Origin of the sequence: Serratia sp. 2723 (assembly GCF_050434425.1) — a bacterium.
Classification (GTDB): domain Bacteria; phylum Pseudomonadota; class Gammaproteobacteria; order Enterobacterales; family Enterobacteriaceae; genus Chania.
In genome coordinates this window covers 402528-460198 of record NZ_JBNDIN010000001.1, presented here as the reverse complement: position 1 = coordinate 460198, position 57671 = coordinate 402528, and the positions used below count along the sequence as shown (strand labels likewise).

Annotated in this window: 50 protein-coding genes, 1 pseudogene and 1 other annotated feature; of the genes and pseudogenes, 17 read left to right on the top strand and 34 right to left on the bottom strand. The window is 55.1% G+C overall.

Annotated elements, in window-relative coordinates; all coding sequences use genetic code 11:
• Positions 1-329 precede the first annotated feature (329 nt).
• Entirely contained in the window at positions 330-3236 is a 2907-nt protein-coding gene (gene rapA, locus ABIE29_RS02185) for an RNA polymerase-associated protein RapA (RefSeq protein ID WP_429616623.1), read from the top strand.
• A gap of 54 nt (positions 3237-3290) precedes the next feature.
• On the top strand, positions 3291-3941 hold the full coding sequence (rluA, locus tag ABIE29_RS02180) for a bifunctional tRNA pseudouridine(32) synthase/23S rRNA pseudouridine(746) synthase RluA (protein ID WP_429616622.1): 651 nt from the start codon (positions 3291-3293) through the stop codon (positions 3939-3941).
• A 32-nt stretch (positions 3942-3973) separates the two neighbouring features.
• Here the strand turns inward: rluA and djlA are convergent, their stop codons facing one another.
• Positions 3974-4798, bottom strand: a complete 825-nt coding sequence (gene djlA / locus ABIE29_RS02175; RefSeq protein WP_429616621.1) for a co-chaperone DjlA — start codon at positions 4796-4798, stop codon at positions 3974-3976.
• 230 nt (positions 4799-5028) lie between these two features.
• On the opposite strand from djlA, the gene lptD reads away from it, so the two are divergent.
• The 6 genes from lptD to apaH all read left to right on the top strand — a co-directional run bounded on the left by lptD (position 5029) and on the right by apaH (position 11797).
• Complete coding sequence (gene lptD, locus ABIE29_RS02170) at positions 5029-7395, top strand: LPS assembly protein LptD (RefSeq protein WP_429616620.1); 2367 nt, start codon at positions 5029-5031, stop codon at positions 7393-7395.
• 66 nt (positions 7396-7461) lie between these two features.
• The gene (surA, locus tag ABIE29_RS02165; RefSeq protein WP_429616619.1) at positions 7462-8763 is read left to right on the top strand and encodes a peptidylprolyl isomerase SurA; all 1302 of its coding nucleotides are present in this window, start codon (positions 7462-7464) and stop codon (positions 8761-8763) included.
• A complete protein-coding gene (pdxA, locus tag ABIE29_RS02160) occupies positions 8750-9742 on the top strand; it encodes a 4-hydroxythreonine-4-phosphate dehydrogenase PdxA (RefSeq protein ID WP_429616732.1) in 993 nt (330 codons plus the stop codon). Before surA ends, pdxA begins: the two co-directional genes overlap by 14 nt.
• Positions 9735-10553: a 16S rRNA (adenine(1518)-N(6)/adenine(1519)-N(6))-dimethyltransferase RsmA gene (gene rsmA / locus ABIE29_RS02155; RefSeq protein WP_429616618.1), complete on the top strand. Its 819-nt coding sequence runs from the start codon at positions 9735-9737 to the stop codon at positions 10551-10553. The genes pdxA and rsmA overlap by 8 nt, the downstream gene beginning before the upstream one ends.
• Before the next feature lie 13 nt (positions 10554-10566).
• Positions 10567-10944: a Co2+/Mg2+ efflux protein ApaG gene (gene apaG, locus ABIE29_RS02150; protein ID WP_024483557.1), complete on the top strand. Its 378-nt coding sequence runs from the start codon at positions 10567-10569 to the stop codon at positions 10942-10944.
• Between the two features lies 1 nt (position 10945).
• A complete protein-coding gene (apaH, locus tag ABIE29_RS02145; protein ID WP_429616617.1) occupies positions 10946-11797 on the top strand; it encodes a bis(5'-nucleosyl)-tetraphosphatase (symmetrical) ApaH in 852 nt (283 codons plus the stop codon).
• 47 nt (positions 11798-11844) lie between these two features.
• Here the strand turns inward: apaH and folA are convergent, their stop codons facing one another.
• The 3 genes from folA to ABIE29_RS02130 all read right to left on the bottom strand — a co-directional run bounded on the left by folA (position 11845) and on the right by ABIE29_RS02130 (position 13730).
• Complete coding sequence (gene folA / locus ABIE29_RS02140; RefSeq protein ID WP_429616616.1) at positions 11845-12327, bottom strand: type 3 dihydrofolate reductase; 483 nt, start codon at positions 12325-12327, stop codon at positions 11845-11847.
• Positions 12328-12468: 141 nt separating this feature from the next.
• On the bottom strand, positions 12469-12933 hold the full coding sequence (locus tag ABIE29_RS02135) for a threonine/serine exporter (RefSeq protein WP_429616615.1): 465 nt from the start codon (positions 12931-12933) through the stop codon (positions 12469-12471).
• Positions 12930-13730: a threonine/serine ThrE exporter family protein gene (locus tag ABIE29_RS02130; protein WP_429616731.1), complete on the bottom strand. Its 801-nt coding sequence runs from the start codon at positions 13728-13730 to the stop codon at positions 12930-12932. The genes ABIE29_RS02135 and ABIE29_RS02130 overlap by 4 nt, the downstream gene beginning before the upstream one ends.
• Positions 13731-13859: 129 nt before the next feature.
• Between ABIE29_RS02130 and ABIE29_RS02125 the strand changes: the two genes are divergently transcribed.
• A complete protein-coding gene (locus ABIE29_RS02125) occupies positions 13860-14474 on the top strand; it encodes a LysE family translocator (RefSeq protein ID WP_429616614.1) in 615 nt (204 codons plus the stop codon).
• A gap of 32 nt (positions 14475-14506) precedes the next feature.
• On the opposite strand, the gene kefC is transcribed toward ABIE29_RS02125, so the two are convergent.
• Positions 14507-16360 carry a glutathione-regulated potassium-efflux system protein KefC gene (gene kefC, locus ABIE29_RS02120; RefSeq protein WP_429616613.1) on the bottom strand — a complete coding sequence of 618 codons (1854 nt, stop codon included), beginning with the start codon at positions 16358-16360 and terminating at the stop codon, positions 14507-14509.
• The gene (gene kefF / locus ABIE29_RS02115) at positions 16353-16913 is read right to left on the bottom strand and encodes a glutathione-regulated potassium-efflux system oxidoreductase KefF (protein ID WP_429616612.1); all 561 of its coding nucleotides are present in this window, start codon (positions 16911-16913) and stop codon (positions 16353-16355) included. Before kefF ends, kefC begins: the two co-directional genes overlap by 8 nt.
• 414 nt (positions 16914-17327) lie before the next feature.
• Between kefF and ABIE29_RS02110 the strand changes: the two genes are divergently transcribed.
• Positions 17328-17639, top strand: a complete 312-nt coding sequence (locus tag ABIE29_RS02110) for a ubiquitin-like protein (protein ID WP_429616611.1) — start codon at positions 17328-17330, stop codon at positions 17637-17639.
• 83 nt (positions 17640-17722) lie between these two features.
• On the opposite strand, the gene ABIE29_RS02105 is transcribed toward ABIE29_RS02110, so the two are convergent.
• From ABIE29_RS02105 to ribF, 10 genes are all read right to left on the bottom strand, one after another.
• Positions 17723-18955: a cysteine desulfurase-like protein gene (locus tag ABIE29_RS02105; protein ID WP_429616610.1), complete on the bottom strand. Its 1233-nt coding sequence runs from the start codon at positions 18953-18955 to the stop codon at positions 17723-17725.
• Positions 18952-19590, bottom strand: coding sequence for a 2OG-Fe dioxygenase family protein (locus ABIE29_RS02100; RefSeq protein WP_429616609.1), 639 nt, complete (start codon positions 19588-19590; stop codon positions 18952-18954). Before ABIE29_RS02100 ends, ABIE29_RS02105 begins: the two co-directional genes overlap by 4 nt.
• Before the next feature lie 204 nt (positions 19591-19794).
• Positions 19795-23016 (bottom strand): carbamoyl-phosphate synthase large subunit, encoded by a 3222-nt coding sequence (gene carB / locus ABIE29_RS02095; protein WP_429616608.1) that lies wholly within the window; start codon positions 23014-23016, stop codon positions 19795-19797.
• 18 nt (positions 23017-23034) lie between these two features.
• A complete protein-coding gene (carA, locus tag ABIE29_RS02090) occupies positions 23035-24183 on the bottom strand; it encodes a glutamine-hydrolyzing carbamoyl-phosphate synthase small subunit (RefSeq protein ID WP_037411486.1) in 1149 nt (382 codons plus the stop codon).
• A 470-nt stretch (positions 24184-24653) separates the two neighbouring features.
• On the bottom strand, positions 24654-25475 hold the full coding sequence (gene dapB / locus ABIE29_RS02085; protein WP_429616607.1) for a 4-hydroxy-tetrahydrodipicolinate reductase: 822 nt from the start codon (positions 25473-25475) through the stop codon (positions 24654-24656).
• Positions 25476-26057: 582 nt separating this feature from the next.
• Positions 26058-27011, bottom strand: a complete 954-nt coding sequence (gene ispH / locus ABIE29_RS02080) for a 4-hydroxy-3-methylbut-2-enyl diphosphate reductase (protein WP_429616606.1) — start codon at positions 27009-27011, stop codon at positions 26058-26060.
• A complete protein-coding gene (gene fkpB, locus ABIE29_RS02075; protein WP_024483572.1) occupies positions 26992-27462 on the bottom strand; it encodes an FKBP-type peptidyl-prolyl cis-trans isomerase in 471 nt (156 codons plus the stop codon). The genes ispH and fkpB overlap by 20 nt, the downstream gene beginning before the upstream one ends.
• Before the next feature lies 1 nt (position 27463).
• Entirely contained in the window at positions 27464-27970 is a 507-nt protein-coding gene (gene lspA / locus ABIE29_RS02070) for a signal peptidase II (protein WP_248943961.1), read from the bottom strand.
• A gap of 13 nt (positions 27971-27983) precedes the next feature.
• Complete coding sequence (gene ileS / locus ABIE29_RS02065; RefSeq protein WP_429616605.1) at positions 27984-30800, bottom strand: isoleucine--tRNA ligase; 2817 nt, start codon at positions 30798-30800, stop codon at positions 27984-27986.
• Between the two features lie 30 nt (positions 30801-30830).
• A complete protein-coding gene (gene ribF, locus ABIE29_RS02060; RefSeq protein WP_429616604.1) occupies positions 30831-31769 on the bottom strand; it encodes a bifunctional riboflavin kinase/FAD synthetase in 939 nt (312 codons plus the stop codon).
• 435 nt (positions 31770-32204) lie between these two features.
• Between ribF and rpsT the strand changes: the two genes are divergently transcribed.
• Positions 32205-32468: a 30S ribosomal protein S20 gene (gene rpsT / locus ABIE29_RS02055; protein ID WP_024527210.1), complete on the top strand. Its 264-nt coding sequence runs from the start codon at positions 32205-32207 to the stop codon at positions 32466-32468.
• A gap of 66 nt (positions 32469-32534) precedes the next feature.
• On the opposite strand, the gene nhaR is transcribed toward rpsT, so the two are convergent.
• From nhaR to ABIE29_RS02030, 5 genes are all read right to left on the bottom strand, one after another.
• The gene (gene nhaR, locus ABIE29_RS02050) at positions 32535-33431 is read right to left on the bottom strand and encodes a transcriptional activator NhaR (RefSeq protein WP_429616603.1); all 897 of its coding nucleotides are present in this window, start codon (positions 33429-33431) and stop codon (positions 32535-32537) included.
• A gap of 184 nt (positions 33432-33615) precedes the next feature.
• A complete protein-coding gene (gene nhaA / locus ABIE29_RS02045) occupies positions 33616-34779 on the bottom strand; it encodes a Na+/H+ antiporter NhaA (protein WP_429616602.1) in 1164 nt (387 codons plus the stop codon).
• A gap of 278 nt (positions 34780-35057) precedes the next feature.
• Positions 35058-36188: a molecular chaperone DnaJ gene (dnaJ, locus tag ABIE29_RS02040; protein ID WP_024527213.1), complete on the bottom strand. Its 1131-nt coding sequence runs from the start codon at positions 36186-36188 to the stop codon at positions 35058-35060.
• Positions 36189-36293: 105 nt separating this feature from the next.
• The gene (dnaK, locus tag ABIE29_RS02035) at positions 36294-38210 is read right to left on the bottom strand and encodes a molecular chaperone DnaK (protein WP_021179252.1); all 1917 of its coding nucleotides are present in this window, start codon (positions 38208-38210) and stop codon (positions 36294-36296) included.
• 91 nt (positions 38211-38301) lie between these two features.
• Positions 38302-38472, bottom strand: coding sequence for a hypothetical protein (locus tag ABIE29_RS02030; RefSeq protein WP_162304324.1), 171 nt, complete (start codon positions 38470-38472; stop codon positions 38302-38304).
• A 61-nt stretch (positions 38473-38533) separates the two neighbouring features.
• Here ABIE29_RS02030 and satP point away from each other — a divergent pair, with 61 nt between their 5' ends.
• Positions 38534-39133, top strand: a complete 600-nt coding sequence (satP, locus tag ABIE29_RS02025; RefSeq protein ID WP_039995478.1) for an acetate uptake transporter — start codon at positions 38534-38536, stop codon at positions 39131-39133.
• A gap of 71 nt (positions 39134-39204) precedes the next feature.
• Here satP and ABIE29_RS02020 read toward each other — a convergent pair whose 3' ends face one another.
• The 3 genes from ABIE29_RS02020 to tal form a co-directional block, all read right to left on the bottom strand.
• Complete coding sequence (locus ABIE29_RS02020) at positions 39205-40497, bottom strand: MFS transporter (RefSeq protein ID WP_429616601.1); 1293 nt, start codon at positions 40495-40497, stop codon at positions 39205-39207.
• Positions 40498-40625: 128 nt separating this feature from the next.
• Positions 40626-41213: a molybdopterin adenylyltransferase gene (gene mog / locus ABIE29_RS02015; protein ID WP_429616600.1), complete on the bottom strand. Its 588-nt coding sequence runs from the start codon at positions 41211-41213 to the stop codon at positions 40626-40628.
• A gap of 133 nt (positions 41214-41346) precedes the next feature.
• A complete protein-coding gene (gene tal / locus ABIE29_RS02010; RefSeq protein ID WP_024483582.1) occupies positions 41347-42300 on the bottom strand; it encodes a transaldolase in 954 nt (317 codons plus the stop codon).
• Positions 42301-42678: 378 nt separating this feature from the next.
• Between tal and ABIE29_RS02005 the strand changes: the two genes are divergently transcribed.
• Both ABIE29_RS02005 and yaaA read left to right on the top strand, forming a co-directional pair.
• Positions 42679-44112 (top strand): alanine/glycine:cation symporter family protein, encoded by a 1434-nt coding sequence (locus tag ABIE29_RS02005; RefSeq protein WP_429616599.1) that lies wholly within the window; start codon positions 42679-42681, stop codon positions 44110-44112.
• A gap of 101 nt (positions 44113-44213) precedes the next feature.
• Positions 44214-44987, top strand: coding sequence for a peroxide stress protein YaaA (yaaA, locus tag ABIE29_RS02000; protein WP_429616598.1), 774 nt, complete (start codon positions 44214-44216; stop codon positions 44985-44987).
• 43 nt (positions 44988-45030) lie between these two features.
• Here yaaA and thrC read toward each other — a convergent pair whose 3' ends face one another.
• The 6 genes and pseudogenes from thrC to ABIE29_RS01970 all read right to left on the bottom strand — a co-directional run.
• Positions 45031-46320, bottom strand: coding sequence for a threonine synthase (gene thrC, locus ABIE29_RS01995; protein WP_429616597.1), 1290 nt, complete (start codon positions 46318-46320; stop codon positions 45031-45033).
• Positions 46321-46323: 3 nt separating this feature from the next.
• On the bottom strand, positions 46324-47253 hold the full coding sequence (thrB, locus tag ABIE29_RS01990) for a homoserine kinase (RefSeq protein WP_429616596.1): 930 nt from the start codon (positions 47251-47253) through the stop codon (positions 46324-46326).
• 1 nt (position 47254) lies between these two features.
• Positions 47255-49714, bottom strand: coding sequence for a bifunctional aspartate kinase/homoserine dehydrogenase I (gene thrA / locus ABIE29_RS01985; protein WP_429616595.1), 2460 nt, complete (start codon positions 49712-49714; stop codon positions 47255-47257).
• Between the two features lie 25 nt (positions 49715-49739).
• Positions 49740-49858 (bottom strand) — a sequence feature (Thr leader region).
• On the bottom strand, positions 49797-49865 hold the full coding sequence (gene thrL / locus ABIE29_RS01980) for a thr operon leader peptide (RefSeq protein ID WP_071998276.1): 69 nt from the start codon (positions 49863-49865) through the stop codon (positions 49797-49799). Its footprint overlaps the feature before it by 62 nt.
• A 213-nt stretch (positions 49866-50078) precedes the next feature.
• The gene (locus tag ABIE29_RS01975) at positions 50079-50765 is read right to left on the bottom strand and encodes a tRNA/rRNA methyltransferase (RefSeq protein ID WP_429616594.1); all 687 of its coding nucleotides are present in this window, start codon (positions 50763-50765) and stop codon (positions 50079-50081) included.
• A 389-nt stretch (positions 50766-51154) separates the two neighbouring features.
• A pseudogene (locus tag ABIE29_RS01970) lies at positions 51155-51292 on the bottom strand (hypothetical protein); the annotation flags it as partial.
• 108 nt (positions 51293-51400) lie between these two features.
• Between ABIE29_RS01970 and arcA the strand changes: the two are divergent.
• A complete protein-coding gene (gene arcA, locus ABIE29_RS01965; RefSeq protein ID WP_429616593.1) occupies positions 51401-52117 on the top strand; it encodes a two-component system response regulator ArcA in 717 nt (238 codons plus the stop codon).
• 52 nt (positions 52118-52169) lie between these two features.
• Here the strand turns inward: arcA and creA are convergent, their stop codons facing one another.
• On the bottom strand, positions 52170-52649 hold the full coding sequence (gene creA / locus ABIE29_RS01960; RefSeq protein WP_429616592.1) for a protein CreA: 480 nt from the start codon (positions 52647-52649) through the stop codon (positions 52170-52172).
• A 344-nt stretch (positions 52650-52993) separates the two neighbouring features.
• Here creA and robA point away from each other — a divergent pair, with 344 nt between their 5' ends.
• Positions 52994-53863 carry an MDR efflux pump AcrAB transcriptional activator RobA gene (gene robA, locus ABIE29_RS01955; protein WP_429616591.1) on the top strand — a complete coding sequence of 290 codons (870 nt, stop codon included), beginning with the start codon at positions 52994-52996 and terminating at the stop codon, positions 53861-53863.
• On the opposite strand, the gene gpmB is transcribed toward robA, so the two are convergent.
• Complete coding sequence (gene gpmB, locus ABIE29_RS01950) at positions 53860-54507, bottom strand: 2,3-diphosphoglycerate-dependent phosphoglycerate mutase GpmB (protein ID WP_429616590.1); 648 nt, start codon at positions 54505-54507, stop codon at positions 53860-53862. The genes robA and gpmB overlap by 4 nt on opposite strands.
• Positions 54508-54634: 127 nt before the next feature.
• On the opposite strand from gpmB, the gene yjjX reads away from it, so the two are divergent.
• Positions 54635-55180 (top strand): inosine/xanthosine triphosphatase, encoded by a 546-nt coding sequence (gene yjjX / locus ABIE29_RS01945; protein WP_429616589.1) that lies wholly within the window; start codon positions 54635-54637, stop codon positions 55178-55180.
• A gap of 18 nt (positions 55181-55198) precedes the next feature.
• On the opposite strand, the gene trpR is transcribed toward yjjX, so the two are convergent.
• Both trpR and sltY read right to left on the bottom strand, forming a co-directional pair.
• Positions 55199-55519: a trp operon repressor gene (gene trpR / locus ABIE29_RS01940; protein ID WP_429616588.1), complete on the bottom strand. Its 321-nt coding sequence runs from the start codon at positions 55517-55519 to the stop codon at positions 55199-55201.
• Between the two features lie 123 nt (positions 55520-55642).
• Positions 55643-57562, bottom strand: coding sequence for a murein transglycosylase (gene sltY / locus ABIE29_RS01935; protein WP_429616730.1), 1920 nt, complete (start codon positions 57560-57562; stop codon positions 55643-55645).
• Positions 57563-57671 lie beyond the last annotated feature (109 nt).

Sequence of the window (57671 nt, the reverse complement as noted above, 5' to 3'; positions counted from 1 at the left end):
GGAAACCCTTTCTTTTTACTGATGTTAGTCGGCATTTGGGAAGAAAAAATCATCGGGTTTTACAGGTGACGAATGCGCCGCCTTCCATTACCATAGCGCCCTTCCCGAATTCTGAACCACTATTCACAACATCGTTGTCGCCATGCCGTCACCAGACGTTAGCTTGGCGTAACAGGCTATTACCCGCTAAACGAAAATTAAAGCTAGCCAACCGGTAACAACCCGGTGGCAGGCAAGATACCGGGAATAGCGAGCAGTTGAAACAGGTTACCCTGGGCTTATCTGCCGGGTAGCAAGACTTACTTAAATAAGAATCGAGCCGACAAACTATGCCTTTTACACTTGGTCAACGCTGGATCAGCGATACGGAAAGCGAATTGGGACTGGGAACCGTGGTAGCACTGGACGTGCGCATGGTCACCCTGCTTTTCCCCGCAACCGGTGAAAACCGCCTCTATGCCAGAAACGACTCGCCAATCACCCGCGTGATGTTTAACCCGGGCGACACCATCAGCAACCACGAAGGCTGGCAGTTGCAGGTGGAGGAAGTCAAAGAGGATAACGGCCTGTTGACCTATATCGGCACGCGTCTGGACACCCAGGAAAGCGGCGTCGCTATGCGTGAAGTGCTGCTGGACAGTAAGCTGACCTTCAGTAAACCGCAAGACCGCCTGTTTGCCGGTCAGATTGACCGCATGGATCGCTTTGCGCTGCGTTTCCGCGCCCGCAAATACCAGAGCGAACAGTATCGCCTGCCGTTCGCTGGCCTGCGTGGTATGCGCGCCAGCCTGATCCCGCACCAATTGCATATCGCCTACGAGGTCGGCCAGCGCCATGCGCCGCGCGTTCTGTTGGCTGATGAAGTGGGCCTAGGTAAAACCATCGAAGCCGGGATGATTATTCATCAGCAACTGCTGGCTGGCCGCGCCGAACGCGTGCTGATCGTGGTGCCGGAAACCCTGCAACATCAGTGGCTGGTTGAAATGATGCGTCGCTTCAACCTCTATTTCTCGCTGTTTGACGATAGTCGCTACTCCGAAGCGATGCTCGACAGCAGTAACCCGTTCGAAACCGAACAGTTGGTGATCTGTTCGCTGGATTTCGTGCGTCGCAACAAGCAGCGCCTTGAGCAGTTGGCCGATGCCCACTGGGATCTGCTGGTGGTAGACGAAGCCCACCACCTGGCCTGGAGCGAAGAAGCGCCGAGCCGTGAATATCAGGTGATTGAACAGTTGGCGGAGCACATCCCGGGCGTACTGCTGCTGACGGCAACCCCGGAGCAGCTTGGCCAACAGAGCCACTTTGCCCGCTTGCGCCTGCTGGATCCCAGCCGTTTCCATGACTACCAGGAGTTTGTCAGCGATCAGCAGAAATACCGCCCGGTAGCCGATGCGGTGACGCTGCTGCTGAGCGGCGAACGCCTGGCGGATGACAAGCTGAACCTGCTGGGTGAGCTGATCGACGAGCAGGACATTGAGCCATTGCTGAAAGCGGCCAACAGCGATACCGACAACAGTGAGCAGGCGCGCCAGGAACTGGTCACCATGCTGATGGATCGCCACGGCACCAGCCGCGTGCTATTCCGTAACACCCGTAACGGCGTAAAAGGTTTCCCACGCCGTCACCTGCACCAGATCAAACTGCCGTTGCCAACGCAATATCAGACGGCAATCAAAGTGTCCGGCATCATGAGCGCCAAGAAAACCGTCGAAGCCCGCGCCCGCGACATGCTCTACCCAGAACAGATTTATCAGGAGTTCGAAGGAGAGAATGCGACCTGGTGGAACTTCGATCCGCGCGTTGAGTGGCTGCTGGATTATCTGATCGCCAACCGTCATGAAAAAGTGCTGGTGATTTGTGCCCAGGCCGCGACCGCTCTGCAACTGGAGCAGGTGCTGCGTGAGCGCGAAGCGATCCGTGCCGCCGTGTTCCATGAAGGGCTGAGCATTATCGAACGCGATCGCGCCGCCGCCTATTTCGCTTCACAGGAAGAAGGCGCGCAGGTACTGCTGTGCTCCGAAATCGGTTCGGAAGGGCGTAACTTCCAGTTTGCCAGCCAAATGGTGATGTTCGATCTGCCGTTCAACCCGGACCTGCTGGAGCAACGTATTGGCCGTCTGGATCGTATCGGCCAGATGCACGACATCCAGATCATGGTGCCTTACCTGGAAAATACCGCTCAGGCCGTGCTGGGCCGCTGGTTCCATGAAGGGCTGGATGCCTTCGAGCATACCTGCCCAACTGGCAGACCGATTTATGACAGCAGCTACGAGCAACTGATTGGCTACCTGGCCGCTCCTGCCGAGCAGGAAGGTCTGGACGAGTTTATCCATGCCTGTCACCAGCAGCATAACCAGTTGAAAACGCAGCTGGAGCAGGGCCGCGACCGCCTGCTGGAAATGCACTCCAATGGCGGTGACAAGGCGCAGGCGCTGGCAGAAGCCATTGCGGCGCAGGACAACGACATTAATCTGGTGAGCTTTGCGCTCAATCTGTTCGATATCGTCGGCATCAATCAGGAAGACCGCAGCGACAACCTGATCGTCCTGACTCCGTCCGACCATATGCTGGTACCGGACTTCCCGGGGCTACCGCAGGATGGCTGCACCGTGACGTTTGATCGCGAGCAAGCGCTATCGCGTGAAGATGCCCAGTTTGTCAGTTGGGAACACCCGATTATCCGCAACGGGCTGGATCTGATCCTCTCCGGCGACACCGGGAGCTGCGCGGTTTCCCTGTTGAAAAACAAGGCACTCCCGGTAGGCACCCTGCTGGTCGAACTGGTGTATGTGGTTGAAGCTCAGGCCCCTAAACACCTGCAGTTGACCCGCTTCCTGCCGCCAACGCCGATCCGCATGTTGATGGATCGCAAGGGGACCAACCTGGCGGCACAGGTCGAGTTTGAAAGCTTTAACCGCCAACTTAACGCGGTCAATCGCCACACCTCCAGCAAGCTGGTCAATGCGGTGCAGCAAGAAGTGCACGTGATGCTGCAACAGGCAGAAAGCCTGGTGGAAGAACAGGCCCGCGCCCTGATCGAACAGGCCAAGCAAGAGGCCGATGACAAGCTGAGTACCGAGCTGGCACGTCTGGAAGCCCTGAAAGCGGTTAACCCGAATATCCGTGATGACGAAGTCGAAACGCTGGAGTTCAACCGCAAGCAGGTGCTGATTAACCTCAACGAAGCGGGATGGCGGCTGGATGCTATTCGCCTGGTCGTGGTGACACACCAGTGATCCACACAACGGGGAGCCAAGGCTCCCCGATTTGCCATTCTCAGCGGAGCTAACATGGAACCTTACAATCCCCCGCAAGATCCGATGCACGTGCTGTATCAGGATGAGCACATCATCGTGGTCAACAAACCTAGTGGGCTGCTTTCCGTGCCTGGCCGTGCCCCGGAAAACAAGGACAGCCTGATGACGCGCATCCAGGCAGACTTCCCGGCAGCGGAGTCCGTGCATCGCCTGGATATGGCAACCAGCGGGGTGATCGTGGTGGCGTTGAACAAGGCCGCCGAGCGTGAGCTAAAACGCCAGTTCCGCGAGCGCGAGCCGAAAAAATGCTACATCGCCCGCGTGTGGGGGCATATGGCACAGGATGAAGGGTTGGTGGATTTACCGCTGATTTGCGACTGGCCAAACCGGCCCTTGCAGAAGGTCTGTTTCGAAACCGGCAAGGCCGCACAGACAGAATATGTGGTGCTTTCCCGGGATGCGGATGGCAGCACGCGGGTCAAGCTGCTGCCCATCACCGGGCGCTCACACCAATTGCGCGTGCATATGCTGGCATTGGGTCATCCCATTCTCGGCGACGGCTTCTACGCCCCGCCAGAGGTCAAGGCGATGGCACCGCGCCTGCAACTGCACGCACAAGAGTTGTGCATCACCCATCCCGCGTTCCAGACCCCGATGCATTTTCGCGTAGAGCCGGATTTCTGAGTTTTTAAGAGCGCCGCACACGGCGCCCTTAACTATTTAAAACCCTTCTCGCGTTTGATCAGGTCGTAAGCCGCCTGGATCTCCTGCGCTTTCTGTTTCGCCATCTCCATCATTTCCGGCGGTAATCCCTTGGCAACCAGCTTGTCCGGGTGATGTTCGCCCATCAGCTTACGGTAGGCCCGCTTGATGGTGGTGGCATCGTCACTGCTGCTCACACCCAGCACCTTGCAGGCATCTTCCAGCGTTGGGCCACGTTGCGCCTGCTGGTAGCCGCCCTGGGAGTACCCCCCTTGCCAACTGCCGCCGCCGAACTGACGCCCGCCTTCAATCATGCTGAGAAACTGATCGAACTGAGCGCGGGAAATTCCCAACTCTTCGGCGATCACATACAGCACCTGGCGTTCGTTCGGATGCAGTGAGCCGTCGGCGAACGCGGCCTGGATCTGAATTTCCAGAAACATCCGAATCAGGTCAAAGCGACCAAAACAGATGCTGCGTAACTGCTGCAAGGTTTCACGCAACGGGAACTGGCTGTGCTTGCCTTCGCGGAACGCCTGCTGCGCCGCGGTACGGGCCTCGCCATGCAGCTGCAGGCGGTCCATAAACAGGCTGGCTATCTGGATATCGGCTTCGGTCACCCGCCCTTTCGATTTGGTCAGATGCCCCATAACCTGAAAGGTGGTGCGGAAAAATAACGTCTGCCGCGTTTGCTGATCGGTAAAGAAGCCCCGGCTGCGCTTGTTATTACGTGCGGTATCGATCATATGGCCAACGATCAACCCCAGCACTACACCCCAGAATCCGCCGCCAGCCCAAATGGCGACAATCACTCCGAGCAGTTTTCCCCAATACTGCATATACTCCCCAACTATCAAACCGTAATAAGCCGTGTATCCCTATCGGTACGAGCAAGGGTTAAGGCGATTTTTTCCAAGAATTCGATTATCATACCTGTCATTTATCTCTGCGCCTAACGACGACGCAATCGAACGGCAGGATTTAACACTAGCGCAACGCTGATGAGTGATATAGTCTCTGACCGTTTGCCGGACATGACGCCTCTGATGACGGAACACCAAAACCGCGTATGAAAAAAAGTTTCCCAACACTGCTGGCCACGTTGATTTGGACGGCAATTTATAGTCAGCACGCGCTGGCAGATCTGGCCGAGCAATGTATGCTCGGCGTGCCTGTTTACGATAAACCGCTGATATCCGGCGACCCCAGCAGCCTGCCGGTCACCATCATTTCCGATGATTCACAAGCCAACTACCCGAACAGCGCGCTGTTCACCGGCAACGTCAACATCGAACAGGGCAACAGCACGCTGACGGCGAAACAGGTTGAGCTGAACCAGACGCAAAAAGACGGGCAGCCTGATCCTATCCGTACCGTTACCGCCACCGGTGACGTGAACTACGCGGATAATCAGATTAAACTGAAAGGCCCTAAAGCCTGGTCAAACCTGAACACCAAAGATACCGACGTCTATCAGGGCGACTATCAGATGGTAGGCCGCCAAGGGCGTGGTGACGCCGACAAGATGAAGATGCGCGGTCAAAACCGCTACACCATCCTGGAAAACGGCACCTTCACCTCCTGCCTGCCTGGCGATAACAGTTGGAGCGTAGTGGGCTCCGAAGTGATCCACGATCGCGAAGAAGAAGTGGCCGAAGTGTGGAACGCCCGCTTCAAGATTGGCAAGGTACCGGTGTTCTACAGCCCTTATTTGCAGTTGCCGGTGGGCAATAAGCGCCGCTCCGGCTTCCTGATCCCCAATGCCAAATATGGCAGTAATAACGGCTTCGAGTTCATGCTGCCGTATTACTGGAACATTGCGCCAAACTTTGATGCCACCATCACACCGCACTATATGACGAATCGTGGCCTGCAGTGGCAGAACGAATTCCGTTATCTGTTGCAACCGGGTCTGGGGACTATGGCCTTCGACTGGCTGCCAAGCGATAGCCGGTACGAGGACGACCACGGGGATGTCGACGACAGCAAGCGTTGGCTGTTCTACTGGGGCCATAATGGTGTAATGAATCAGGTGTGGCGCTTCAATATCGACTACACCAAGGTCAGTGACCCCTATTACTTCACCGATCTGGATTCCAAATACGGTTCCACCACCGATGGCTACGCCACGCAGAAATTCAGTGCCGGTTATGCCGATGAAAACTGGGATGTCACGCTGGCCTCCAAGCAGTTCCAGATCTTCAGCGGTGCAGGTAACCAGAACGCCTACCGTGCACAGCCGCAGTTGGATCTCAACTACTATAAATCGGATATCGGTCCGTTTGATTTCCACACCTACAGCCAGGTTGCCAACTTTACCAGCGTCAACCCAAATAACCCGGAAGCCACCCGTTGGCACATTGAACCGGCGATCAATCTGCCGTTGGCCAACAGTTGGGGCAGCCTGAATACCGAAGCCAAACTGATGGCAACGCATTTCCAGCAGACCATCCCGAACGGTTTTGCCGCTGACTATGCCAGCCGTAACCAGGGGAGCCCGGTTCCCGATCTGGAAGGCTCGGTCAACCGCGTACTGCCGCAGTTCAAAACCGATGGTAAAGTGGTGTTTGATCGCCCAATGGATTGGTCAGAAGGTTATACCCAAACCATCGAGCCACGTATGCAGTACCTGTACGTGCCTTATCGCGATCAAAGCAATATCTATACTTATGACTCAACCCTGCTGCAAACCGACTACTCGGGCCTGTTCCGTGACCGTTCCTACAGCGGCCTGGATCGCATCGCCTCGCAGAACCGTGTGGCAGCCGGTGTCACTTCGCGTATTTATGATGACGCGCTGGTTGAACGTTTTAACGTGTCCGTAGGTCAAATCTACTACCTCAGCCGTTCGCGGACCGGGGATCAAAGTCGCAGCTTTGATAATAGTGATGATACCGGCAGCGTCGTCTGGGCTGGTGACACCTATTGGAAGATTGATGATCGCTGGGGCCTGCGCGGTGGTGTGCAATACGACACCCGTCTTGACAGCTTCGCGTTAGGTGACGCGGTAGTGGAATATCGTCAGGATCAGAATCGCATGGTGCAGTTGAACTACCGTTATGCCAGCCCGGAATATATTTCGGCAACCCTGCCGGATATCAGCAACCCAGGCTATCAGGACGGTATTTCACAGGTCGGTCTGATGGCCAGTTGGCCGATTGCCGATCGTTGGGCTGTGGTCGGGGCGTATTACTACGATACCCGTGCGAAACAAACCGCTAACCAGTTGGTCGGCCTGCGTTATAACACCTGCTGCTGGGCGGTTAACGTGGGTTATGAACGCAAGATCACCGATTGGGACTACGGCAATCAGGTCAGTAAGTACGATAACAAAGTTTCATTCAACATCGAACTGCGTGGTTTGAGCAGCGATCACAGCCTTGGCACCAATGAAATGCTGCGCTCGGGTATTCTGCCTTACCAACGCGCCTTCTGATATTGATTAACAAATTGAAAAAAACAACTTTCACCCGCATTTGCGGATACAGATAACGGGAAATGTATGAAGAACTGGAGAACGCTTCTTCTCGGATTGGTGGTTTGTGCCAATACCGCGTTCGCAGCACCGCAACAAATGGATAAAGTCGCCGCCGTCGTCGATAACGGCGTAGTACTCGAGAGCGACGTGAACGGCCTGATGCAATCGGTGAAACTCAACGCACAGCAGGCTGGCCAGCAATTGCCAGACGACAATACGTTGCGTCACCAGATCCTTGAACGTCTGATTATGGATAACATCCTGCTGCAGATGGCGCAAAAAATGGGGATCTCCGTCAGCGATGCCGATCTGGACAAGGCAATCGGCAATATCGCCGCCCAGAACAAGATGAGCCCGGATCAGCTGCGTAGCCGCCTGGCGTATGAAGGTCTGAACTACAGCACTTACCGTGCGCAAATCCGCAAGGAAATGCTGACCTCGGAAGTGCGTAACAACGAAGTACGCCGCCGTGTCACCATCCTGCCACAGGAAGTTGACGCGTTGGCCAAACAGGTGGGCGCACAGAACGGCGGTGAAACCGACATCAACATCAGTCACATCCTGATCCCACTGCCAGAGAATCCTTCGCAGAAGCAGGTTGATGAAGCTGAAGCGCTGGCCAAACGCCTGGTGGGTGAAGCAACCGGCGGTGCCGATTTCGGCAAGCTGGCAATCACCTACTCCGCCGACTCTCAGGCGCTGAAAGGCGGCCAGATGGGTTGGGGTAAACTGCAGGAAATGCCAACGCTGTTCGCAGAACGTCTGTCCAGCGCCAAAAAAGGCGACGTGGTTGGCCCGATCCGTTCCGGCGTCGGCTTCCATATCCTGAAGGTTAACGATATCCGTGGCGGCACCCAGTCAATTTCCGTGACCGAAGTGCATGCCCGCCATATCCTGCTGAAACCTTCAGTAGTCATGACCGACGATCAGGCGCGCACCAAGCTGCAAGAGGTGGCTGCGGCCATCAAGAGTGGCAAAGCGAAGTTTGAAGACGAAGCCAAACAGCTGTCACAAGATCCAGGTTCAGCCCTGCAAGGTGGCGATCTGGGTTGGGCTTCGCCTGACATGTACGATCCTGCCTTCCGTGATGCACTGTTGAGGCTGCAAAAAGGCCAGGTCAGCGAGCCAGTACACTCTTCCTTTGGCTGGCACCTGATCCAACTGCTGGATACCCGCCAGGTGGACAAAACCGACGCGGCGCAGAAAGATCGTGCCTACCGCATGTTGTTTAACCGCAAGTTTGCCGAAGAAGCGCAAACCTGGATGCAGGAACAACGTGCTGCGGCTTACGTGAAGATCCTCGATGGAAGCAATGCACCGCAATAACCGTATCGTCATCACCCCCGGCGAGCCTGCCGGGGTTGGGCCGGATTTGGTCACCGTGCTGGCACAACAGGATTGGCCTGTTGAGCTGGTAGTGTGTGCCGATCCGGCCTTGTTGCTTGAGCGCGCCCGCCAGCTGGCGTTACCGCTTACGCTGCGTGAATACCAGCCAGACCAGCCCGCACAGCCACAGCGTGCCGGGACATTAACGGTATTGCCCGTTGTCGCCCCGGCGGCCGTAGTTGCTGGCGAGTTGAACGTCGCCAACAGTGCCTACGTGGTCGCTACCCTGGCTCGCGCCTGCGACGGCTGCCTGAACGGTGAGTTCGCCGCGCTGGTCACCGGCCCGGTTAACAAAAGCATCATCAACGACGCTGGCGTCGTCTTTACCGGCCACACCGAATTCTTTGCCGATCGCAGCCATTGCGATCGCGTGGTGATGATGCTGGCAACCGAAGAGCTGCGCGTCGCACTGGCAACGACCCATCTGCCCTTGCTGGCTGTGCCTGGTGCCATCACCCAACAAAGCCTGTTCGAAGTGATCACCATCCTCGATCGGGATCTGAAAAACCAGTTTGGCATTCCGCACCCGTTGATTTACGTCTGTGGGCTAAACCCGCACGCGGGTGAAGGTGGCCATATGGGGCGTGAAGAGCTGGATGTAATTATTCCGGCTTTGGAGGTGCTGCGCAGCCGCGGCATCCAGCTGATTGGCCCGCTCCCGGCGGATACGCTGTTCCAGCCCAAATATCTGCAACATGCAGATGCGGTGCTGGCGATGTATCACGATCAGGGCTTGCCTGTACTAAAATACCAGGGGTTTGGTCGGGCGGTGAATATCACCCTCGGTTTACCTTTTATCCGTACCTCGGTCGACCATGGTACCGCGTTGGAACTGGCTGGCAGCGGCACTGCCGATGCCGGCAGCTTCAAAACGGCCTTGGCTCTCGCCATTAAAATGATAATTAACAGCAATGAATAATAGAGTCCACCAAGGGCACTTTGCCCGCAAACGTTTTGGACAGAACTTTTTAACCGATCAGTTTGTCATCGATAGCATTGTCTCGGCCATTCATCCACAGCCGGGCGAAGCGGTGATCGAAATCGGCCCGGGCCTGGGAGCCTTGACCGAACCGGTTGGCGCGCGGATGGATCGCATGACGGTGATTGAGCTCGACCGCGATCTGGCCGCCCGCCTGGCCAATCACCCGCAGTTGAAAGACAAGCTGACCATTCATCAGCAAGATGCCATGACGGTGAACTTCGCCGAACTGGCAGAGGTGGAAGGCCAATCGTTGCGCGTATTCGGCAACCTGCCGTATAACATCTCGACGCCGCTGATGTTCCACCTTTTCAGCTATACTTCAGCTATCCGCGACATGCACTTTATGCTGCAAAAAGAGGTGGTCAACCGTCTGGTTGCCGGCCCGAACAGCAAGGCATACGGGCGCTTGACCGTGATGGCGCAGTATTACTGCAACGTTATTCCCGTGTTGGAAGTGCCGCCGACTGCGTTCGCGCCGCCGCCTAAAGTCGATTCTGCCGTGGTTCGTCTGGTACCGCATCTGGTGATGCCAAATATTGTCGGCGATGTGCGTATGCTAAGCCGCGTGACCACCCAGGCGTTTAACCAACGCAGAAAAACCATCCGCAACAGCCTGGGCGATCTTTTCACCCCGGAACAGTTGACGGAACTCGGCGTCGATCCGACGCTCAGAGCAGAGAATATTTCTGTTGCGCAGTACTGTAAGCTGGCAAACTGGCTTTCACAACAGCAGGCGCCGCAGCAATAAAGGAGCAGTTGTCATGATTGATTCGCCCCGTGTATGTGTGCAGGTACAGAGTGTGTATGTGGAATCACAATCGATACCTGAGGAAGAACGTTACGTCTTCGCGTATACCGTTACCATCCGTAATCTGGGGCGCTTTGACGTGCAACTGCTGGGCCGTTACTGGCTGATCACCAACAGCAACGGTCGCCAAACCGAGGTTCAGGGCGAGGGAGTGATCGGTGAACAGCCCATAATCCAGCCCGGCAGCGAGTTCCAATATACCAGCGGTGCGATACTCGAAACGCCGCTGGGCACCATGGAAGGCCACTATGAAATGGTTGATCAACAGGGTCAGCCATTCCGTACCGCGATCCCGGTGTTCCGTTTAGCCATCCCTACGCTGATCCACTAATATGTCGACATATCTTATCGGCGACGTTCATGGCTGTTTCGATGAACTGCAGTCGCTATTAGCTCAGGTTAATTTCGATCCCTTGCAAGACCAACTGTGGCTGACTGGCGACCTGGTCGCCCGTGGGCCCGGCTCGCTCGAAGTGCTGCGCTACGTCCGCTCTCTCGGCCCGGCACTGCGAATGGTTCTGGGTAACCACGACCTGCACCTGCTGGCGGTGTACGCTGGTATCAGCCGTAACAAACCCAAAGACCGCATTACCCCCTTGCTCGAAGCGCCTGATGCCGACGAGTTGATCAACTGGCTCCGTCGTCAACCAGTGCTACAGGTGGATGATGAGCGCAAACTGATCATGGGCCACGCCGGCATTACCCCACAGTGGGATATCGAGACCGCACAGATGTGTGCCCACGAAGTGGAAGCGGTGCTCCGCAGCGACAGCTATCCTTTGTTCCTGGACGCGATGTACGGCGATATGCCCAACAACTGGAGCCCGGAGCTGAGCGGGCTGGCACGCCTGCGCTTCAGCACCAATGCCTTGACCCGCATGCGCTATTGCTTCCCTAATGGTCAGTTGGACATGATCTGCAAAGACGCGCCGGGCAGCGCTCCCGCTCCGCTGAAACCCTGGTTTGATCTGCCGCGTCTGGTCGATCCCGAGTACAGCATCATCTTCGGTCATTGGGCTTCGCTGGAGGGCAGAGGAACGCCGGAAGGCATCATCGGCCTGGATACCGGCTGCTGCTGGGGCGGGGATTTGACCCTGCTGCGTTGGGAAGACAAGCGCTACTTTACCCAGCCAAGCAGCCGCCGTGATGCGATAGACGGCGCGGATACGCTGGCAGCCTCTTAAAACGACAATGGGCACCCAAGGGTGCCCATTTAGATAGCTAACCCGCCTTAACGACGTTCCAAAATCTCAAAGCAGTAGCCATGCGAGTTCAGTGCGTCCGCATCATGGAAGGCGCTGAATGAGGTTTCCCATTCGTCCGGTTCGTAATCCGGGAAGTAGGTATCTCCGCCCACTTCGGCATCGATATGTGTCAGATACATGCGGGAAGCCTTTGGCAGGAACTGACTGTAAATACTGCCACCGCCCATCACCATGACCTCTTCCACATCACCTGCCGCAGCCAGAGCTTCCTCCAGCGACGTCACCCAAGTCACACCCGGTTCATTACCCGGTTGGCTGCTCAATACGATATTATGGCGGCCCGGCAATGGGCGGCCAATCGACTCAAAGGTCTTGCGGCCCATAATCACCGGTTTGTTTAACGTGTTACGTTTAAACCACGCCAAATCCTCCGGCAGGTGCCACGGCATGGCATTTTCCATACCAATAACGCGATCCGCCGCCAAAGCAGCAATCAGGCTGATAATCATTGTTTAACCCTGTATAGGCAGCAAAATTGTTCACACTATACGTAAAGCCCCGGCAACCGTCGATAGACGAATCGAGCGATAGCCATATATCGGACGGCTCTGAATATAAACTCTAATAATCCCAGATCCTTAGAAAAAAACCTAAACGCCGGGACGTTTACGATACAGCCACAGACCCGGTACCGACAAGCCAATCGACAAGGCTCCCACGATAAAACAAGCTTTGAGGAAGTTGGAGATCATCACCGACATCAGAGCTTCGCTGTAGCCCAAATGCGAAATTTCCACCACGCTGATCATCGCGGTATAGGCTGAAATACCGGGAAACATCGGGATCACCGCCGCAACGGTAAACACCTTGGGATGTGCCAGCAACCAGCGTGACCAGTAAATACCGATGATACCGATCAGGATGGCGGCCAGGAACGAACCCCACTCGATATTCATGCCGAAATGCATCATCAGCATCCGCGAGCCATGCCCCAGCGCCCCGAGCAAGGCACAATAGCGCAGCGCTCGTAGCGGCACGTTGAACACCATGGCAAAGCCAAGCGCGGGTACTGCCGCCAGCAGCATGTCCTGTAACAGCGCCCACAGCAGGTTCATGACCACCCCCGTAAATCCCATAGTGACATCGCCATCACCACGCCGATGCAGGTTGCCAGCGTCAGCAAACTGGCCATCGCCCAGCGGGCCAGGCCGGTATTCACGTGGCCTTTAAACATATCGGCTACCGCGTTGATCAGCGGAAAACCGGGTACCAGCAACAGTACGCTGGCCGCCATCGCCACGCTGGAGGTTTGGTGGAAAAACGGCAAGCGTAACAGCAGGCCGGAGACCGACGTGGCAACAAAGGCCGTCAGGCAAAAGTTGATCAGCGGATTCAGATGGCGAGCGGTCAGCATCTGACGCACAAACATCGCCAGGCCGCTGGCCATAAAGGTGACCGCAAAAGCATCTGGCCCGCCGCCGTTGAGCATGCTGAAACAACCGCAGGACAACCCCACCATCAGCACCACCAGCCAACGCGGATAGCGCAGCGGACGGATCTTTTCAAAGCGCCGTGCTACGTCATGGGCATCGGCCAAATGGTGTTCCGCCAGGATCACAATGTGCTGCACCTCAGTCACCATTTGCATGTTGATCCCACGATCGACGTTCTTACGCGTGGTGGTCAGGCAGGCATCATTGCTGATGGTGGTCAGCACCACGGCGTTGGCCGAGATGGAGCTTTCTACACTATCCATGCCAAGTGCCAGACCCAGGCGAGTCGAGAGTTGCTCCACCACCATGCTTTCCGCCCCGTGCTGTAGCAACAGCAACGCACACTGAATACACAGACGGGTGATTTCACGCTGTTGCTGGTTTACACCGGGTATCTCTACGGTCAATTCCTGCTTCATATCGTCCAAAGTCTCTCCCTGAATGAATGTTCATCATATAACCGGAGGTGACCTCAATAGGTTGATGCGCATCAGGTCGAGTGGCGTTATTATCAGCATAATTCGGCCTTTTTATCAGAGAACTCGCCCATGCTTGAAACCTCATTGTTTGTCGCCGGTATTGCCACGCTCGGTATGCTTTCCCCCGGGCCAGATTTTTTTCTGGTGATTAAAAACGCGGCACGCTATCCGCGCCTGGCAGCAATGATGACCGCGTTCGGCGTGATCTGCGGCGTGGCGACCCATATGTCTTACTGTGTCGCGGGCCTGGCGGTGGTGATCACCACCACACCATGGTTGTTCAACATGCTGAAATACGCCGGTGCGGTGTACCTGATTTGGGTCGGCATTCAAGCCCTGTTGTCACGCGGTGGCAGCAAGGTGAACGTCAGCAGCCTGCCTCAACAGCAGGTCAGCCTGAAAAGCGCCTTTGTGCAAGGTTACCTGTGTAATCTGCTCAACCCGAAAGCCACGCTGTTCTTCCTGGCGGTGTTTACCCAGGTATTGCAAATCAACTCCGGCCTGGGTGAGAAGCTGTGGTACGCCGGGATTATTTTCGGCCTTTCCGCCGTTTGGTGGCCGGTGCTGGTGTTTTTGATCCAAAGTGGGCCAGTGCGCCGTGGGCTGGAGAAAACCCAGAAGGTGGTCGATAAGCTGCTGGGCGGGATGTTAATCGCCCTGGGCATCAAGGTCGCACTGAGCTGAAAAACCGGCGAGGGGCAACCCTCGCCAGGCTATCACCCCTTCGCTTCCACCACCTCTTCCTCCGGCGCTTTGCCATCAATACTGCCGCGCCAGCCGTTTTGCTGCACATGAGATAGGCGCATCTGATCTTGCTCGATGGCCGATGACAGCATCTCTTTAGCCCGCTGCAGGCTGGCGACGCGGAACTCGGTATCCTCGTAATTCTCCAGCGTATCCTCCAACATCTTCACGTTATAACGCCGGAAGGTATCGGCCTTTTCACGGGCTTCATAGGCGTCCAGTCCCAGCAGTTCCAGGGTTTCTCTGCCGATCAGTAACGAGCTTTCAAAGGTTTCCCGCGCAGGTTTTTCCACACCCAACTGCCGCAGTTGATACCAGTGATCCACATCACGGGCGCGTGCCACCACTTTCAGATGCGGGAAATGGCGTTTGGCCAACGCGGTCAGTTGCAGGTTGGCTTCCACATCGTCGATGGCGTTAATCAGGATTTTGGCATGTTCCGCTCCCGCCGCTTCCAACAGATCGGCCCGCGTCGCATCGCCATAGAACACCTTGGTGCCAAATTTACGCAGCGTTTCGATATGGTCCGGATCGTGATCCAGCACCACGGTATGCACACCGTTAGCCAGCAGCATACGGCCAGCGATCTGGCCGAAACGGCCAAAACCGGCGATGATCACGCTGGCGTTCTCTTCATCAATCACGTCTGCCGGGCGCTCATCCTGCGGAGCATTCTTGGCCAGGCGAGCGGCAACCACCAGCAACAGCGGCGTGGCGGCCATCGAAAGTGCTACCGCCAACGTCAGCGATTTAGCCCATTCGAGCGGCAACACTCCAGCCATCTGCGCCGCCCCAAAGATCACAAAGGCAAACTCACTGCCCTGCCCCAGCAAAATGGCGAACAAGCCGCGCTGGCGCTTGGGGACCCCAAGCATTGGCGCGACCAGCCACAGCAGTGCCGCCTTCAACAGCATAAAGCCCAGCAGCAGAGAAGCAATCAGCAGCGGGTGGTGGAACAGCGTGCCAAAGTCGATCGACATCCCCACGCCGATAAAGAACAACCCAAGCAGCAGGCCTTTAAATGGCTGAATATCGCTTTCCAGCGCATGTCGGTATTCGGAACTGGCCAGCAACACGCCAGCCAGAAAGGCCCCCATCGCCATCGATAGCCCGGCCATTTCCAGCAGAATACCAAAACCAAACACCAGAAACAGCGCCACGGCGCTGAAGACTTCACGCATACCGGAACGCGCCACAAAGTGCAGCAAGGGCCGGGTCACATAGCGCCCCAACAGCACCACGGCTGCCAGCGCCCCCACCACCTTGGTGGCAGAAAACACAAAGGCACCCAGCGTGGTAGCCGCGCCGCTGCTGGCTAGCAGTGGGATCATCGCCACCAGGGGAATTGCGGCAATATCCTGGAACAACAGCACCGCAAACGAGCTGCGGCCAATCGGCGAGGGCGTCAGGTTACGCTCACTCATCGCCTGCATGGCAATTGCCGTCGAGGAGAGTGCCAGCGTCAAGCCAATCAGCAAAGCGACCTGCCAATTCAGGCCGAGGAAGTAGCAGAAGGCGCTCAGCACCAGGCCGCATCCCACCATCTGAATGCTCCCGCCGCCAAAGACCGCTGCCCGCAGCGTCCACAGCCGCCGGGGATCCAGTTCCAGCCCGATGATAAACAGCATCAATACCACGCCGATTTCGGCAAAGGTCAGTATCGACTCAGGATCGGAAACCAGCTTCAGCCCCCAAGGGCCAATGACGCAGCCCGCGATCAGGTAGCCGAGTACCGATCCCAACCCCAGGCGTACGGCAATCGGCACCAACAGCCCAGCCGATCCCAGATAGATCAGCCCTTCAATCATCATCGCGTGGTTATCCATGCACGGGCTCCTGCTCTGCTGTTGGCTCGCTGTGTTCCATCAGATACTGCACCAGCCGCTGGCGATAGGCTTCCCCAGCGGCAATCAATGCCGGTTCGTTACAGGTAAAGGTGTTGTGTACGGCAAAATACGGCTGCCACTTCATGCCGCAGTAAATCGCCGTGGCCTGAAGCGGTTGGCCCAGCGCCGCAAAATTAGGGTAATCGCCCAAAGCGAAATGCTGCTCATCTCCGCCACTGGTGACCGCCCACAGGCAGTCTTTCCCCACCAGGGCGTTGCCCTCATGGCCATAGGCCCAGCCATGCTCCAGCACTTTGTCGATCCACAGTTTCAGCAGCGGCGGCAGGCTATACCACTGCATCGGATGTTGCAAAACCACCATATCGGCCCGTTCTAGCGCGCGCTGTTCGGCGCTGATATCGATGTTGAAATCCGGATACAGCTCGTACAGCGCGCGGACCTCCACGCCGGAAATGTCTTGTACCGCCTGTAGCAACCGTTGATTGGCATGGGAATGCCGGGGATAGGGATGGGCGTAAATAATCAGGATCATGCGCTTCTCGTTGTTGCGTATCATACAACGAGTATATACCAGCCATCGTGCCGCCATTGATTGCCAGTGATTCCCCCGCCGTTAGCGATTTCCCTTCATCACGTTTGAAGAGAACGGGTTGTCACCGAACTTGAATAATTTACCAGTTAAATTAAAAGATAAGAAATAATTAACAATGAATTTAATGAACAGCAAGTGACTCACTATTTAATCCGTTAAATCATCACGATAAAAAATCATTTTTTTATCGAACAGACTTGCCGGTCAATTAAGTATGAACTAGCCTTTTAAGGCAGTTTAAATAACTGCCTAAATGACAGTATTGCTAGATAAAACGCTAGTTAACTGTCACATATCGATAGTAGTAAAAGTAAAAAACCATATTATCAACATCATAGACTATGGAGGAAATACATGAATTTTATTAATCATCGTAAAAAAATCCTGTCGGCAGTATTCGCTACCTTGGTGCTGGTACCGCAGTTGGTTTTCGCCATGCAAATCTCCACCGTAACTATCACAGGCCATAAACAAACCTACCAGGTTGAGGGGACAGACTCCGTTTCAACCCTGAAAACCAAAATCGACGATAGAGAAGGCATTCCAACCGAACAGCAAAAGCTGTTCTTTAATAATACCCAGTTGGAGGATGGTAAAACGTTAGGGAGCTATGGCATTAAAGAAGGTAGCGTCTTGAAACTGGAATTGAAATTGAAGGGAGGCTAAACCGCGACGCCCCCATCCCCTGATCATCTGGATATGGGGGCGTTATGACATACACGGTTTCTGCTGTCACTGGCTGACGGTCATCATGGGTTCAACGTATTGATAATCTCAAACAGGCGGTCAATTTCCTGACGGGTGTTGTAGTGCATCAACCCAATCCGAACGACACCGCCACATTGCTCCAGGCCCAGTTGGCGGATCAGCCCCAGCGCATAAAAGTGCCCGTTCCCGACACAAATATTGTGCTCTCCCAACGTTCTGGCAACCAATTCAGGCAGCCCTTGCGCAAACGTCACGGCGAAAGTAGGGGTCCGACAGTTGGCATCGGGCCGATCGATACCGTACAAACGCGCGCCCTTGACTTGCCGTAGTTTATCCAGGAAATAAGCGCTGAGCGCTTCTTCATGTTGGCTGAATTGGCTAAAGCTGTCTTGCAAGCGCTGGCGCAAAGGCGCACCGGGTTCTCCCCATTGAGCCAGGTATTCGATCGCAGCAGTCACTCCCGCGAGCCCTTCAAAACTCTGAGTTCCCGTCTCGAAACGCCCAGGGCCAAGATCGGTGGCTGGCTCGACCTTGTAAGGACGTAGCGTTTGCAGCCACGGCGCAGCCAGATAGGCAATCCCGACGTGCGGGCCAAAAAATTTATACGCGGAACACAGGAGTATGTCGCAACCCAATGCCTGAACATCAATAAGGCGATGTGGGGCATAGTGCACGGCATCTACATACACCAAAGCACCAACCTGGTGTGCCGCCTCGACGATACGTTTTATATCCACGATCGAGCCTGTGGTATTTGACGCATAGGTGACGGCCACCAACCGTGTTTTGGCATTCAAGAGCGTACAAAGTTTATCGACGTCTAACGTACAATCCTGCGCGTTAACAGGGGCCTGATGGACAACAACCTGTTTATCGGCAGCGGCCTGTTGCCAACTCGAAACGTTCGCATAGTGATCCAGAGCGGTGACGATCACCTCGTCCCCGGCTTGCCAATCCCGGCTGATAGCGCGGCTCAGCTGAAAAGTCAGTGAGGTCATGTTGGCGCCAAAGACAATATTGTCGGCCGAGCTGGCATTCAACAACGCCCGAACAGACTCTCTGGCTTGTAACATCACTTGCTCAGTGGCTTTGCTGGAAAAATAGTGCCCCCCCAGGTTGGCATTATGCTGGCCCAAATAATCGACCATCTTGTCTAACACCGTGCGCGGAACCTGTGAGCCACCGGGGCCATCAAAGAACACCACGCTTTTCCCTTGATGGAGCTGGGCCAGAGCGCTGAATTGCGCCCGGCTTTGTTCAGGCGTAAATTTCATACCACCCTCGCAGTCAGAACAAAAACATCCATGTGCCCTTCTTTATCGCTAACGACGGCACGGATTGGGCAGGCGTTATGCCACAGCTTACTATCAGCGATCATGGCAACTTCGCCATTTTCCAACACCTTACGGAAAAATGGCTCTTCGCGATTGCTGTTATAGAGCAGGATATCCCCCCCTACAATGTTATGCCTGTCGATTCCGACTATCGCGATATGATCAAAACCATCACGATGGATGCCTTCTGGCGCCACCTGAGTTTCATCATAGGTGGTGGTAATCCGGATTTGGTGGATCTCTATTTCCTGGTTGTTCGGTAGAGCATTGCTTTCAACAAAGAGCCCACACATTTCGCGCATCCCCTCATTTTGCCAGGTCGTGGCCAGGAGCGGTTCAAACTGGCGGATAATATTGCCCTGAAAATGGTTGATATCTTCAGATTGTACAAACTCATGTTTGCCCGTCTCTACTACCTTGCCATCCTGAAAACGCAGGACGGAATAACGCCGCAGGCGGTACTTGCCATCCGCATGCTGGGTGTGGGGAAGCGTGTTGAATGAAGGAGCCAGTTGAGCAATCCCCTCCTGGCTAAGATGGGTGATCTGCAGGATATTTTCGTGTTTGGTTAGCATGATGACACCTTATTGAACAGGTCCGTTTTACAACAGAAAATAACAGTAATCATCATTAAAAATAGATAAAGATAATGGGATATCAAATTTCTCATCACAAAAATATGATGTATCCCGAAAAAATCAGCACAAGTCGTAAAGCGTTGCTGCGACAACAAAAAAGGCGCTGCAAAAGCAGCGCCTTAAAGTCACTAAGTTATTAACTTACTTTGTGATTCGTGCGTGCAATTCCTGCACCGACGTGACCTGCTCGGTTGGATCTGCCTTCATCGCCATCGAGGTGGCAAAACCACCGTTCATCGTAGTGTCGTAGTGCACTTTATACTGCAGCGCACTGCGGCGGATCAGCTTGGAGTCTTCAATCGCCTGACGCCCCGCCGTGGTATTAACGATGTAGGTGTACTCGCCGTTCTTGATGCGATCCTGAATGTGCGGACGCCCTTCATGCACCTTGTTGACCAGACGTGGGTTAATCCCCGCTTCGCCCAGTACCACTGCGGTACCGTGGGTGGCATCCAGTTCAAAGCCCTGCTTGAGCAGGCTGGCTGCCAAATCCACCACGCGAGCCTTGTCCCCACTGCGAACTGACAGCAGCGCACGGCCTTTCTTCATGCCGGAGTTACTGCCCAACATCGCCTTGGAGAAGGCTTCGGCGAAGGTACGGCCAACGCCCATCACTTCACCGGTCGAGCGCATTTCTGGCCCGAGGATCGGGTCAACGCCTGGGAACTTGTTGAACGGCAGCACCACTTCCTTGACCGAGTAGTACGGCGGGATGACCTCTTCGGTCACACCCTGTTCGGCCAGTGATTTACCGGCCATCACGCGCGCCGCCACTTTTGCCAACGCTACGCCGGTAGCCTTGGAAACGAACGGCACGGTACGTGCGGCACGTGGGTTCACTTCGATCAGGTAGACTTCGTTGTTCTTCACCGCAAACTGCACGTTCATCAGACCACGAACCTGCAGCTCAAACGCCAGTTTTTCTACCTGCTGGCGCATCACGTCCTGGATCTCTTTGCTCAGCGTGTAGGCTGGCAGTGAACAAGCAGAGTCACCGGAGTGGACGCCAGCCTGTTCGATATGCTCCATAATGCCACCAATCAGCACCCGCTCGCCGTCGCAGATGGCATCCACATCCACTTCTACCGCGTCGTCCAGGAAGCGGTCCAGCAGCACTGGCGCATCGTTGGATACGCTGACCGCGTTCTGGAAGTAACGACGCAGGTCGATATCGTCGTAAACGATCTCCATCGCACGGCCACCCAGTACGTAGGACGGGCGTACCACCAGCGGGTAACCGATACCGGCCGCTTTCTCAACCGCCTGTTCGATGGTTGCCACAGTGGCGTTGGCCGGCTGCTTCAGGCCCAAACGGTTCACCGCCTGCTGGAAACGCTCACGGTCTTCGGCACGGTCAATCGCATCCGGGCTGGTGCCGATAATCGGCACGCCTGCCGCTTCCAACTCACGCGCCAGTTTCAACGGGGTTTGCCCGCCATACTGCACGATCACGCCTTTTGGCTTCTCGATGCGGACGATTTCCAGCACGTCTTCCAGCGTCACCGGTTCGAAGTACAAGCGATCCGAGGTGTCGTAGTCGGTAGAGACGGTTTCCGGGTTACAGTTGACCATGATGGTCTCGTAACCGTCTTCGCGCAGCGCCAGTGAAGCGTGTACGCAGCAATAGTCAAACTCGATGCCCTGGCCGATACGGTTCGGGCCACCGCCCAGGATCATGATTTTCGGGCGATCGTTGGTCGGGTTGGATTCACACTCATCTTCATAGGTGGAATACATGTAGGCGGTGTCGGTCGCAAACTCTGCCGCACAGGTGTCCACACGCTTGTAGACCGGGTGCATGTTGAAGCTGTGGCGCAGCTTGCGGATTTCGCTTTCCGCCACGCCAGCCAGCTTCGCCAGGCGCGCATCGGCAAAGCCTTTACGCTTGAGCGTGCGCAGGAAATTGGCGTTCAGACCGTTGATGCCCGCTTCGGCAACCTGCTCTTCCAGACGCACCAACTCTTCAATCTGCACCAGGAACCAGCGGTCGATATTGGTCAGATTGAACACGCCATCGACTGACAGACCGGCACGGAAAGCATCGGCGATGTACCAGATACGATCGGACCCCGCATCTTTCAGCTCACGGCGGATCTTGGTCAAGGCTTCCGGATCGTCCAGGCTCACTTTCGGATCGAACCCGGTTGCGCCCACTTCCAGGCCGCGCAGCGCTTTCTGCAATGACTCCTGCTGGGTGCGGCCAATCGCCATCACTTCACCGACCGACTTCATCTGGGTGGTCAGGCGATCGTTGGCACCGGCAAACTTCTCGAAGTTGAAGCGCGGGATCTTGGTGACAACATAGTCGATGGAAGGCTCAAAGGAGGCTGGCGTACGGCCACCGGTGATGTCGTTCATCAGCTCATCAAGGGTGTAACCCACCGCCAGCTTGGCGGCGATCTTGGCAATCGGGAAGCCGGTCGCTTTCGAGGCCAGCGCCGATGAACGGGATACGCGTGGGTTCATTTCAATCACGATCAGGCGGCCGGTTTTCGGGTTCACCGAGAACTGCACGTTGGAGCCACCGGTTTCTACCCCGATTTCACGCAGCACCGCCATCGAGGCGTTACGCATGATTTGATATTCTTTATCGGTCAGCGTTTGCGCTGGAGCCACCGTGATGGAGTCACCGGTATGGATACCCATCGCATCGATGTTTTCGATCGAGCAGACGATGATGCAGTTGTCATTCTTATCGCGCACCACCTCCATCTCGTATTCTTTCCAGCCGATCAGCGATTCGTCAATCAGCAGCTCTTTGGTCGGGGACAGATCCAGACCGCGTTCGCAGATCTCTTCGAACTCTTCGCGGTTATAGGCGATACCGCCACCGGTGCCGCCCATGGTGAATGACGGGCGGATGATGCATGGGAAGCCCACATCGGCGGCCACCGCCAACGCTTCTTCCATATTATGGGCAATGCCGGAACGCGCGGTGTCCAGGCCGATTTTCTTCATGGCGATATCGAAACGGCGGCGGTCTTCGGCTTTGTCGATGGCATCGGCGGTAGCGCCAATCATGGTGACGCCGAACTCGGCCAGGACACCCTGACGTTCCAGCTCCAACGCACAGTTCAGCGCGGTTTGCCCACCCATGGTTGGCAGCACCGCATCCGGGCGCTCTTTCTCGATGATTTTACGCACCACTTCCCAGTGGATTGGCTCGATGTAGGTGGCATCGGCCATTTCCGGGTCGGTCATGATGGTGGCCGGGTTCGAGTTGACCAGCACGACGCGATAGCCTTCTTCACGCAGCGCCTTACACGCCTGAGCACCAGAGTAGTCAAATTCACACGCCTGGCCGATAACGATCGGGCCAGCGCCGAGGATCAGGATGCTTTTTATATCTGTACGTTTTGGCATGGCTTTTCTGGCTCCTGATTATTTGGCGTTGGTACGGTAAGTCTCAATCAGTTCGATAAAGTGATCGAACAGCGGCGCGGCATCGTGCGGGCCTGGGCTGGCTTCCGGGTGGCCCTGGAAGCTGAACGCGGCTTTATCGGTACGATGGATGCCCTGCACCGTGTGGTCGAACAGCGATTTATGCGTGACGCGCAACGTGCTCGGCAGATTATTTTCATCAACGGCAAAGCCATGGTTCTGGGCAGTAATCATCACGGTGTTGTTATCCAGATCCTTCACCGGGTGGTTACCACCGTGGTGGCCAAGCTTCATCTTCATGGTTTTGGCACCACTGGCCAGCGCCAGCAGTTGGTGGCCCAGGCAGATACCAAATACCGGGATATCGGTTTCCAGGAAACGTTTGATGGCGGTGATGGCGTAATCGCAAGGCTCCGGGTCACCAGGACCGTTGGACAGGAAGATGCCGTCCGGATTCATTTTCAGCACATCTTCCGCAGGGGTTTGCGCTGGCACCACGGTGAGGCGGCAGCCGCGATCCACCAACATGCGCAGGATGTTACGCTTGGCGCCGTAATCGTAGGCCACCACATGGTAAGGCAGTTCGCCCGCAGGTTTAGCCTCCGGCAAATCGCCTTCCAGCGTCCAGCTCCCCTGTTGCCAGGCGTAAGCTTCTTTGGTGGTGACCTCTTTCGCCAGATCCATACCTTTCAGGCCAGGGAAAGCCTTGGCTTTTTGCAGCGCCAGTTCGGCATCGGTGAGGTCGCCCGCGATAATGCAGCCGTTCTGTGCGCCTTTCTCACGCAGCAGGCGGGTCAGCTTGCGGGTATCGATATCGGCAATCGCCACGATATTGTGTCGCTTGAGGTAATCGGCCAGGCCCATTTCGTTGCGGTAGTTGCTGGCAATCAGTGGCAGGTCGCGGATGACCAGGCCTTGAGCATGAACTGCGGAGGATTCTGCGTCGGAATCATTGGTGCCGACATTGCCGATATGAGGATAAGTAAGAGTAACGATCTGGCGGGAGTAGGAAGGATCAGTGAGGATTTCTTGATAGCCGGTCATCGAGGTATTGAAGACCACTTCCCCCACTGCCGTACCTTCTGCCCCGATGGCCCGACCGTGGAATTGGGTTCCGTCTTCCAGAACCAATAGCGCTGACTTAATCAAAACACCCTCCGAGGAATAATCAATCACAATATTTGCATATTAATTCAGATTTCACGCCCTAAATCAATGCAAAAACCGCCCTCAAGGCCAATTTTTGGCAAATTGGGCGCATTTTAATGATGAGCGTCCCGCTTGTCTAGATAAAGCGCCATTTTTTCCATTATTTTTGCAGCCCTCAGGGTTTAAAGGGTGTCACAGGCACAAAAACACCAGCAAACTTGACCGGGTAAACGGTTGCGAGACACAGTGACAGAAAAAATGGCTTAAAACAGCTTAAATCTGCGTAGGGAGCAATAAAGATGACGGAAAAAACAGGAATAAGACTAGATAACATATAAAAACAACAGCCAAATCATTAAAAGTAATTGTAACCCTCATTTTCAATGTTAAAAAAAAGGACAATAAAATTATTGTCCGATTATCATATCATTATGATCAACACAACCACATCACGATGGTGTTCATTAAAATTATAACTGGTCTAAACCGAGCACGTCACGCATATCAAACAGCCCATTATGCTGGTTTGAGATCCAGGATGCGGCACGCACCGCGCCATTGGCAAACGTCATCCGGCTTGAGGCTTTATGGGTGATTTCTACCCGCTCGCCAATATCGGCAAACATGGCGGTATGTTCACCCACAATGTCCCCGGCACGAATGGTGGCAAAGCCGATACTCTTTGGATCGCGCTCGCCGGTATAACCCACGCGCTCGTAAACCGCGCACTCTTTCAGATCGCGTCCCAAGGCACCGGCAATCGCCTCGCCCATGGCTAACGCCGTTCCTGAAGGGGCATCTACCTTGTGGCGGTGGTGAGCTTCCACAATTTCGATATCGGTATAATCGCCCATCACCTTGGCCGCTTTTTCCAGCAGCTTGAGCACCACGTTGACGCCCACGCTGAAGTTGGCGGCAAACACGATGCCAATCTGCTGCGCCGCGGCCTGGATCGCCGCTTTACCTGCATCATCAAAACCGGTGGTGCCGATCACCATGGCTTTGCCGTGGGCCACGCAAAACGCCAGATGGGCCAGGGTGCCTTCCGGGCGGGTGAAGTCGATCAGGATATCGAAATCGTTGACAACCTTTTCCAGGTTATCGCTGACGGTGACGCCCAACGCACCAACGCCAGCCAGTTCACCGGCATCGGTGCCAACCAGGCTAGAACCCGGGCGCTCAAGCGCAGCCCCTAATACCACGCTCTGTGCCTGCTGCACGGCCTGGATCAATTGGCGCCCCATGCGGCCACCGGAACCCGCAATCGCGATGCGGATTTGTGAATCAGTCATACTTCGCTCTCTTTTATGGTCAAAAGCCACTCCTCGGCTATGGATTCAGGGTAACTTCCCCACCTTATCACTACCAGAGGATTTGCTTACGGATTAGAAAATTATGATATGCCCGGTATGTTATCAGTAACGCTGTCAATTGATTAACAATTACCCGATTAGCGTCAACCGTCTGGTGCTACATAATCATGCACTATTTATGCATTACGATGAATGGCGAAAAGGTGGTTTTTTGCTGTTTCTGCGAGCTGTTTCCCCTCACCCCAACCCTCTCCCACAGGGAGAGGGAGCCAGTATGGCATCGTGGTTAGGTACAGGTGTCATTCTTCTTGCACTTCCCACCCCCCTCATTCAAAGGTGTTTAGGTGCAGGAATTAGTCTGTGGCAAGGCTGATGCAGTAGTTAATAGGTACAGGTGTCATTTTTCTTGCACTTTCCCCCTCACTCAAAGGTGATAGATACGGGAATTTATCTGTGACAAGGTTGATGCAGAAGTTAGTCTGTAATGAGGCGAATACAGTAGCCAGGATGTGGCACGGACAGTCCCCTCTCCCTGTGGGAGAGGGTTAGGGTGAGGGGCCATCAGTCGATCTGCTTGATATCCATGCGCAACTCTTTCGGCACTTCAAACACGATGTTTTCTTCACGGCCGCTGAGCTCATGCACGTCTTCACCGCCCAAGGCTTTCAAGCGGCTGATGACGTCCTGAACCAGCACGTCCGGCGCAGAGGCCCCGGCAGTGACACCAATGTTGCGGGCGTCTTTCAACCAGGATTCCTGAATGTCCGCTGCCGAATCAATCAGATAGGCCGGTTTACCCACGCGCTGGGCAAGTTCCGCCAGGCGGTTGGAGTTGGACGAGTTCTTCGACCCCACCACCAGCACTACGTCGGCATCACCTGCCAAGCTGCGCACCGCTTCCTGACGGTTGGTGGTGGCATAGCAGATATCATCCTTGCGCGGCCCGATAATATCCGGGAAGCGCTTACGCAACGCATCGATCACATCGGAGGTATCGTCCACCGATAAGGTGGTCTGGGTCATAAAGCACAGGTTATGCTCGTTCTTCACCTGCAATTGCCAGACATCTTCCGGCGACTCAACCAGGTACATGCCCCCCTGAGGGTTACTGTACTGGCCCATGGTGCCTTCCACTTCCGGATGCCCGGCGTGGCCAATCAGGATCGCCTCGGTGCCCTTACGGCTGGCCCGAGCCACTTCCATATGCACCTTGGTCACCAACGGACAGGTGGCATCAAACAGCATGGTCAGATCGCGGGCCTTGGCCTCGGCACGAATAGCCTGCGACACACCGTGGGCAGAGAAGATCAGGATCGAGCCGTCTGGCACTTCCGCGATCTCTTCGATAAATACCGCACCACGCTCGCGCAGGCTTTCGACCACGTAGCGGTTATGCACCACTTCGTGACGCACGTAAATCGGCGCGCCATAAATCTCCAGCGCACGTTCTACGATGCTGATCGCACGATCAACCCCGGCGCAGAAGCCACGTGGGTTAGCCAGCAATATTTGCATGTGCTTCCTCCTGCTGTGGGTCGATCTCCAGCACTTCGATATCGAAGGTCACCGGATGCCCCGCCAACGGATGGTTGAAATCAACGGTGATCGAATCTTCCGCGACTTCACGCACCACACCAGGCATTTCGCTACCGTCGATGGCAGTAAACAGCATGATGGTGCCGACATCCGGTACGCCGGTCTCGTTGAAATCGCGGCGTGAGAAGAACTGGATCAGATCCGGGTTCTCCGCGCCAAACGCGGCTTCCGGTTGCAGGGTAAACGCACATTTGTCCCCTGCCCGCAGACCGATCAACTGCTGTTCCAGCGGAGCAGACAGGCTGCCATCGCCCAGGCGGAACAGCGCTGGTTTGCCATTGCCCTGGGTGGATTCCGCGGTCGTTCCATCTGCCAGTTTCAGCGTGAAATGCACCAGCACTGCGCTGTTGCCGTTAACCTGAGCCGTCATATCACTTACCTTCGCTGTTGACGCTTTTCTTCGCCGGCAAGAACCCTTCCAGCACAATCATGGCGGCACCCACGCAGATAAAGCTGTCCGCCAGATTGAAGGTCGGGTAATGCCAGTTACCGATATAAAAGTCGATGAAATCGACCACAAAGCCATGCCACAGACGATCAAACAGGTTGCCGATCGCACCGCCGATAATAAAGGCATAGGCGATATTGTTCAGCTTCTGCTGGGCACTGCTGCGATACATCATCACCAGCAGCACCGCCACGATGGCGACCGCAATACCGGCAAAGAACCAGCGCTGCCAGCCACCGTGATCCGCCAGGAAACTGAACGCTGCGCCGTAGTTACGCGCATAGTACAGGTTGATTGACGGGAACAACGGCTGGGTCTGGCCCAGCACGAAGTTACTCAGGATCCACTGTTTGCTGAAAAAATCCAGCGCCAGCACCACCACTACCAGCCATAGCCAGCGCAAGCCGGTCGAACTTATCGGTCTACTCATCAGGCGCTTGTTCTCAGGCAAAGTTACGTTTTTCGCCGTCACCGGCTACGTTGCTCACACAGCGGCCGCAAAGTTCTGCATGCTCCGCCACCTGGCCGACATCGGTGGTGTAATGCCAGCAGCGCGGGCACTTCTCACCATCCGCTTTGCTGAACGCAATTTTCAGCCCTTTCAACAGTTCGCTTTGCTGCGCATCGGCAGGAGCATCCGCAAACGGTGCTACGCTGGCCGATGAGGTCAGCAACACAAAGCGCAGTTCATCCTGCAGGCTGTTCAGACTTGCTGCCAGATCGCTATCGGCGTACAACGTAACCGCAGCCTCTAACGAACCACCGATGTGCTTGTCTGCACGCGCCTGCTCCAGCACCTTGTTCACTTCGCCACGCACTTTCAGCAGATCGGCCCAGAACGCATCGTTCATGCCTTCGCCTGCCGCCAGCCCGAACAGACCGTCGTACCACTCTTCGGTAAACACGTACTGCGTGCGTTTGCCTGGCAGGAAGGCCCAGATTTCATCGGCGGTAAACGACATGATCGGCGCCATCCAGCGTACCAGCGCTTCCGCAATGTGGAACAGAGCGGTCTGGCAGCTGCGGCGGGCAACGCTGTCGCTTTTCGCGGTGTACTGACGGTCTTTAATGATGTCCAGATAGAAGGACCCCATTTCTACCGAGCAGAACTGCATCAGGCGCTGCACCACTTCGTGGAAATCGTAGTTGGCATAGGCTTGCTCGATATCCTGCTGTGCGGCCAATGCACGGCCCACGGCCCAGCGATCCAGTACTACCATCTCTTCCGGAGCCACGCAGTCGGTGCTTGGATCAAACCCATTCAGGTTGGCCAGCAGGAAACGCGCGGTATTACGGATACGGCGATAAGAATCGGCAGCACGCTTGAGGATTTCGTCGGAAACCGCAATCTCGCCGGTGTAGTCGGTAGAAGCGACCCACAGCCGCAAAATGTCGCCACCCAGCTTGTTCATCACGTCCTGCGGGCTGACGGTGTTGCCGATCGACTTGGACATTTTGCGCCCCTGACCATCCACGGTAAAGCCGTGGGTCAGCACTTCTTTGTAAGGCGCCTTGCCTTTCATGGCAGTCGAAATCATCAGCGATGACATGAACCAGCCACGATGTTGGTCGGAACCTTCCAGATACATGTCGGCAGAGTGGCCGTTGAATTCTGGACGCACGTCAACCACGGAAGAATGGGTTGAACCCGAGTCGAACCAGACGTCCAGCGTATCTGGCACTTTCACATAATCGGCCGCTTCAGCACCGAGGATATCGGCAGCGTCCAGATCCCACCAGGCCTGGATCCCGTCTTGCTCGACACGCTTGGCCACTTCTTCCATCAGCTCTACGCTGCGTGGGTGAAGCTGCTCGGTGTCTTTATGCACGAACAGGGACATTGGAACCCCCCAGGTACGCTGGCGTGAGATACACCAGTCTGGACGGTTAGCCACCATGGTTTCGATACGCGCCTGGCCCCAATCCGGGATCCACTGCACGCCTTTGATCTCTTCCAGCGACTGCTTGCGCAGGCCCTTTTGATCCATGCTGATAAACCATTGCGGCGTGGCACGGAAGATGATCGGCGTTTTATGGCGCCAGCAGCACGGGTAGCTGTGTTGCAGTTTTTCCACGTGCAGCAAAGCGCCCTTTTCACGCAGCAGCTCAACGATCAGATCGTTGGCCTTGAACACGAACTTGCCGTCCAGCGTTGGATAGGTGCCGGTCAGGTAGCAGCCGTTCGGGCCAACCGGGTTGGCGACCTCCAGGCCGTATTTCTGACCGATCACGAAGTCATCCGGGCCGTGGCCAGGTGCAGTATGTACGGCACCGGTACCGGCATCCAGCGTAACGTGATCGCCCAGGATCGCCGGCACGTCAAAGCCCATAAACGGATGGGTAAAGCGCATCAGTTCCAGATCGCTGCCCTTACAGTCGCCCAGCACTGCCCAGGAAGTGATGCCTGCGCGCTTCATCACGCTTTCCACCAGATCGGCTGCCAGGATCACGCACTGGCCGTCGATCTGCACTAACTGATAGGCGAATTCTGCGTTCAGCGAGATCGCACGGTTGGCAGGCAGCGTCCACGGTGTGGTCGTCCAGATCACCAGTGACACCGGGCCATTCACGCTGGTTACGCCAAACTTGCTGGCCACCGCCGCCGCATCAACCGCGTGGAACGCGACGTCGATGGATGGCGAGGTTTTGTCGTAATATTCAACTTCCGCTTCCGCCAGGGAAGAACCGCAGTCCGTACACCAGTGCACCGGCTTGGCGCCTTTGAGCAGATGACCATTGCTGATGATCTTGCCCAATGCACGGATAATGTTGGCTTCGGTTTTAAAATTCATGGTCAGGTACGGACGATCCCAGTCACCCAAGACCCCCAGACGGATAAAGTCTTTCTTCTGGCCTTCTACCTGCTCGGCAGCATATTCGCGACACTTCTGACGGAATTCTGCCGGTGTCAGTTTCTCACCCGGTTTGCCATACAGTTGCTCAACCTTCAGTTCGATAGGCAGACCGTGACAGTCCCAGCCTGGAACGTAAGGCGAATCAAAGCCAGCCATCCCTTTTGACTTGATAATAATGTCTTTGAGGATCTTGTTTACCGAGTGACCAATGTGAATGCTGCCATTCGCATACGGAGGGCCGTCATGCAGAATGAAGGATTTCTTGCCCTTTTTGGCGGCACGAATGATCCCGTACAGATCCTGTTCATACCAACGTGCGAGCATGCCAGGTTCACGCTTGGCGAGATCGCCACGCATCGGGAACCCTGTTTCCGGCAAGTTCAGGGTATTCTTGTAGTCACTCATTAGATTCTCGATCTCGTTTCGGTTCGTAGATTAAGCCGGTGTCTGTAGCCCGAAGAACGTCCGGGCCGTCACCACATCATTGGCGATTTGCTGCTTTAGCGCATCGAGCGAAGCAAAACGCTGTTCATTGCGCAATTTTGCGCGCAGCACCACATCCAGGTGGCGCCCGTAAAGATCCAGGGTTACGTCCAACAGATGCACTTCCAACTGCTGACGTACACCTGCCACCGTAGGGCGGGTGCCAATATTGGCCACGCCCGGCAAAGGCTCTGGGCCCAGGCCATAAACATCGACGGCATAAACCCCTTTCACCGGGGCAACCAGGCGTTTGAGCGGCAGGTTGGCGGTTGGGAAACCAATGGTTCGCCCCAGTTCATCGCCATGCACTACGCGCCCGGAAATACTGTAAGGATGCCCCAGCAGGGTTTCTGCCAGCGGCAAATCATCATCACGCAGCGCATTGCGGATGGCGGTGCTGCTGATACGCAGGTCGCCTTCACGGAAGCTTGGCGTGCTGACCACCTCAAAGCCGAATTCTTGCCCGGCAAGCTCTAACAGCGGGAAGTCCCCCTGGCGACCAGCACCAAAGCGAAAATCATCCCCCACCATCAGGAATTTTACCCCCAGCTTTTCGACCAGCAGCTCGGCAACGAATGCCTGAGCGGTATGAGCGGCAAAACGGGGATCAAACTTGACGCACAACAGGTAATCAACCCCGGCCTGCGCCAGGTATTTGGCTTTGTCACGCAAACGCGTGAGGCGGGCCGGAGCCTTATCCGCGGCAAACAGTTCCAGCGGCTGTGGCTCAAAGATCATGACGATTACCGGCAACCCCAGGCGTCGCCCTTCCTGCTTCAACTGCCCCAGCAGCGCCTTATGACCACGATGGACGCCGTCAAAGTTGCCGATGGTGAGCACACAGCCACGGTGGCGTGCCCGAATATTATGGATGCCGCGAATTAGCTGCATAGCTGGCCCAACACAGTGGAAATCGGCGGATTATACCTTGTACAGCGGTCAAGGTTAACCCGCGATTGGTTCCTTTGATGTAATAGTCATACCATACCGGAGGATAATCGCCTTAACCACCGTTTATCTGGCCCAATGCGTGCTATATTAGCCCGCTGATAGCGAGCGTGGCTTCTGGCCGACGCTTGAAAGACGGGGGATAACCCACCAGGACCAACAGCTTGCAGACTGTGATGCAAATCACATGGCGATTTTTCTCGTGAAACACTGTATTCCCATGGCTGAAGCTGGTAAAATCCTGCGCCATCACAACGTAGCAAGTGCCGCCCGTACAAACGGCGCTTATTTGCACAAATCCATTGACAAACGAAGGCTAAAAGGGCATATTCCTCGGCCTTTGAATTGTCCTCAATATATATATTTGGGAGTTGGACCTTGGCTAATATCAAATCAGCTAAGAAACGCGCCATACAGTCTGAGAAACGTCGCAAGCATAACGCTAGCCGTCGCTCAATGGTGCGTACCTTCATTAAGAAGGTTGACGCAGCTATCGCAGCTGGCGACAAAGACGCAGCACAAAAAGCATTCCTCGTAATGCAACCACTTGTGGATCGCCAGGCTGCTAAAGGCCTGATCCACAAAAACAAAGCAGCGCGTCATAAGTCAAACCTGACGGCGCGTATCAACGCAATGCAATAAGCATTACGTTGTGTGCTTGTTAAAAAAACCGGCCTCGGCCGGTTTTTTTACGCCTGACGTTCAAGCCTACAGCGCGAACAGCGCCGAGAAGTCCTTGTTGCATACCCGCTGTACCGCCGGGTGCTGGATCATTCGCTCGGCAAAAATGACGTAATACTCTTCCTGCACGCTGTCGACACGCCCAATCTCCACCACGTCATCATCGCTATAGGTATCCAGCGCATACAGCGTTGGCGCCACAAAGATCGCGTTGTGGTACAGGCCAAAAGCCTTCATCAGCGCCGCATCGTCAAACTCCCCCAGTATCTCAACCTTGATACCTTGCGTGTTGAACCAGTTGAGCAGTTTGCGCCCCAGCATCGAACGCCTTCCCGGGATCAGCAAGCGGCGCTGTTCCAGACAGGCAGGAAACGGCAAATCGGGTATCGGCTGACGACAGAAGAAGCTGACCCCACACTCGCCCAGCTTGAGCGAAAACAGACCTTCCTGCTGGCTGGAGTCGACCGGACAGTCCGACAGGATCATATCCAGCTTATGCTGGCTGAGTTGCTCCAACAGCATCTCATGGGTTGATTCAAAGCAGCGCAGGTGGATTTGTTCATTGTCCACCACCGCGGTTTCCAATACCTGGCTGACCAGACGTTTGGACAGCGCATCCGCGACGCCAACGTCAAACAGCAGGTTGGACTCCTTACGATAGTTGACGATATCCAGCATTTCCTGGCTGAGCATAAACATCTTGTCGGCATAGCGGAACACCAGTTGGCCTAACTCGGAGGGGACCAGTCCACGCCCCTGGCGTTTGAACAGCTTACCGTTGAGCCGCTCTTCCAGTGCCTTGATTTGGCCGGTGATGGTCTGCGGCGTGAGGAACAAAGCTTCTGCCGCACCGACAACCGAACCCTCCTTACAGACCTGCCAGAAGTAATACAGATGGTTAAAGTTGATATGAGACATTCTCAAAACGTTCTCTCCTTAGGTTTCTCATCGGCAAAACGGTCTACCGTAATGAGCGACAAACTCCCTATCGTTAATTTCGGACAACGCAAAGTTATCTTTAATCCCAAGTGCAGCGCGGCTGACGAAGCCACGCTACTGCTACTACTGTAATAGCCCCCTCAGCAACAAGGGGTAAACACAAAGGTCATCAGCTGCGGGGCAAAGTGAAACGCAGCAGGCCGTAGCCCACTACCGCAGCGCTGGTCGATCCCAATAGTATGCCTAATTTGGCATAGGTACTGAGAGCCACATCCGCATCGGCGAAGGCCAATGAGGCAATAAAAATCGACATGGTGAAACCAATACCACAGAGCACGGCCACGGCAAACACCTGTTTAAAACCGATATCCTGCGGCAAACGGGCAATCCCCAGCTTCACCGCCAGCCAGCAGAAGACGAAAATCCCCAGTGGTTTGCCGATAAACAACCCGGCGGCAATCCCCAGTGGCAGCAGTGACGTCAACCCGCTCAGGGATACCCCTTGCAACGACACACCTGCGTTGGCAAAAGCAAACAACGGCAGGATCAGGAAGGCGACCCACGGGTGCAGCTCATGCTCCAAGGTTTCAGAGGGCGAAGGCTCACTCTTGGCGTTCAGCGGGATCATAAAGCCGACAATCACCCCCGCCAGCGTGGCATGTACACCTGACTTGAGGATCGCCACCCACAGCACCAATCCGACCATCATATACAGCGAGGTCTTGCCCACGCCTCGCCAGTTCATCACGGCCAACACCACGATCGCCGCAGCCGCAACGCCCAGCGCCACCATCGAGACCTGATGGGTGTAGAACAACGCGATAATGATGATGACCCCAAGGTCATCAATAATCGCCAAGGCCAGCAGGAACACTTTCAGGCTGGTCGGCACCCGGTTGCCCAATAAGGCCATCACGCCCAAGGCAAAGGCAATATCCGTTGCCGCCGGGATCGCCCACCCCTGGCGAGTCACTTCATCGGCACCGTTGAACAGCAGATAGATCAGCGCCGGAGCCAGCATACCGCCCAGGGCTGCAATCGCCGGGAAGATAGCCTTGTCGCGTCCGGCTAACGAGCCTTGCAGCAGCTCACGTTTGACTTCAAGCCCGACCACCAGGAAGAAGATGGCCATTAAACCGTCGTTAATCCACAGCAGCAGCGGTTTGGCAATTTCCAACGAGGCGATGCTGACCGCCACCGGTAAGTTAATGAAAGCCTGATACAGCCCCTGTACGGGAGTATTGGCCATGATCAAAGCCACCACGGCGGCGGCGATCAGAATAATGCCGCCAGCGGCTTCTTGGCGCAGAAACTGACGAATAATAGTAGTCACAGTACGTCGCTCCAGAATGCCCGTCGTCTTTCAAGCTGCAACTCGAAATCCATAGGGCATAGATAAAGAGGCAAAGCGCCCCGGTTTCCAGACAATGCAACGAGTATAGATGAGGAATCACCTCGAAAAAATCAGTTTATAAATGCAAAATAACTCGATAAAACCGATCTGTTTGAGTTGTATGTCACAATTTTTATAGGGACATTCAGACAGCAAAGATAAAAAAACCCCGGTTTGCTTAAACCGGGGTTTGAGGATTGATGCGCGGGGAACGTTGATTAACGAGTCAGGTCGTCAAAAAACTTTTTCACGCCGTCGAAGAAGCTTTTCGAACGCGGGCTGTTTTTATCCCCAGAAGGGCCACCCAGGCTCTCTTCCAACTCTTTGAGCAGCTGCTTCTGCTTCTCGTTCAGACTCACCGGTGTTTCTACCACCACGCGGCACAGCAGATCACCCTGGCTGCCACCCCGTACCGATTTCACCCCTTTGCCACGCATACGGAACAGTTTACCGGTCTGAGTTTCCGCCGGGACTTTCAGCTTGACGCGGCCATCCAGCGTTGGCACTTCAATCTCGCCACCCAAGGCCGCCATAGCAAAGTTGATCGGCACTTCGCAGTACAGGTTATTGCCTTCACGTTCAAAGATCGGGTGAGCACTCACCTGAACCTGAACGTACAGATCGCCTGCCGGCGCGCCGTGTTCACCAGCTTCACCTTCACCCGCCAGGCGGATGCGGTCGCCAGTATCTACGCCCGCCGGGATTTTCACCGACAGGGTTTTGGATTTCTCTACGCGACCATGGCCGTGACATTTGTTGCACGGATCCTTGATGATCTGGCCACGCCCGTGGCAGTGCGGACAAGCCTGCTGCACGGTGAAGAACCCTTGACGCATCTGCACCTGGCCCTGACCATGACAGGTCGGGCAGGTTGCCGGCGAACTGCCCGGCTTGGCACCGTTACCATGGCAGACATCACACTCTTCCAGCGTTGGAATACGGATCTCTTTGGTCACACCACGCACGGCTTCTTCGAGCGTCAGATCCATGTTGTAACGCAAATCGGATCCACGGCTGGCACGCTGACGGCGTCCGCCGCCAAAGATATCGCCAAACACGTCGCCAAAGATGTCACTGAAGTCGGCACCGCCGCCACCAAAGCCACCACCACCGCCCATCCCACCTTGCTCAAAGGCGGCATGGCCGTATTGATCGTAGGCAGCACGTTTTTGATCGTCGGTCAGGATCTCGTACGCTTCCTTGACTTCTTTAAACTGGCTTTCGGCGTCTTTTTCCTGATTACGATCAGGGTGGTACTTCATCGCCAGGCGCTTATACGCCTTTTTGATTTCGCGCTCGTCTGCCGTCTTGGCAACGCCGAGCACCTCGTAATAATCTCTCTTCGCCATTATTTCTCTTACCCTTAACATGCGTGCACGGGCGTAGAGTTGCCTCGACGCCCGTGCTGGTTTCCGGTTACGGCCTGTGGCCGCACCGTGCCCGCTTAAGGGCGATTATTTTTTGTCTTTCACTTCTTCAAACTCGGCGTCAACCACGTCGTCGTCTTTCTGCGCCGCGTTGTCTGCACCTGCATCAGCACCCTGTGCCTGCTGCGCTTGAGCCTGGGCCATTTCCATCAGCTTGCCGGAAACCTGCACCAGCGCCTGAGTCTTGGCTTCGATCTCGGCTTTATCTTCGCCTTTGACCGCCGCTTCCAGATCTTTCAGCGCGCTCTCGATAGCGGTTTTGTCTTCAGCTGGCAATTGCTCGCCCGCTTCTTCCAACTGCTTACGGGTACCGTGGATCAGGTGATCCGCCTGGTTACGAGTTTGCACCAGTTCTTCGAACTTACGGTCAGCTTCAGCGTTCACTTCGGCATCGCGTACCATTTTCTGGATTTCTTCTTCATTCAGACCAGAAGACGCCTTGATGGTGATCTTCTGCTCACGGCCGGTGTTCTTGTCTTTCGCAGACACGTGCAGAATACCGTCGGCATCGATATCGAAGGTTACTTCGATCTGTGCCATACCGCGTGGTGCCGGCTGGATGCCGTCCAGGTTGAACTGGCCCAGTGACTTGTTGTCATTGGCACGTTTACGCTCACCCTGCAGCACATGGATGGTCACCGCAGCCTGGTTGTCTTCGGCAGTAGAGAACACCTGGCTGTGCTTGGTCGGGATAGTGGTGTTTTTGGTGATCAGCGGCGTCATTACGCTGCCCATGGTTTCGATACCCAGTGACAGAGGGGTAACGTCCAGCAGCAATACGTCTTTCACATCACCGGCCAACACACCGCCCTGAACCGCAGCACCAACGGCAACCGCTTCGTCCGGGTTAACGTCTTTACGTGGTTCTTTACCGAAGAAGTCAGCAACTTTCTTCTGAACCATAGGCATACGGGTCTGGCCACCGACCAGGATCACGTCCTGAATGTCAGAAACCGACAGGCCAGCATCTTTCAGTGCCACTTTCAGCGGCTCGATAGAACGAGCAACCAGATCTTCTACCAGCGACTCGAGTTTTGCACGGGTCACTTTGATGTTCATGTGTTTTGGACCGCTGCCATCTGCAGTGATGTACGGCAGGTTGACGTCGGTCTGCTGAGCAGAGGACAGCTCGATCTTGGCTTTTTCAGCGGCTTCTTTCAGACGCTGCATCGCCAACGGATCGTTGCGCAGATCCATGCCCTGCTCTTTCTTGAACTCTTCCACCAGATAGTTGATCAGGCGGCTGTCGAAGTCTTCACCACCCAGGTGGGTATCACCGTTGGTTGCCAGAACTTCGAAGGTTTTTTCACCGTCAACGTCGTCGATCTCAATGATTGAGATATCGAATGTACCACCACCCAGGTCATAAACCGCGATGGTACGGTTGCCCACTTCTTTGTCCAGGCCATAAGCCAGGGCCGCAGCAGTCGGTTCGTTGATGATACGTTTCACTTCCAGACCTGCGATACGGCCAGCATCTTTGGTCGCCTGACGCTGAGCATCGTTGAAGTAGGCAGGAACGGTGATAACCGCTTCAGTTACCGGCTCACCCAGGTAATCTTCCGCCGTTTTCTTCATTTTCTTCAGGACTTCCGCAGAGATCTGCGGTGGTGCCATTCTCTGGCCCTTCACTTCCAGCCAGGCGTCACCGTTATCGGCAGCGACGATGCTGTAAGGCATGATAGCCTTGTCACGCTGTGCTTCTTCATCCTGGAAGCGACGGCCAATCAGGCGCTTGATCGCAAACAGGGTGTTTTGTGGGTTGGTAACAGCCTGACGCTTAGCAGGCTGGCCAACCAGAATTTCACCATCCTGGGTATATGCGATGATTGAAGGAGTGGTGCGATCGCCTTCGGCATTCTCCAGCACGCGCGCCTTGCCACCATCCATAATTGCTACACAAGAGTTGGTTGTACCCAGGTCGATACCAATAATTTTGCCCATCTAAACATCTCCACTAATAAATTCATAATCGGTCAGGTTGCTAACTATATGCGGGCGTTTTTTTGCTTTTCAACTACCCGGCATCTCAGTGTTACCCGCGGTCAGCAACTGCGGTTGCCAATAAGATGGGGCCATCCACACCAGCATCAAGGGGCAGGGCAAAAAAAATTTCGTTTTTATCCGCAGCAAGATCATTGTTTCCTGACGTGGGGATCATTATGATGCCGCGCGCTCTGATGGAAGTTATGGTTTTTTCGGCCATTCAGACCAATTATTAAATTACCTATCCATTTTCGTTACAATTCTGTTATCGCAGAGGACATATGCACTCCAACAAGTTGGCAAATCCCGGCCCCCTGGGTCTGATGGGCTTCGGGATGACTACCGTCTTGCTGAACCTGCACAACGCGGGCTTTTTCCCACTGACTTCCGTCATCATCAGTATGGGGATTTTCTTCGGTGGCATGGCTCAGATTTTTGCCGGTATTCTTGAGTTCAAGAAAGGCAACACCTTCGGCTTGACCGCCTTCACCTCTTACGGCTGCTTCTGGCTGAGCCTGGTAGGCATCCTGCTGCTGCCACGCATGGGCCTGGCAGAACCGACCGACGCTAACGTCCTCGGTATTTATCTGGCACTGTGGGGCGTCTTCACCCTGTTCATGTTCTTCGGCACGCTGCGCACCAACCGCGGGTTACAATTCGTGTTTGCCAGCCTGACCGTACTGTTCGCCCTGCTGGCCGTCGGCAACATCACCGGTAACCACGCGATCCTGACCTTCGCCGGTTACGAAGGCATTATCTGTGGTGCCAGCGCGATCTATCTGGCAATGGCTGAGGTGATCAACGAACAGTTGGGCCGCACCGTGCTGCCAATCGGCCCGGTGGAAGCTCAGCAGGCAACACCAGCTGCTGTTACTGCATAAATCCGTACTAACGTGATATAAAAAAACCCTGCGCTGTTTAATCGCAGGGTTTTTTATTGGGCGAAAATCGCTTAGCTCAAGAGCGGTTTTTCACTGTTCAGGTCGCGACGCAGGTAGATCCCCAGCAGCAGGCCGAGCGTCGATAACGCCAGCATATAATAAGCGGGCGCTAACGGGGTTAACTTCATGATCAGCGTGACAAACACCGGGGTTAAACCACCAAAAATCGCATATGCCACGTTGTAGGAGAATGAAATCCCGCTAAATCGCACTTCCGCCGGGAAAGCCCGCACCAGCACGTAAGGCACCGCACCGACGATCCCCACGCTGAAGCCAACCAGCGCGTAGGTGGCGAACAGCATTTCTGGATGTGTTGCCACCGACTGATAAAACAGCCAACTGCACCCCGCCAACAGCAAACTGCCGACGATAAAGGTTTTGCTGGCGCCAAAGCGATCCGCCGCCGAACCAGAGACAATACAGCCAGCAAACAGCATGATGATCGCGATACTATTGGCCTGCAGTGACAGCGCCGGGGCTATGCCAAACTGTTTTTGCAGGTAGGTTGGCGTCATCAGGATCACCACCACAATGCCTGCCGACAACAGCCAGGTCAGCAACATCGAGACCGCAATCTCTTTGCGGTGATTCATCACCACCGATTTCAGTGGCAGCTCTTCTGCCAACGCCTTACGCGCCTGCATCTCGATAAAGATTGGGGTTTCCTGCAACCAGCGGCGCAGATACATGGCAAACAGGCCAAAGATGCCGCCCAGGAAAAACGGGATACGCCAACCACCGTCATGAATAGCCTGTTGGCTGAGCGTGGTATTGATGATGGTGGCCACCAGCGAGCCGAGCAGGATACCGGCCGTCAGGCCAGCCGTGAGCGTACCGCAGGCAAAACCAATGCGTTTGCGCGGCACATGCTCCGCTACAAACACCCAGGCACCAGGGACTTCACCACCGATAGCCGCGCCTTGCAGTACCCGCATCAACAGCAGCAGCAACGGTGCGGCAATGCCGATCTGAGCATAGGTTGGCAGCATCCCCATCGCCAGCGTCGGTAATGCCATCAGCAGGATGCTCAGGCTGAACATCTTTTTACGCCCCACCAGATCGCCGAAGTGCGCCATGATAATGCCGCCCAGTGGCCGAGCCAGATAGCCCGCCGCAAAGATACCAAAGGTCTGCACCTGGCGTAGCCATTCGGGCATATCCGCCGGGAAAAACAGATCCCCCATTACCGCGGCAAAGAAAACAAAAATGATAAAGTCATAAAACTCCAACGCACCGCCCAGGGCAGCCAACGTCAGAGTCTTATAATCTTGCCGATTGAGCCGACGATTATTATCGTGATGCATAAGATACCGTTAGAGGAAACAGGAAAGACCAAGCAAGCACAATGGCTGACTGTAAAAAGTTCCTTACTATAACGGCAAAATACTTTCACACCAGATACGCTGAAGGTTATCCCGCAGATTGCTGAAATTTAGAGATTTATCTCGCGGCGTGCATTCTTGGGACGGAATGCTGCTACCACAGCCTCATGGGTCTCCACATAGGGGCCTTCGAGCAGTTGGATGCAATAAGGCACGCTGGCAAAAATACCGTGCACCACCACCTTGCCTGCCTCGTCCTTCACCCCTTCCAGCGTCTCTTTAATCGATTTGGGTTGCCCCGGCAGGTTGATGATCAACGCCTGTTTACGGATCGCCCCAACCTGACGTGAAAGAATTGCCGTTGGCACATAGTGTAGGCTGATTTGGCGCATTTGCTCGCCAAAACCCGGCATCACCCGATCGGCAATCGCCAGCGTAGCGTCGGGAGTGACGTCACGCCGGGACGGCCCGGTGCCGCCGGTAGTCAACACCAGATGGCAGCCCATCTCATCAACTAGCTCACACAACGTATGCTCAATCAGGGTCTGCTCGTCCGGGATCAGCCGGGTTTCCAGGGTGAACGGCGTTGCCACAGCGCAGCTCAGCCACTCTTCCAGCGCCGGGATCCCTTTATCCTGATAAACGCCCCCTGAAGCGCGGTCCGAAATAGAAACCAAACCAATGCGTAATGTATCCATGTTTTACCTCTGTCTGATGCCCCGGCTACCCAAGGGAGATTAATGACGGGAGTATAGGGGGTTTGCCCGATGAGGTGGATATTCAGGTATAAAAAAAGGTGGCCGAGGCCACCTTCTGCACGACTTTTCGTAATTACAGCAAGTCGGCGATCATTTTTTCCAGCTTGCCCTGGTCTACGGCAAACTTGCGGATACCGTCGGTCAGCTTCTCAACCGCCATTGGATCCTGGTTATGCTGCCAGTAGAACTCAGGCTCGGTCAGCGGTGCCGGACGCGCTTTCACTTCGCCGGTGTAAGACAGTTTACGCTCCAGTGCGCCTTCGCTCTCTGCCAGCTCTTTCAGCAGTGCAGGGGCGATGGTCAGACGATCGCAGCCCGCCAGTTCGATGATTTCTCCCACGTTACGGAAGCTGGCACCCATCACCACGGTTTCATAGCCGTGCTGCTTGTAGTACTGATAAATTTCGGACACCGAAACCACGCCCGGATCTTCGTGCGGGGCAAACTCTTTCTTGTCGCCATTGGCTTTGTACCAGTCAAGAATACGGCCAACGAACGGCGAGATCAGGTACACGCCAGCTTCGGCACAGGCACGTGCCTGCGCGAAGGAGAACAGCAGCGTCAGGTTACAGTTGATGCCTTCTTTTTCCAGACGCTCGGCAGCACGGATGCCCTGCCAGGTGGAGGCCAGTTTGATCAGGATGCGATCGTTGCTGATGCCCGCTTCGTTATACAGTTTGATCAGGCGCTTGGCTTTGGCAACGCTGGCTTCGGTATCATAAGACAGACGTGCATCCACTTCGGTGGAAATGCGGCCCGGCACCAGTTTCAGGATCTCCAGACCAATGTTGACGGCCAGCTTGTCTGCGGCATCGGCAACCTGCTGATCGCGATCGCTGCTCTGCTCGCGCGCCCAGGCAATGGCTTCATCGATCAGTTTGCGGTATTCAGGAATTTGCGCTGCATTGAGGATCAGCGAAGGGTTGGTGGTGGCATCTTGCGGTTGATATAGCTTCATTGCAGCGATATCACCCGTATCCGCAACTACCGTAGTCAGCTGGCGTAGGGACGTTAATTTATCGGTCATGTTGGCATTATCTCATCGTTTGTGCATGAACTTTTGGCATCGTTCAACCATGCCTTGTCCTGATAATAACATGCGCGTAGCCCGGCGCAAGGCAGGAAACTCACGCGCTGGCGGCGGTTGTTTTATCCTTGTGCGAGCAACCGGTTACGCACCGATAATTCGTAATTACCGAAGCAACGCCACGGCATTAACGCGCTCTCACACCTGGAAATTATGTTAAATTCCCGCCAGCTGTTTTATTCACCACAAAAATCCAAAAAAGCTGCAATTCCCGTCAAGTGGGATGATTTTAACCAAGTTCTTGTCGAGAACTGACTCAAGTTTTCCGAACCAAGGTCGAAGAACCTGAGGAGTAGTAATCTTAACAAGGAGAAACATGTGACGGATCTGATTAACTTTATCAATAACATCCTGTGGGGTTCAGTACTGATCTATTTGCTGCTGGGTGCCGGCATCTACTTCACCTTGCGCACCCGCTTTATTCAAATCCGCCACTTCAACCATATGTTTTCCGTGCTGAAGAACAGCACCAAAAGCGACGGTGCGGGCATTTCATCCTTCCAGGCGTTATGCACTTCGCTCGCCGCTCGTGTCGGCACCAACAACCTTACCGGCGTGGCGATAGCGCTTACGGCTGGCGGCCCCGGAGCCATCTTCTGGATGTGGGTGATCGCGTTTATCGGCATGGCGACCTCTTTCATTGAGAGTACCCTGGCGCAGCTCTATAAAACCAAAGACGATAACGGCAACTACCGTGGCGGCCCAGCCTACTATATGGAAAAAGGGTTGGATATGCGCTGGATGGGCGTGATGTTCTCCATTTTCCTGCTGATCGCTTTCGGCTTGGTGTTCAATGCGGTACAGGCCAACTCCATCGCCCTGGCCAGTTCCGTTGCCTTTAACATCGAACCCATGTACGTCGGCATAGCATTGGTGGTGTTGAGCGCCATGGTGATCTTTGGCGGTATCCGTACCATCGCCCGCGTCGCAGAAAAAATCGTGCCGTTTATGGCCTTGGCCTACCTGCTGCTGGCACTGTGGATCATCGGCCTGAATATTGAGCATATGCCATCCATCCTGGCGCTGATCTTCAAAAGCGCTTTTGGCCTGCAGGAAGTCGCTGCCGGTACCCTGGGTTACGGGATCTCCCAGGCCATGACGCAGGGTATACAACGCGGGCTGTTTTCTAACGAAGGCGGAATGGGGTCGGCCCCCAACGTGGCAGCTTCCGCGACCCCTTATCCGCCACACCCTGCCTCGCAGGGCTATGTGCAGATGCTTGGCGCATTTGTCGATACCATCGTCATTTGCAGCGCAACGGCGGCGATTATTTTGGCCTCTGGTGCACTGGATAGTCCCCCTTCCAACATCAGCGGTATCGATCTGACCCAGCGGGCCATGGCCAGCGCCGTCGGTTCCTGGGGCGCGCCCTTTGTCGCAATTGCCGTTTTCCTGTTTGCCTTTACCTCTATCATTGCCAATTATGCCTATGCCGAGAACAACCTGTTCTTCCTCAAGCACCACCATCCGACCAAGCTGACGATTTTCCGCTGCTTTGCCTTGGGTATGGTGATGTTTGGCTCGATGGCAGAATTATCCACGGTGTGGAAAATGGCGGACATCTCGATGGCGCTGATGGCGATCACCAATCTGACCGCTATCTTGTTACTGTCCGACGTGGCCTTCAAATTGGCCAGGGATTACAACCACCAGCGTTCACTCGGCAAGCTTCCCACTTTTGACATCAACCACTACCCGGAGCTGGGGTCCCAACTCGAACCGGGGATCTGGCAGTCGAGCAAACAGCGTTAATCCTCCATGGCGTGCGTAAAGTGCGCCCTATCACAGCCATACCTCCTGGTCTTGCGCGCTTTTTGCTACAGTAGCCACATGTTGATAAACAGGATGTGACCATGCTCGTTATTATTTCACCTGCCAAAACCCTGGATTATGCAAGCCCGTTAGCCACCAAACGCTTCACCCAGCCTGAATTATTGGATCAGTCGCAAAAGCTGATCAAAATCTGCCGTAAGCTGACCCCGGCACAAATTTCCGGCCTGATGAGCATCAGCGATAAGCTCGCGGGCCTGAATGCCGCACGCTTTGGCGAATGGCAGCCTGACTTCACCCCGGACAATGCTCGTCAGGCGCTGCTGGCGTTTAAAGGCGACGTTTATACCGGCTTACAGGCGCAAGACTTCAGCGAAGAGGATTTCGACTTCGCACAACAGCATCTGCGAATGCTCTCTGGCCTGTACGGGGTGCTGCGCCCGCTGGATCTGATGATGCCTTACCGGCTGGAGATGGGGATCAAGCTGGAGAACCCGCAGGGTAAAGACTTGTACAGTTTCTGGGGCGATCGGATCACCGAAAAACTGAATCAGGCCCTGGAGCAGCAAGGCGATGATGTGGTGGTCAACCTGGCTTCGGATGAATACTTCAAATCGGTAAAACCGGCCAAGCTGCGCGGTTCGCTGATCAAGCCGGTATTCCTGGACGAGAAAAACGGCAAGTACAAAGTCATCAGCTTCTACGCCAAAAAAGCACGCGGGCTGATGAGCCGCTTTATCATCAAGAATCGCTTGAGTCGCAGTGAACAACTGGTTGATTTCAACCTGGAAGGGTATGCCTTCGATGAGGCGGCTTCGGCGGGTAATGAGCTGGTGTTTAAACGCCCGGAACAGTGAGAAATCCGTTCCCTCTCCCGACAAGGAGAGGGAACGGCTTTTATCAGGCTGGCAAAGTCATCATGAATTGACGCAGTGCGGCAAAATCCGCCGCCATGTTATGCGACAGCAGCGGCAACTGTGCACGCACCGCCAAGGCCTGTGGCAATGGCAATTCCTGCCCGAGGATCTCTTCAACGCTTTCCTTGAACTTGGCCGGATGCGCCGTGCCCAGGAACAGACCAAACTCCCCTGCCTGCAGTTGATCGCGCAGAACGCGGTAGGCTATCGCCGCATGAGGCTCTGAAAGGTAACCCAAGGCAGCCAACTCTTTCATGGTTTCCTTGGTGGTTTCATCACTCACCGCGCCATGAGCCAACTCCTTCAACTGCCAGATTTTACGGCGGAACAGCTCTTCCACACGCGGCCAGTTGTTAGGCTGGCTGACGTCCATCGCGTTGGATAACGTCGCCACGGTGGCGTTTGGCTGCCATTGGCCGGTAGTCAGGAAGCGTGGCACGGTGTCGTTAGCGTTGGTGGCGGCGATAAAGCGTTTTACCGGCAGCCCCAGGGATTTCGCCAGCAGCCCGGCGGTCAAGTCGCCAAAGTTGCCGCTTGGCACGGAAATCACCAACTGATTGCGGGCTTCCTGCGGCAATTGCGCCACTGCTTCAAAGTAGTAGCAGATTTGCGCCAGCAGGCGGCTGATATTGATCGAGTTGGCCGAGTTCAGATGTACGGCCTCTTTCAGTTCCTGATCGTCAAACGCCTGCTTCACCAACGCCTGGCAGGCGTCAAAGTCACCATCGATAGCGATGGTGTGGATGTTGCCACCCAGCGTGCAGAACAGCTTTTCCTGCAGCGAACTGATCTTGCCCTGTGGATAGAGGATCACCACACGCACGTTTTTCAGGCCATAGAAGGCGTGAGCAACGGCAGCGCCGGTATCACCGGAGGTCGCAGTCAAGATGGTCACCGGCTGATCGCCCGCGACTTCCGCCAGCATCTGCGCCATAAAGCGACCGCCGAAGTCTTTAAACGCCAGCGTCGGGCCATGGAACAGCTCCAGGCAGGCGACATCGCTCTCCACCTGCGCCACCGGGGCCGGGAACTCAAACGCGGCCTTCACCCGCTGGTACAGCGCCTCTTCGCCGATCTCGTCGCCAATAAAAGCGGACAGGATCTTGCTGCTGCGAGTGACAAAGTCCATCTCCAGCAGCTTATCAATCTCGGTCAGTTCGAATTCAGGCAATTCCAGCGGGAAAAACAGCCCTTGCTGCTTACCCAGGCCCTGTTTGATAGCCTGCCCGAAGCTGACCTGTTCGTTATGATCTTTCAGATTGTACAGTTTCATGCGTTATCCCAATAGTCGAGCGCCAGCGGTATCCAGGCGGCAAATATGAACAAAACCTTCGTCGTTTTGCAGGTAATGGCTGGTCAGCCAATCGGCCATGCGTTGCGCCGTTGCTCCGTCATCACAGACCGCAAACAGCGTCGGGCCGGAACCGGAAATGCCACAGGCCAAGGCACCGATATCCTGTGAGGCTTTACGCGCTTCAGCAAAGCCTGGCAACAGGCGGGTGCGATAAGGCTCGGCAATCACATCCTGCATCAGCTTGGCCGCCAGACGCGGTTGCTGGGTGTGACAGGCGTGAATAAAGCCCGCCAGATAGCGGCCATGGCTGATACAGTCCTGGCGGCGATATTGCGCGGGCAGAATGGCGCGCGCCTCGGCGGTGGATACCTTGATGCCCGGATAGGCCATCACCCACAGCCAGTCTTTAAAGCCAGGCACTTCCTGGCTGATGATCCCTTCTTCTTCCAGCATCAGTTGCAAGCCGCCCAGATAGCACGGCGCAACGTTATCGTAATGCACGCTGCCGGAAATACGCCCTTCCAGTTCGCCCATCAGGGCCAGCAGTTGCGTCTCATTGAGTGGGCGATCGCAAAATTCGTTCATCGCCATCAGACCAGCGACCACCGAGCAAGCGCTGGAACCCAGCCCGGAACCGATCGGCATGTTCTTCTCCAGCCGCATCGCTACCGGCACCTCACGGCCAATCGCCTGGCAGAAACGCTCCCAGCACTGATAAACAATGTTCTCTTTAGGATTGCTCGGCAGCTTGCTGACAAAACGCCCGCCATTCTCCAGTCTGAAGCGGCTGGCCGCTTCAACGCTTACGCAATCCCCCAGCAGCGTGCCGTCGATAGGGGAAACCGCGGCTCCCAGCACATCGAACCCGACGCTGACGTTACCAATTGAGGCCGGTGCATACACCTTAACCATATTAGACTCCCAACTTCCATGACAGTGTGCGCAACAGATCGGCGAATACCCCGGCCGCCGTCACATCATTACCGGCACCATAGCCGCGCAGCACCAGCGGCAATGGCTGATAGTAGCGGCTGTAGAAGGCCAGGGCGTTCTCACCGTTCTTCACTTTATACAACGGATCGTTGCCGTCTACCGCATCAATACGTACCAGACAGCGGCCTTCTTCGATCGCCCCCACATAGCGCAACACCTTACCTTCCGCAGCAGCAGCGGCCACACGGCGGTTAAATTCGGCATCCAACTCCGGCAGGCGGGCAATAAAGTTCTCCACATCACCGCTGGCATCAAACGACGGCGGTAGCACCGATTCGACTTCAATATCGCTCAGTTCAAGCGTATGGCCCGCTTCACGCGCCAGGATCAACAGCTTGCGAGCGACATCCATCCCCGAGAGATCGTCACGCGGATCTGGCTCGGTGTAACCGAGGGCCTTGGCCTGCAGGGTGGCCTCCGACAGCGACATCCCTTCATCCAGCTTGCCGAAGATAAAGGACAGTGACCCCGACAGGATACCGGTGAAGCGTACCAGCTCATCGCCCGCATTGAGCAGGTTCTGCAGGTTTTCGATCACCGGCAGGCCCGCACCCACGTTGGTGTCATACAGGAATTTGCGGCGAGAACCGGCTGCTGCGGTGCGCAGCTGCTGGTAATATTTCATCGACGAGGTGTTGGCCTTCTTGTTTGGCGTTACCACGTGGAAACCATCGGCCAGGAAATCGGCATACTGATCGGCCACCGCCTGGCTGGAGGTACAGTCGACAATCACCGGATTGAGCAGGTGGCACTCTTTCACCAGGCGGATCAGGCGGCCCAGATTGAAAGGCTCTTTGGCTTCGGCCAGCTCGTCCCGCCAGCTTTCCAGCGAGATGCCGTGCACGTTGGTCAACATCGCCCTTGAGTTGGCAATGCCACAGATGCGCAGATCGATGTGCTTTTGCTTCAGCCAAGGCTGCTGACGATAAACCTGCTCGATCAGCGCCCCGCCTACGCCGCCGACGCCAATCACAAACACTTCGATCACCTGATCGGTGTTGAACAGCATCTGATGGCTGACGCGCACGCCAGTAGTGGCGGAATCATTATCGACCACCACGGAGATTGAACGCTCGGAAGAGCCTTGAGCGATCGCCACGATATTGATGTTGGCGCGCGCCAGAGCAGAGAAGAAACGCGCAGAGATGCCACGCAAGGTACGCATACCGTCGCCGACAACCGAGATGATTGCCAGGCGTTCCATCACATCCAGCGGCTCCAGCACACCGTCTTTCAGCTCCAGGTAGAATTCGTCTTCCAGGGCACGACGAGCGCGTTGCAGCTCACTCTGCGGCACACAGAAGCTGATGCTGTATTCGGAAGAGGACTGAGTGATCAACACCACCGAGATCCCGGCGCGTGACATCACGGCAAACACCCGTGCCGCCATGCCGACCATGCCTTTCATACCTGGGCCGGACACGTTGATCATCGCCATATTGTTCAGATTGGTGATGCCCTTTACCGGCGTATCATCGGCCACGCTTTCGCCACCGATCAGGGTGCCGGGAGCTTGTGGGTTGGCGGTGTTTTTAATCAGGCAAGGGATTTGGAACTGGGCAATCGGGGTGATGGTACGCGGGTGGAGAACTTTGGCGCCGAAGTAAGAGAGCTCCATCGCCTCGCGGTAGGACATCGACTTCAATAATCGGGCATCCGGCACGGTACGCGGATCGCAGGTATAAACCCCGTCCACATCGGTCCAGATCTCGCAACAGTCGGCACGCAGGCAAGCGGCCAGCACGGCGGCGGAATAATCGGAGCCGTTGCGCCCCAGCACGACCAACTCGCCTTTGTCGTTACCCGCAGTAAAGCCCGCCATCAGGACGATATGGTCGGCAGGAATGGCCGCAGCAGCGATACGCAGGGTGGACTCGGCAATATCAACAGTCGATTCCAGATAGTGGCCCTGAGCCAGCAGCTTCTCTACCGGGTTAATCACCGTCACCGGGTAACCTTTGGCTTTGAAGACGCCTTCCATGATGGCAATAGAGAGCTTTTCACCCCGGCAGATGATGGCCGCATTGACGCTATCCGGGCACTGCCCCAACAACGCCACGCCATGCAGTACCTGCTTGAGCTGCGCGAACTCCTGCTCGACCAGTGCCTTCAGACGGTCGTACTCAAAGCCTGGCTGCGCCTTGGCCAAACCGTTGAGCAGCTCGGCAAAGATGCGCTCGGCGTCGCTCATGGTTGGCAGAATATCCTGGCCGGCTACCGTTTTTTCAATCATCGCCACCAGGTGATTGGTGATCTTGGCCGGTGCGGACAATACCGTGGCTACCTGTCCCTGGCGTGCATTGTTTTCCACGATATCGGCAACGCGCAGAAAACGTTCCGCATTCGCTACCGAGGTTCCACCAAATTTAAGCACTCGCATTTCTGTTATCTCCTGAATTTATGCCGAAAAAAAAGCCCGCACTGGTTAGGTGCGGGCTTTTTTCTTCTGTTTCCTGTGCGCGTCAGCCCGCCCCGTTACCTGTGGTATCGGTGGTGGTAATAATTGTCGTATTCAGGCTGATGTTTCGCATTTTGTCTGTCTGTCTCATTAGAATCTCTGTCCCCTCTATTGGTTAAAGCAATCGTCTGGCCAAGTCAAATTATTTCTTTGTTTTGCCTATTTACTGGCCACAGCGGGATCTGCGCAATGAGATCGATAAAAAAACAAAATTACAGAACAAAAAATCAAAGAATAGCCGATTAAATAGTGAATAACACCAATCAAGCGGCAAAAAACGCCCACATCACTTCGTCAGTTTTTTTTCAATATCATGCAACAAAGTGTGCAGCATGACGGTATCGCGCTGCGGCAAAACCCCTAGCCGCTGGTGTAACCAATCGCGCAATTTTTGGTCATCCGCCACGTCCAGAGCCTGTAACAGGCGATCTGCCCGTTGGCGCAGCGCCTTGAGCTGCCCGGCATCGGCCAGGGGTTCCTGCGGCGCGCTGACAGTCATTAACTGCGCCAGCTGATAACAATACACCATCACCGCCTGGCCAAGGTTCAGCGAAGGATAATCGGCCACCATCGGGACGCCGGTCAGCAAATCGGCCAACTCCAGCTCTTCATTGGTCAGGCCCGAGTCTTCACGGCCAAACACCAGTGCGGCCTGATGCACCCATTGCTGGCGTTCCACCAACTGCTCCGTCAGTTGTTGAGGGGTGCAGTAGTAATGGAAGCGTGCACGGCTGCGAGCGGTGGTAGCCACGGTAAAGTCCACGTCTGCCAATGCCTGCTCCAGGGTAGAAAACGTCTGCACCGTATCCAGAATATCGCCAGCGCCGTGGGCGACCCAACGGGCAGCGGGCTGCAGATGGGCCTCGCTGTCGACGATACGCAACGAGGTGAACCCCATGGTTTTCATCGCCCGCGCCGCTGCGCCAACATTTTCCGCCCGAGCGGGCGCGACTAACACGATATGAAGCTGCATCAAGACTCCAGAAAAATAATGAGAATAGTTCTTTGACTGTTGAGATTTGTCTGATTATATTTACAAACGATTAACATCGTAAATGGTCGCTTGCTATAATATTATTAAATAGGCATTTCAACCCATAAAGCAAACGAAGCAATCATAATCACAGGTTAAGTTTTAATTTTCATTAAAAACAAAGCACTATATTTCAAACCCAAACAGTTAGCCATCAATTGTAACGCATCGGCCCCAACAAAGCTGAATCGTTCACAGAATTTGACGATCTGTGACTTAAGCTGGCAGTTCTGTAAGTGTTTTTCACAAAACTGTTAACGTGCTACAATTGAATTTGATATATGTCAACAAAGCGTAGTTTTGTTAGGTGATGAATTCGGCACACACTGTTATATTGCTGTTAATAGGGTTAGGATATGCGCCGTTTTGGCATCATTCGGGGTGGTAAAAAATAGCCCCCCCACCCAGCTAGCGATCTTGTTGACATTGATGGAAAGCGCATCAAGAACGAGTTTACGTACTGTAGTCGTTTGGTAATTGAGGGAACGTGAGCGGTATCTCTGCCCTCCATGGAAGAACACCGAGACTGCTGTACTTCCTATTTTCTATTTTGTTGGCAATTTTAGGTAGCAAATATGCAGACCCCGCACATTCTGATTGTCGAAGACGAGTTAGTCACTCGTAACACCCTGAAGAGCATTTTCGAGGCGGAAGGCTACATTGTTCATGAAGCCAATGACGGTGCAGAAATGCACAACATCCTGTCCGAAAATGATATCAACCTGGTCATCATGGATATCAACCTGCCAGGCAAGAACGGCCTGCTGCTGGCGCGTGAACTACGCGAACAAGCCAGCGTCGCGCTGATGTTCCTGACCGGTCGTGATAACGAAGTCGATAAAATCCTCGGCCTGGAAATCGGCGCCGATGACTATATCACCAAACCGTTCAACCCACGCGAACTGACCATCCGTGCGCGCAACCTGTTGTCACGCACCATGAATCTGGGCAGCGTCGGCGAAGAGCGCAAGCTGGTTGAGAGCTACAGGTTCAACGGTTGGGAGCTGGACATCAACAGCCGCTCTCTGATCGGCCCTGCTGGCGAGCAGTACAAACTGCCACGCAGCGAATTTCGCGCCATGCTGCACTTCTGTGAAAACCCGGGCAAGATCCAGTCCCGTGGTGAGCTGCTGAAGAAAATGACCGGCCGTGAGCTGAAGCCGCATGACCGTACCGTAGACGTGACCATCCGCCGTATTCGTAAACACTTCGAATCCACGCCGGACACGCCGGAAATCATTGCCACCATTCATGGTGAAGGTTACCGCTTCTGCGGCGATCTGGAAGAATAAGCCCGTCTTACGTCACAGGTTAAAGGGTTCAGCATGCTGAACCCTTTTTGTATTATTTGGCCGCATCCCAGGGGATGATTGGCACCGCGCTCAGGGCATTTTTCGGTGAACCATCTACTACCCGATCGGAATAGCTCAGGTAGATCAGCGCATTGCGATTGGCATCATAAAAACGCACTACCTGCAACTTTTTGAACACCAAAGAGGTGCGCTTCTGGAACACGACGGTTCCCTCCGCCTTACCCTTTTTAATCTTGTCGCTCAGTTCGATCGGTCCAACCTGCTGGCAAGATATGGCGGCATCCGAGGTATCCTCTGCCAGCCCTAATCCCCCCTTTATCCCACCGGTTTTCGCCCGGCTGATATAACAAGTTACATTTTTCACATCGGGATCATCGAACGCTTCCACCACGATTTTATGATCTGGACCAAACAGTTTGAATACCGTATCGACCGATCCTACCTGTTCCGCCTGCGCGCTATTAACCGTTGCGCAAACCAGGCAAAACAAAAATATCCATCCTTTTTTCATTCACTTAACTCCAATAGAACAGCGTGTTAAATCACAGGACTGCTAATAAGAACGCCGATATTTCAGGTCATAGAAGCAGGCTTTTCCCGGCCCAGGCCGCTCTTTTTAGCACAGAGATCAAAAAAAATCTTTGCAAGTCGTGGAGGAAAAAAGTTGCTATTATGCGGCATCGTCATCGCTTAATGCCTGTTAGCATCTGTTTTCTCCCGCCTTCCCGCAATACATATCGCAAAAGTGCCATATGTAATGCAACTGATTGATGAATTAAGTCAGTGGGCATCAGGTATCAGCATGACAAATCAAACAGTTCAGGTTCCAAACCTGAAGCTCTACGAGGAAGATCTATGGATCAAGCCGGTATCATTCGCGATCTGCTCAGCTGGCTGGAAAGCCATTTGGACCAACCTTTGTCACTGGATAACGTGGCAGCAAAAGCGGGTTACTCTAAATGGCATCTACAACGGATGTTTAAGGATATCACTGGGAACGCCATCGGGGCTTATATTCGGGCAAGAAGATTGTCCAAAGCCGCCGTTGCATTGCGCCTCACCAGCCGCCCAATTCTAGATATTGCTTTGCAGTATCGTTTCGACTCACAACAAACCTTCACTCGCGCATTCAAAAAACAGTTTGCGCAAACCCCGGCGCTGTATCGCCGTTCAGAAGACTGGAACGCCTTCGGCATGTGCCCGCCAATACGTCTGGGCGCCTTTACGCTGCCACATCCAGAGTTTGTCACGCTACCAGAGCTGGATCTGATCGGCCTGACGCAGAGCTACTCCTGTACGTTAGAGCAAATTTCCAACTTCCGCTCCGAGCTGCGTACCCAATTCTGGCAACAGTACCTGGGGCAGGTAGAAACCCTGCCACCGGTGCTGTACGGCCTGCACCACTCGCGGCCAAGCCAGGAAAAAGACGACGAGCAGGAAGTGTTGTATACCACAGCACTGGAGGCGCAACACGTTCCGAGCAAGGTGCAGGAAGGCCAACCGATCACGCTACAGGGGGGGGAATATGCCATGTTCAGCTATCTGGGGCCAGCATCCGGCCTGCAGGACTTTATCCTGATACTGTACGGCACCTGTCTGCCAGCATTGGAACTGACCCGCCGCAAAGGGCATGATATTGAGCGCTTCTATCCGCAAGGTGACCGGCGTCCGCCTCAGCCACCCAGCGAGATCCGTTGCGACTATCTGATCCCGATCCGCCGTTAGCGCTGTAGCTCATCCAACGCGGGCATATCCAGATGTGAGATATCGCCCGCGCTTTCCACAATCCAGCCCGGAGCCAACCAGGGGCTTTGTTGATAGTCGACGCGTGACAACGAGCAGTTGCGCAAACGCAGACGGCGCTCGGCATAGGCCGGTAACCCTAACACCGTCCCGATCAGGCACCCCAGCGCGATGCCATGGCTGACAATCAACGGCTTGCTGCCTGGCGGTAGTTTCAGGCACTCTGTCAGCGCTGCATGCATCCGCGTGGCCAACTCCGTCATAGATTCACCTTGAGGGATACGGCCGTCGGCAGTACCATCGACCATCTGTTTACGCCACAGCTCTTCCTGCGGTGTCAGGCTGTCGATAAAACGTTCTTCCAGAACACCCATATGCAGTTCGCGCAGCCGGGCATCAACCATAACGTCGCAACCACAAGCGTCCGCAATGATTTGCGCGGTTTGACGGGTGCGGCCCAGATCGCTGGAAATCACGTGCGTCACGCCCTCGAGGCTAACGCGTTTGCCAACCTGATGAGCCTGGTGAACGCCTGTGGCGGTGAGTGGGCTGTCTGACTGGCCCTGAATGCGGCGTGCTGCGTTCCATTCCGTTTCGCCGTGGCGAACGAGGTATACCTGTAACATTATGCTTTTCCGTTATACTGCGTGAAACTTGAGTTTATCTGTGGCTCGTGCCTTGCACTACGCATAACTTGCCGCCATCAAAAATCATGGCAAGACACAATCCCACTTTAAGGAAGCTAAAGCCGTTATGTATCATGTTATCGCTGCAACTACCAACCCGGCAAAGATCAGGGCTATTCAACTGGCTTTTGAAGATACCTTTGGCGCAGACCAATGTCGCATAGAATCGGTTGACGTCGCCAGCGGCGTTTCACTGCAACCCATTGGCAATACCGAAACCCGTACCGGCGCACGCCAGCGCGTGATGGAAGCGCGGCAGGTGCGGCCAGAAGCCGACTTTTGGGTCGGAGTAGAAGCCGGGATCGAAGAAAATATGACGTTCGCCTGGATGACGGTAGAAAACCCGACGACCCGTGGCGAATCGCGTTCTGCCAGCCTGATGCTGCCGGAATCAATTTTACAGGGTATTCGCGCTGGTCGCGAGTTGGGGAGTGAAATGGCTTTGATCACCGGCAATAGCGAAGTCAAACGTCAAGGGGGAGCGATCGGTATCTTTACCGACGGTCGGCTGAGCCGCACCAGCGTTTACCATCAGGCGCTGCTGCTGGCACTGGTGCCGTTCCACAATCCGATTTACCGCAGCCACAACAGCAATAATACGCCGCAGCAATAAGCCACCGGGGTGATTACCTCACCCCAGTAGTTGCTGTTCCAGCCACTGTTTCAGCGCTGGCGTCGCCATCTTCAGGCTGTTTGAACCTCTGGTGATGGTTGCGATGCCTGCTCCAAGCTCATTCTTCAGCTCGCGCTGGCTCATTTCGCCACGCATCAGTTCCTGAATAATCCGCACCCGTGTCCCCAGCGCAGTTCGCTCATCCGGCGTCAGCAGCAGTTGCATCAACGGTTGGTGCAGATCCTTTCCGAACGAACTCTGCAGCAGTGCGACAAAGCGCAGCCAATCTTCATTGCCTTGTTCTGAAAGAGCGGGATCGTTTAGCGATAATTGCGTCATACCAGCCACCATACTATTTAACTAGTACAGCAGCATAGCATACCGCGGGGAAGCGTCAAAATAGCTCTAGGCGGGCGCAGCATGCAGCGCCCGTTCAGGTGACCAACAGTTACCCTCATCAATTCAATAACGTCTTTGCCATTCGGCATCCGTCAGCACCTTCGCTGGTCGATGCATGAAGTAACGATAAAACGCATCATAGGCCAGCACGTTCTTCACGTAAGAACGGGTTTCCGAGAACGGAATGCTTTCCACAAACGCCACGGCATCCACCCGGCCATCGCTATTACCTAACCAGGTATTCACCCGTGATGGGCCAGCGTTATAGGCCGCAGATGCAAGAATGCGGTTACGACCAAATTGCTGATACACCGACTCCAGATAGCTGGTGCCAATGGTGATATTGGTTTGCGGATCAAACAGCTGGCTCGGGCTGCTGTAGCCTGGGATGCCGAACAGATCCACCGTATGCTTCGCGGTGCGCGGCATGACCTGCATCAAACCTGAGGCCCCCACCGGCGACTGCGCTTTCGGGTTCCAGGCGCTCTCCTGGCGAGCAATCGCCATGGCATAGCTCGGCGTAATGCCTTTATCTTCGGTAGCACGACGGAATTCCTGCGGCCAGGCCATCGGGAAACGTTCTTCGAGATGATCCCACAGCTTGCCAACGATGGTCGCCTGTACGCTCAGATCGGCCCATTTCTGCTCAAAGGCATAGCGGGCCAGCGCTTCCTGCTCCGGGCGGCTGCGGCTAGCGACAAATGAGCTCCACTCGCTGCGCGCCAGGTTATCCATATTCCAGTACATCAGTTCACGCACCCGGGCAATCTCCGGGCCACTCACCAGATCGGCGCGCGGTTTTGCCGCCACGGCGACCATCACCGGATAAGCCACCTGCATTTTTTGCGCCGCCACCATCGGGTAGAAGCCGCGCTCGTTCATCAGGCTACGCAGTATCACTTCCCCTTCGCTGCGTTTACCTTCATCAATCATTTCACTGGCACGCCAGTAACGCCATTCGTCCTTGTTACGCGATTCCTCAGGCAGACGGGCCAGCCAGGTTTTCAGCCCCTGACGATCGCCCACGCCCAGCGCCATACGCACACGGCGCTCCAGCAAGGCCGGCTGTTGGCTGCGCAGGATCACCCGATCGCGCCATTGTGTCTGCTCAAAGGTGGCATCGTTGCCCATCAGCCGCCAGGCCACCTCTTCCTCCATTGCCAACTTCTCGCTTTCGCTCATTTTCTGCAGGCGGGCCAAGGTTGGGATCATGGCTCGGGCATTTTCTACGTCCTGGCGGGCCAGGCGGGCGAATACGATGCTGGTGGCCGAACGAGTAAAGTCTGTTGGGCCGACGCTACGGGCAAAGGCTTCCAGCGTAGTGGGATCGTTTTGCAACCGTACCAGCGCATCCCCCATGGTCTGATAATCGCTTGGCAGTTGGCGGTACAGGTAGTTCACCAGGCCGCTATTGCCCTCTTTCAGCGCCAGCTTCATCCGCGCCAGCGTGTTCAACGGCGTTTGCTTTCCAGCCGCCTGCCAGACGCTGAACAGCTTATCGCAGGAGCCAGGCAAGGTTTTACCGCTCATCCAGATATCATCGGCACCGGCCCAAGCCGCCTGCTGATCGCCGGTTGCCCACTTGGCGTAATAGAAATTACAGCGCGCCGCGACCGGTTTAGGCTCTTGCGGACTGAAGGCCAGCAGGGTAGTCCAGTCTTGACGGCTTGCCAGCTCGTTCACGAAACGGGCAGAGAGCGATTTTGCGGGTGGCAAAGTAGGATGCAACCGCAAAAACTGCTGGACCTGAGTCGCACTGGCCGTACTGAGATCCTGCGTCAACTGGCGATATTCCAGATAAGGGTACAGGGGGTAATCCTGCAGCGTTGGCATCAACTGCGCCACCACGTCCATCTGTTTACTGTCCCAGGCCTGCTTGATTTGCAGATAACGCTGGCGCTCACCATCCAAGGAGTCTGCCAATGTTGCACCAGAAAATGCCGTCAGGCACAAGCCCACAGCCCAAAGCCGCCATTTGTCCACCTTGACCATACTTACTCTTTCCTCGCTGGGTTAACTTGCCAGAACCGATCCTCCCCGCTGCCGCGCCGCGTCAGCGGCCAACGGGCCAGTGGATCCTGCTCTGCGAGTG

Bases quoted from the DNA above. Each gene is read 5' to 3' on its own strand.
- dapB (WP_429616607.1), bottom strand. From the start codon at position 25,475: ATGACTGATTCACAAATCCGCATCGCGATTGCGGGTTCCGGTGGCCGC.
- carB (WP_429616608.1), bottom strand. From the start codon at position 23,016: ATGCCAAAACGTACAGATATAAAAAGCATCCTGATCCTCGGCGCTGGC.
- thrC (WP_429616597.1), bottom strand. From the start codon at position 46,320: ATGAAACTGTACAATCTGAAAGATCATAACGAACAGGTCAGCTTCGGG.
- rapA (WP_429616623.1), top strand. From the start codon at position 330: ATGCCTTTTACACTTGGTCAACGCTGGATCAGCGATACGGAAAGCGAA.
- ABIE29_RS02100 (WP_429616609.1), bottom strand. From the start codon at position 19,590: ATGCTAACCAAACACGAAAATATCCTGCAGATCACCCATCTTAGCCAG.
- kefF (WP_429616612.1), bottom strand. From the start codon at position 16,913: ATGATCCTGATTATTTACGCCCATCCCTATCCCCGGCATTCCCATGCC.
- ABIE29_RS02110 (WP_429616611.1), top strand. From the start codon at position 17,328: ATGAATTTTATTAATCATCGTAAAAAAATCCTGTCGGCAGTATTCGCT.
- kefC (WP_429616613.1), bottom strand. From the start codon at position 16,360: ATGGATAACCACGCGATGATGATTGAAGGGCTGATCTATCTGGGATCG.
- ABIE29_RS02030 (WP_162304324.1), bottom strand. From the start codon at position 38,472: ATGGCCGAAAAAACCATAACTTCCATCAGAGCGCGCGGCATCATAATG.
- ABIE29_RS02130 (WP_429616731.1), bottom strand. From the start codon at position 13,730: ATGAAGCAGGAATTGACCGTAGAGATACCCGGTGTAAACCAGCAACAG.
- rsmA (WP_429616618.1), top strand. From the start codon at position 9,735: ATGAATAATAGAGTCCACCAAGGGCACTTTGCCCGCAAACGTTTTGGA.
- dnaK (WP_021179252.1), bottom strand. From the start codon at position 38,210: ATGGGCAAAATTATTGGTATCGACCTGGGTACAACCAACTCTTGTGTA.
- ABIE29_RS01975 (WP_429616594.1), bottom strand. From the start codon at position 50,765: ATGCAGCTTCATATCGTGTTAGTCGCGCCCGCTCGGGCGGAAAATGTT.
- gpmB (WP_429616590.1), bottom strand. From the start codon at position 54,507: ATGTTACAGGTATACCTCGTTCGCCACGGCGAAACGGAATGGAACGCA.
- satP (WP_039995478.1), top strand. From the start codon at position 38,534: ATGCACTCCAACAAGTTGGCAAATCCCGGCCCCCTGGGTCTGATGGGC.
- tal (WP_024483582.1), bottom strand. From the start codon at position 42,300: ATGACCGATAAATTAACGTCCCTACGCCAGCTGACTACGGTAGTTGCG.
- trpR (WP_429616588.1), bottom strand. From the start codon at position 55,519: ATGACGCAATTATCGCTAAACGATCCCGCTCTTTCAGAACAAGGCAAT.
- thrA (WP_429616595.1), bottom strand. From the start codon at position 49,714: ATGCGAGTGCTTAAATTTGGTGGAACCTCGGTAGCGAATGCGGAACGT.
- ABIE29_RS02020 (WP_429616601.1), bottom strand. From the start codon at position 40,497: ATGCATCACGATAATAATCGTCGGCTCAATCGGCAAGATTATAAGACT.
- ABIE29_RS02125 (WP_429616614.1), top strand. From the start codon at position 13,860: ATGCTTGAAACCTCATTGTTTGTCGCCGGTATTGCCACGCTCGGTATG.
- lptD (WP_429616620.1), top strand. From the start codon at position 5,029: ATGAAAAAAAGTTTCCCAACACTGCTGGCCACGTTGATTTGGACGGCA.
- djlA (WP_429616621.1), bottom strand. From the start codon at position 4,798: ATGCAGTATTGGGGAAAACTGCTCGGAGTGATTGTCGCCATTTGGGCT.
- apaG (WP_024483557.1), top strand. From the start codon at position 10,567: ATGATTGATTCGCCCCGTGTATGTGTGCAGGTACAGAGTGTGTATGTG.
- rluA (WP_429616622.1), top strand. From the start codon at position 3,291: ATGGAACCTTACAATCCCCCGCAAGATCCGATGCACGTGCTGTATCAG.
- lspA (WP_248943961.1), bottom strand. From the start codon at position 27,970: ATGAGTAGACCGATAAGTTCGACCGGCTTGCGCTGGCTATGGCTGGTA.
- folA (WP_429616616.1), bottom strand. From the start codon at position 12,327: ATGATTATCAGCCTGATTGCTGCTTTGGCGGCGGATCGCGTTATTGGT.
- ispH (WP_429616606.1), bottom strand. From the start codon at position 27,011: ATGCAAATATTGCTGGCTAACCCACGTGGCTTCTGCGCCGGGGTTGAT.
- yaaA (WP_429616598.1), top strand. From the start codon at position 44,214: ATGCTCGTTATTATTTCACCTGCCAAAACCCTGGATTATGCAAGCCCG.
- ribF (WP_429616604.1), bottom strand. From the start codon at position 31,769: ATGCAGCTAATTCGCGGCATCCATAATATTCGGGCACGCCACCGTGGC.
- creA (WP_429616592.1), bottom strand. From the start codon at position 52,649: ATGAAAAAAGGATGGATATTTTTGTTTTGCCTGGTTTGCGCAACGGTT.
- pdxA (WP_429616732.1), top strand. From the start codon at position 8,750: ATGCACCGCAATAACCGTATCGTCATCACCCCCGGCGAGCCTGCCGGG.
- ABIE29_RS02135 (WP_429616615.1), bottom strand. From the start codon at position 12,933: ATGAACCTGCTGTGGGCGCTGTTACAGGACATGCTGCTGGCGGCAGTA.
- yjjX (WP_429616589.1), top strand. From the start codon at position 54,635: ATGTATCATGTTATCGCTGCAACTACCAACCCGGCAAAGATCAGGGCT.
- ileS (WP_429616605.1), bottom strand. From the start codon at position 30,800: ATGAGTGACTACAAGAATACCCTGAACTTGCCGGAAACAGGGTTCCCG.
- dnaJ (WP_024527213.1), bottom strand. From the start codon at position 36,188: ATGGCGAAGAGAGATTATTACGAGGTGCTCGGCGTTGCCAAGACGGCA.
- fkpB (WP_024483572.1), bottom strand. From the start codon at position 27,462: ATGACGGCTCAGGTTAACGGCAACAGCGCAGTGCTGGTGCATTTCACG.
- thrB (WP_429616596.1), bottom strand. From the start codon at position 47,253: ATGGTTAAGGTGTATGCACCGGCCTCAATTGGTAACGTCAGCGTCGGG.
- ABIE29_RS02105 (WP_429616610.1), bottom strand. From the start codon at position 18,955: ATGAAATTTACGCCTGAACAAAGCCGGGCGCAATTCAGCGCTCTGGCC.
- apaH (WP_429616617.1), top strand. From the start codon at position 10,946: ATGTCGACATATCTTATCGGCGACGTTCATGGCTGTTTCGATGAACTG.
- arcA (WP_429616593.1), top strand. From the start codon at position 51,401: ATGCAGACCCCGCACATTCTGATTGTCGAAGACGAGTTAGTCACTCGT.
- robA (WP_429616591.1), top strand. From the start codon at position 52,994: ATGGATCAAGCCGGTATCATTCGCGATCTGCTCAGCTGGCTGGAAAGC.
- mog (WP_429616600.1), bottom strand. From the start codon at position 41,213: ATGGATACATTACGCATTGGTTTGGTTTCTATTTCGGACCGCGCTTCA.
- surA (WP_429616619.1), top strand. From the start codon at position 7,462: ATGAAGAACTGGAGAACGCTTCTTCTCGGATTGGTGGTTTGTGCCAAT.